Annotated in this window: 61 protein-coding genes (2 of these 61 running past the window's edge); 37 read left to right on the plus strand and 24 right to left on the minus strand. The window is 63.3% G+C overall.

The window, feature by feature from the left end:
- The 3 genes from K3724_RS03240 to K3724_RS03250 form a co-directional block, all read left to right on the plus strand.
- On the plus strand, window positions 1–603 hold the 3' portion of the coding sequence (locus K3724_RS03240) for a S49 family peptidase (RefSeq protein WP_259990020.1). Its footprint begins 195 nt before the window's first position; 603 of the gene's 798 nt are visible here — the last part of the coding sequence; its start codon lies off the left edge, out of view; it ends in the stop codon at window positions 601–603.
- Window positions 604–774: 171 nt separating this feature from the next.
- Window positions 775–1,737, plus strand: coding sequence for a calcium/sodium antiporter (locus tag K3724_RS03245; RefSeq protein WP_259990021.1), 963 nt, complete (start codon window positions 775–777; stop codon window positions 1,735–1,737).
- Window positions 1,738–1,770: 33 nt separating this feature from the next.
- Window positions 1,771–2,547 (plus strand): SDR family oxidoreductase, encoded by a 777-nt coding sequence (locus tag K3724_RS03250; protein ID WP_259990023.1) that lies wholly within the window; start codon window positions 1,771–1,773, stop codon window positions 2,545–2,547.
- Between the two features lie 58 nt (window positions 2,548–2,605).
- Here the strand turns inward: K3724_RS03250 and K3724_RS03255 are convergent, their stop codons facing one another.
- Window positions 2,606–2,779, minus strand: coding sequence for a hypothetical protein (locus K3724_RS03255; RefSeq protein WP_259990025.1), 174 nt, complete (start codon window positions 2,777–2,779; stop codon window positions 2,606–2,608).
- Between the two features lie 79 nt (window positions 2,780–2,858).
- Between K3724_RS03255 and uvrC the strand changes: the two genes are divergently transcribed.
- The 5 genes from uvrC (at window position 2,859) to K3724_RS03280 (ending at window position 6,929) form a co-directional block, all read left to right on the plus strand.
- Complete coding sequence (uvrC, locus tag K3724_RS03260; protein ID WP_259990028.1) at window positions 2,859–4,748, plus strand: excinuclease ABC subunit UvrC; 1,890 nt, start codon at window positions 2,859–2,861, stop codon at window positions 4,746–4,748.
- A gap of 72 nt (window positions 4,749–4,820) precedes the next feature.
- Complete coding sequence (locus tag K3724_RS03265) at window positions 4,821–5,432, plus strand: DUF922 domain-containing Zn-dependent protease (RefSeq protein ID WP_259990030.1); 612 nt, start codon at window positions 4,821–4,823, stop codon at window positions 5,430–5,432.
- Window positions 5,433–5,561: 129 nt separating this feature from the next.
- Entirely contained in the window at window positions 5,562–6,233 is a 672-nt protein-coding gene (gene pgsA, locus K3724_RS03270; protein WP_259990032.1) for a CDP-diacylglycerol--glycerol-3-phosphate 3-phosphatidyltransferase, read from the plus strand.
- Complete coding sequence (gene moaD, locus K3724_RS03275) at window positions 6,233–6,478, plus strand: molybdopterin converting factor subunit 1 (RefSeq protein ID WP_259990034.1); 246 nt, start codon at window positions 6,233–6,235, stop codon at window positions 6,476–6,478. Before pgsA ends, moaD begins: the two co-directional genes overlap by 1 nt.
- A 4-nt stretch (window positions 6,479–6,482) precedes the next feature.
- Window positions 6,483–6,929 carry a molybdenum cofactor biosynthesis protein MoaE gene (locus tag K3724_RS03280; RefSeq protein ID WP_259990037.1) on the plus strand — a complete coding sequence of 149 codons (447 nt, stop codon included), beginning with the start codon at window positions 6,483–6,485 and terminating at the stop codon, window positions 6,927–6,929.
- 341 nt (window positions 6,930–7,270) lie between these two features.
- Here K3724_RS03280 and K3724_RS03285 read toward each other — a convergent pair whose 3' ends face one another.
- The 3 genes from K3724_RS03285 to ubiA are packed head-to-tail and all read right to left on the minus strand — an operon-like array spanning window position 7,271 to window position 10,497.
- Window positions 7,271–7,585 (minus strand): hypothetical protein, encoded by a 315-nt coding sequence (locus tag K3724_RS03285; RefSeq protein WP_129369806.1) that lies wholly within the window; start codon window positions 7,583–7,585, stop codon window positions 7,271–7,273.
- Window positions 7,585–9,474: an OmpA family protein gene (locus tag K3724_RS03290; RefSeq protein ID WP_259990040.1), complete on the minus strand. Its 1,890-nt coding sequence runs from the start codon at window positions 9,472–9,474 to the stop codon at window positions 7,585–7,587. Before K3724_RS03290 ends, K3724_RS03285 begins: the two co-directional genes overlap by 1 nt.
- Window positions 9,475–9,534: 60 nt before the next feature.
- On the minus strand, window positions 9,535–10,497 hold the full coding sequence (ubiA, locus tag K3724_RS03295) for a 4-hydroxybenzoate octaprenyltransferase (RefSeq protein WP_259990042.1): 963 nt from the start codon (window positions 10,495–10,497) through the stop codon (window positions 9,535–9,537).
- 12 nt (window positions 10,498–10,509) lie between these two features.
- Between ubiA and K3724_RS03300 the strand changes: the two genes are divergently transcribed.
- The 5 genes from K3724_RS03300 to K3724_RS03320 all read left to right on the plus strand — a co-directional run bounded on the left by K3724_RS03300 (window position 10,510) and on the right by K3724_RS03320 (window position 14,988).
- Window positions 10,510–11,235, plus strand: a complete 726-nt coding sequence (locus K3724_RS03300; RefSeq protein WP_259990044.1) for a 16S rRNA (uracil(1498)-N(3))-methyltransferase — start codon at window positions 10,510–10,512, stop codon at window positions 11,233–11,235.
- Window positions 11,236–12,216 carry a hypothetical protein gene (locus K3724_RS03305; protein WP_259990046.1) on the plus strand — a complete coding sequence of 327 codons (981 nt, stop codon included), beginning with the start codon at window positions 11,236–11,238 and terminating at the stop codon, window positions 12,214–12,216. It abuts the gene before it with no gap.
- Window positions 12,213–12,740 carry a hypothetical protein gene (locus K3724_RS03310; protein WP_259990048.1) on the plus strand — a complete coding sequence of 176 codons (528 nt, stop codon included), beginning with the start codon at window positions 12,213–12,215 and terminating at the stop codon, window positions 12,738–12,740. The genes K3724_RS03305 and K3724_RS03310 overlap by 4 nt, the downstream gene beginning before the upstream one ends.
- Before the next feature lie 65 nt (window positions 12,741–12,805).
- Window positions 12,806–14,176, plus strand: a complete 1,371-nt coding sequence (locus tag K3724_RS03315) for a glutamate--cysteine ligase (RefSeq protein WP_259990050.1) — start codon at window positions 12,806–12,808, stop codon at window positions 14,174–14,176.
- 71 nt (window positions 14,177–14,247) lie between these two features.
- Window positions 14,248–14,988: a GGDEF domain-containing protein gene (locus K3724_RS03320; RefSeq protein WP_259990051.1), complete on the plus strand. Its 741-nt coding sequence runs from the start codon at window positions 14,248–14,250 to the stop codon at window positions 14,986–14,988.
- Here K3724_RS03320 and K3724_RS03325 read toward each other — a convergent pair.
- The 3 genes from K3724_RS03325 to K3724_RS03335 form a co-directional block, all read right to left on the minus strand.
- On the minus strand, window positions 14,985–15,806 hold the full coding sequence (locus K3724_RS03325) for a fatty acid desaturase (protein ID WP_259990053.1): 822 nt from the start codon (window positions 15,804–15,806) through the stop codon (window positions 14,985–14,987). The two genes, K3724_RS03320 and K3724_RS03325, sit on opposite strands and share 4 nt — an antisense overlap.
- A 185-nt stretch (window positions 15,807–15,991) precedes the next feature.
- Window positions 15,992–16,528: a GbsR/MarR family transcriptional regulator gene (locus K3724_RS03330; protein WP_259990055.1), complete on the minus strand. Its 537-nt coding sequence runs from the start codon at window positions 16,526–16,528 to the stop codon at window positions 15,992–15,994.
- Window positions 16,529–16,651: 123 nt separating this feature from the next.
- A complete protein-coding gene (locus K3724_RS03335) occupies window positions 16,652–17,125 on the minus strand; it encodes a YHS domain-containing (seleno)protein (RefSeq protein ID WP_129369814.1) in 474 nt (157 codons plus the stop codon).
- A 240-nt stretch (window positions 17,126–17,365) separates the two neighbouring features.
- On the opposite strand from K3724_RS03335, the gene K3724_RS03340 reads away from it, so the two are divergent.
- Complete coding sequence (locus K3724_RS03340) at window positions 17,366–17,716, plus strand: hypothetical protein (protein WP_259990058.1); 351 nt, start codon at window positions 17,366–17,368, stop codon at window positions 17,714–17,716.
- Here K3724_RS03340 and K3724_RS03345 read toward each other — a convergent pair.
- From K3724_RS03345 to K3724_RS03370, 6 genes are read right to left on the minus strand one after another with little or no spacing between them, the layout of a single operon-like run.
- Window positions 17,706–17,978 (minus strand): hypothetical protein, encoded by a 273-nt coding sequence (locus K3724_RS03345; protein ID WP_259990060.1) that lies wholly within the window; start codon window positions 17,976–17,978, stop codon window positions 17,706–17,708. The two genes, K3724_RS03340 and K3724_RS03345, sit on opposite strands and share 11 nt — an antisense overlap.
- Window positions 17,975–18,580, minus strand: coding sequence for a glycerol-3-phosphate 1-O-acyltransferase PlsY (plsY, locus tag K3724_RS03350; RefSeq protein ID WP_259990062.1), 606 nt, complete (start codon window positions 18,578–18,580; stop codon window positions 17,975–17,977). The genes K3724_RS03345 and plsY overlap by 4 nt, the downstream gene beginning before the upstream one ends.
- Window positions 18,580–19,890 (minus strand): dihydroorotase, encoded by a 1,311-nt coding sequence (gene pyrC, locus K3724_RS03355; RefSeq protein WP_259990064.1) that lies wholly within the window; start codon window positions 19,888–19,890, stop codon window positions 18,580–18,582. The genes plsY and pyrC overlap by 1 nt, the downstream gene beginning before the upstream one ends.
- A complete protein-coding gene (locus tag K3724_RS03360; protein ID WP_259990066.1) occupies window positions 19,887–20,270 on the minus strand; it encodes a hypothetical protein in 384 nt (127 codons plus the stop codon). Before K3724_RS03360 ends, pyrC begins: the two co-directional genes overlap by 4 nt.
- Entirely contained in the window at window positions 20,270–20,803 is a 534-nt protein-coding gene (locus tag K3724_RS03365) for a hypothetical protein (RefSeq protein WP_259990068.1), read from the minus strand. The genes K3724_RS03360 and K3724_RS03365 overlap by 1 nt, the downstream gene beginning before the upstream one ends.
- 4 nt (window positions 20,804–20,807) lie before the next feature.
- Window positions 20,808–21,758 (minus strand): aspartate carbamoyltransferase catalytic subunit, encoded by a 951-nt coding sequence (locus K3724_RS03370; RefSeq protein ID WP_259990069.1) that lies wholly within the window; start codon window positions 21,756–21,758, stop codon window positions 20,808–20,810.
- A gap of 206 nt (window positions 21,759–21,964) precedes the next feature.
- Between K3724_RS03370 and K3724_RS03375 the strand changes: the two genes are divergently transcribed.
- From K3724_RS03375 to K3724_RS03400, 6 genes are all read left to right on the plus strand, one after another.
- Complete coding sequence (locus K3724_RS03375; RefSeq protein WP_259990071.1) at window positions 21,965–22,729, plus strand: uracil-DNA glycosylase family protein; 765 nt, start codon at window positions 21,965–21,967, stop codon at window positions 22,727–22,729.
- 15 nt (window positions 22,730–22,744) lie between these two features.
- The gene (locus tag K3724_RS03380) at window positions 22,745–23,344 is read left to right on the plus strand and encodes a metallophosphoesterase family protein (RefSeq protein WP_259990073.1); all 600 of its coding nucleotides are present in this window, start codon (window positions 22,745–22,747) and stop codon (window positions 23,342–23,344) included.
- Entirely contained in the window at window positions 23,341–23,961 is a 621-nt protein-coding gene (locus tag K3724_RS03385) for a LysE family translocator (RefSeq protein ID WP_259990075.1), read from the plus strand. Before K3724_RS03380 ends, K3724_RS03385 begins: the two co-directional genes overlap by 4 nt.
- 1 nt (window position 23,962) lies before the next feature.
- Window positions 23,963–24,505 (plus strand): molybdenum cofactor biosynthesis protein B, encoded by a 543-nt coding sequence (moaB, locus tag K3724_RS03390; protein WP_259990077.1) that lies wholly within the window; start codon window positions 23,963–23,965, stop codon window positions 24,503–24,505.
- Between the two features lie 127 nt (window positions 24,506–24,632).
- Window positions 24,633–26,087, plus strand: coding sequence for an efflux RND transporter periplasmic adaptor subunit (locus K3724_RS03395; RefSeq protein WP_259990079.1), 1,455 nt, complete (start codon window positions 24,633–24,635; stop codon window positions 26,085–26,087).
- Between the two features lie 5 nt (window positions 26,088–26,092).
- Window positions 26,093–29,488, plus strand: coding sequence for an efflux RND transporter permease subunit (locus K3724_RS03400; protein WP_259990081.1), 3,396 nt, complete (start codon window positions 26,093–26,095; stop codon window positions 29,486–29,488).
- On the opposite strand, the gene K3724_RS03405 is transcribed toward K3724_RS03400, so the two are convergent.
- The gene (locus K3724_RS03405; RefSeq protein WP_259990083.1) at window positions 29,458–29,919 is read right to left on the minus strand and encodes an NUDIX hydrolase; all 462 of its coding nucleotides are present in this window, start codon (window positions 29,917–29,919) and stop codon (window positions 29,458–29,460) included. The two genes, K3724_RS03400 and K3724_RS03405, sit on opposite strands and share 31 nt — an antisense overlap.
- Window positions 29,916–30,728, minus strand: coding sequence for a protein-disulfide reductase DsbD domain-containing protein (locus tag K3724_RS03410; protein ID WP_259990085.1), 813 nt, complete (start codon window positions 30,726–30,728; stop codon window positions 29,916–29,918). Before K3724_RS03410 ends, K3724_RS03405 begins: the two co-directional genes overlap by 4 nt.
- A gap of 188 nt (window positions 30,729–30,916) precedes the next feature.
- Here K3724_RS03410 and K3724_RS03415 point away from each other — a divergent pair, with 188 nt between their 5' ends.
- Complete coding sequence (locus K3724_RS03415; protein ID WP_237455318.1) at window positions 30,917–31,474, plus strand: YqgE/AlgH family protein; 558 nt, start codon at window positions 30,917–30,919, stop codon at window positions 31,472–31,474.
- A gap of 367 nt (window positions 31,475–31,841) precedes the next feature.
- Here K3724_RS03415 and K3724_RS03420 read toward each other — a convergent pair whose 3' ends face one another.
- Complete coding sequence (locus K3724_RS03420) at window positions 31,842–32,792, minus strand: L-threonylcarbamoyladenylate synthase (protein ID WP_259990088.1); 951 nt, start codon at window positions 32,790–32,792, stop codon at window positions 31,842–31,844.
- Between the two features lie 142 nt (window positions 32,793–32,934).
- Here K3724_RS03420 and K3724_RS03425 point away from each other — a divergent pair, with 142 nt between their 5' ends.
- The 5 genes from K3724_RS03425 to K3724_RS03445 all read left to right on the plus strand — a co-directional run bounded on the left by K3724_RS03425 (window position 32,935) and on the right by K3724_RS03445 (window position 37,131).
- Complete coding sequence (locus K3724_RS03425; protein ID WP_259990090.1) at window positions 32,935–34,638, plus strand: acyl-CoA dehydrogenase; 1,704 nt, start codon at window positions 32,935–32,937, stop codon at window positions 34,636–34,638.
- 3 nt (window positions 34,639–34,641) lie between these two features.
- Window positions 34,642–35,688 (plus strand): MBL fold metallo-hydrolase, encoded by a 1,047-nt coding sequence (locus K3724_RS03430; RefSeq protein WP_259990092.1) that lies wholly within the window; start codon window positions 34,642–34,644, stop codon window positions 35,686–35,688.
- Between the two features lie 28 nt (window positions 35,689–35,716).
- A complete protein-coding gene (locus K3724_RS03435; protein ID WP_259990095.1) occupies window positions 35,717–36,169 on the plus strand; it encodes a DUF6173 family protein in 453 nt (150 codons plus the stop codon).
- A 186-nt stretch (window positions 36,170–36,355) separates the two neighbouring features.
- Window positions 36,356–36,490 (plus strand): aa3-type cytochrome c oxidase subunit IV, encoded by a 135-nt coding sequence (locus K3724_RS03440; RefSeq protein WP_129369833.1) that lies wholly within the window; start codon window positions 36,356–36,358, stop codon window positions 36,488–36,490.
- Window positions 36,491–36,513: 23 nt separating this feature from the next.
- Complete coding sequence (locus K3724_RS03445; protein ID WP_259990099.1) at window positions 36,514–37,131, plus strand: hypothetical protein; 618 nt, start codon at window positions 36,514–36,516, stop codon at window positions 37,129–37,131.
- A gap of 39 nt (window positions 37,132–37,170) precedes the next feature.
- On the opposite strand, the gene K3724_RS03450 is transcribed toward K3724_RS03445, so the two are convergent.
- Both K3724_RS03450 and K3724_RS03455 read right to left on the minus strand, forming a co-directional pair.
- Window positions 37,171–37,500: an AzlD domain-containing protein gene (locus K3724_RS03450; RefSeq protein WP_259990101.1), complete on the minus strand. Its 330-nt coding sequence runs from the start codon at window positions 37,498–37,500 to the stop codon at window positions 37,171–37,173.
- A complete protein-coding gene (locus K3724_RS03455; protein WP_259990103.1) occupies window positions 37,497–38,225 on the minus strand; it encodes an AzlC family ABC transporter permease in 729 nt (242 codons plus the stop codon). Before K3724_RS03455 ends, K3724_RS03450 begins: the two co-directional genes overlap by 4 nt.
- A 64-nt stretch (window positions 38,226–38,289) precedes the next feature.
- On the opposite strand from K3724_RS03455, the gene K3724_RS03460 reads away from it, so the two are divergent.
- The 4 genes from K3724_RS03460 (at window position 38,290) to glp (ending at window position 42,488) form a co-directional block, all read left to right on the plus strand.
- Window positions 38,290–39,165 (plus strand): formate dehydrogenase accessory sulfurtransferase FdhD, encoded by an 876-nt coding sequence (locus K3724_RS03460; protein WP_259990105.1) that lies wholly within the window; start codon window positions 38,290–38,292, stop codon window positions 39,163–39,165.
- Window positions 39,166–39,226: 61 nt separating this feature from the next.
- The gene (mobA, locus tag K3724_RS03465) at window positions 39,227–39,871 is read left to right on the plus strand and encodes a molybdenum cofactor guanylyltransferase MobA (RefSeq protein WP_259990106.1); all 645 of its coding nucleotides are present in this window, start codon (window positions 39,227–39,229) and stop codon (window positions 39,869–39,871) included.
- Window positions 39,868–40,359, plus strand: a complete 492-nt coding sequence (gene mobB, locus K3724_RS03470) for a molybdopterin-guanine dinucleotide biosynthesis protein B (RefSeq protein WP_259990108.1) — start codon at window positions 39,868–39,870, stop codon at window positions 40,357–40,359. The genes mobA and mobB overlap by 4 nt, the downstream gene beginning before the upstream one ends.
- Window positions 40,356–42,488 (plus strand): gephyrin-like molybdotransferase Glp, encoded by a 2,133-nt coding sequence (gene glp, locus K3724_RS03475; protein WP_259990110.1) that lies wholly within the window; start codon window positions 40,356–40,358, stop codon window positions 42,486–42,488. Before mobB ends, glp begins: the two co-directional genes overlap by 4 nt.
- Before the next feature lie 151 nt (window positions 42,489–42,639).
- Here glp and K3724_RS03480 read toward each other — a convergent pair whose 3' ends face one another.
- The 3 genes from K3724_RS03480 to K3724_RS03490 form a co-directional block, all read right to left on the minus strand.
- Window positions 42,640–43,671, minus strand: coding sequence for a hypothetical protein (locus K3724_RS03480; RefSeq protein ID WP_259990112.1), 1,032 nt, complete (start codon window positions 43,669–43,671; stop codon window positions 42,640–42,642).
- Between the two features lie 21 nt (window positions 43,672–43,692).
- Window positions 43,693–44,163: a transcription elongation factor GreA gene (gene greA, locus K3724_RS03485; RefSeq protein WP_134830630.1), complete on the minus strand. Its 471-nt coding sequence runs from the start codon at window positions 44,161–44,163 to the stop codon at window positions 43,693–43,695.
- A gap of 249 nt (window positions 44,164–44,412) precedes the next feature.
- Window positions 44,413–44,793, minus strand: a complete 381-nt coding sequence (locus tag K3724_RS03490) for a VOC family protein (RefSeq protein ID WP_259990114.1) — start codon at window positions 44,791–44,793, stop codon at window positions 44,413–44,415.
- Window positions 44,794–44,889: 96 nt separating this feature from the next.
- Here K3724_RS03490 and soxR point away from each other — a divergent pair, with 96 nt between their 5' ends.
- From soxR to K3724_RS03510, 4 genes are all read left to right on the plus strand, one after another.
- Window positions 44,890–45,345 carry a redox-sensitive transcriptional activator SoxR gene (gene soxR, locus K3724_RS03495; RefSeq protein ID WP_259990117.1) on the plus strand — a complete coding sequence of 152 codons (456 nt, stop codon included), beginning with the start codon at window positions 44,890–44,892 and terminating at the stop codon, window positions 45,343–45,345.
- 193 nt (window positions 45,346–45,538) lie between these two features.
- The gene (locus K3724_RS03500; RefSeq protein ID WP_259990118.1) at window positions 45,539–47,188 is read left to right on the plus strand and encodes an electron transfer flavoprotein-ubiquinone oxidoreductase; all 1,650 of its coding nucleotides are present in this window, start codon (window positions 45,539–45,541) and stop codon (window positions 47,186–47,188) included.
- Window positions 47,189–47,324: 136 nt separating this feature from the next.
- Window positions 47,325–49,037: a tetratricopeptide repeat protein gene (locus K3724_RS03505; RefSeq protein WP_259990120.1), complete on the plus strand. Its 1,713-nt coding sequence runs from the start codon at window positions 47,325–47,327 to the stop codon at window positions 49,035–49,037.
- Window positions 49,027–49,848 (plus strand): 4-(cytidine 5'-diphospho)-2-C-methyl-D-erythritol kinase, encoded by an 822-nt coding sequence (locus K3724_RS03510; RefSeq protein ID WP_259990122.1) that lies wholly within the window; start codon window positions 49,027–49,029, stop codon window positions 49,846–49,848. Before K3724_RS03505 ends, K3724_RS03510 begins: the two co-directional genes overlap by 11 nt.
- A gap of 184 nt (window positions 49,849–50,032) precedes the next feature.
- Here the strand turns inward: K3724_RS03510 and K3724_RS03515 are convergent, their stop codons facing one another.
- On the minus strand, window positions 50,033–51,031 hold the full coding sequence (locus tag K3724_RS03515; RefSeq protein ID WP_259990124.1) for a polyprenyl synthetase family protein: 999 nt from the start codon (window positions 51,029–51,031) through the stop codon (window positions 50,033–50,035).
- A 57-nt stretch (window positions 51,032–51,088) separates the two neighbouring features.
- Between K3724_RS03515 and K3724_RS03520 the strand changes: the two genes are divergently transcribed.
- The 3 genes from K3724_RS03520 (at window position 51,089) to K3724_RS03530 (ending at window position 52,477) form a co-directional block, all read left to right on the plus strand.
- On the plus strand, window positions 51,089–51,304 hold the full coding sequence (locus tag K3724_RS03520; RefSeq protein ID WP_134830625.1) for a DUF2007 domain-containing protein: 216 nt from the start codon (window positions 51,089–51,091) through the stop codon (window positions 51,302–51,304).
- The gene (locus tag K3724_RS03525) at window positions 51,301–52,068 is read left to right on the plus strand and encodes a tRNA1(Val) (adenine(37)-N6)-methyltransferase (protein ID WP_259990126.1); all 768 of its coding nucleotides are present in this window, start codon (window positions 51,301–51,303) and stop codon (window positions 52,066–52,068) included. Before K3724_RS03520 ends, K3724_RS03525 begins: the two co-directional genes overlap by 4 nt.
- 235 nt (window positions 52,069–52,303) lie before the next feature.
- On the plus strand, window positions 52,304–52,477 hold the full coding sequence (locus K3724_RS03530; protein ID WP_259990128.1) for a YdcH family protein: 174 nt from the start codon (window positions 52,304–52,306) through the stop codon (window positions 52,475–52,477).
- Between the two features lie 94 nt (window positions 52,478–52,571).
- Here the strand turns inward: K3724_RS03530 and K3724_RS03535 are convergent, their stop codons facing one another.
- Both K3724_RS03535 and K3724_RS03540 read right to left on the minus strand, forming a co-directional pair.
- Window positions 52,572–53,435 carry a DMT family transporter gene (locus K3724_RS03535; RefSeq protein ID WP_259990130.1) on the minus strand — a complete coding sequence of 288 codons (864 nt, stop codon included), beginning with the start codon at window positions 53,433–53,435 and terminating at the stop codon, window positions 52,572–52,574.
- Window positions 53,432–53,847, minus strand: the 3' end of a protein-coding gene (locus tag K3724_RS03540; RefSeq protein ID WP_259990132.1) for a transcriptional regulator GcvA. 532 nt of this gene lie beyond the right edge of the window; 416 of the gene's 948 nt are visible here — the last part of the coding sequence; the start codon falls outside the window, past its right edge; the stop codon is at window positions 53,432–53,434. Before K3724_RS03540 ends, K3724_RS03535 begins: the two co-directional genes overlap by 4 nt.

Below are 53,847 nucleotides of genomic sequence, written 5' to 3' on the forward strand. Positions count from 1 at the left end.
AGCTCGCTGATCGGCGCCCGCATCCGACGCCTGGCAGAAGAGCTGAACATCCCGGTCTACGCCTTTGTCGAGGACGTTGCGGCCTCGGGCGGCTATTGGCTGGCAGCCTCAGCAGATGAGATCTGGGCTGATGCCAGCTCGGTGCTGGGCTCGGTCGGGGTGATTTCCGCGGGTTTTGGCGCCCATGTGCTGCTGGCCCGCCAAGGCGTGGAGCGACGTGTCTATACTGCGGGCGAGAGCAAATCCATGCTGGATCCGTTCCGCCCGGAAGATCCCGAGGATGTGCAGCGTCTGAAGGTGATCCTGAACGACATCCACGCCAATTTCATCGACCATGTCACAGACCGCCGCGGCGCCAAGCTGCACAGCGAGGAAAACCTGTTCACCGGCGAGATCTGGCTGGCCCGCAGGGCCTTGGACCTGGGGCTGATCGATGGCATCGGCCACCTGAAACCCAAGATGCAGGAGCATTTCGGCGACAAGGTCCGCTTCCGCCGCTATGGGCTTAAGAAGCCGCTGCTCAGCCGCTTTGGCATGCAGGTCGCACAGGATGCGCTGGCCGGGATCGAGGAGCGGGCGGAATACGCGCGTTTCGGCCTCTGACGTGCTGTTCAAGATTGTTGCACTTTTTCTGGTGGTGATGGCGGTGCTTGCCATGTTCGGCAAGCTGCGCTTCCCGGGCCAGAAACAGATCAATTCCAGGCGTTGCCCCTCCTGCGGCCGCTTCCGGATCGGCAAAGGCCCCTGTGCCTGCAAAAAAGGAGATCGTGGCAAATGATGCCATGGCTGTATTCGGCTTTGGGCCTGGTGATCCTGCTGCTGGCAGGCGATGCGCTGGTGCGCGGGGCGGTGAACCTCAGCCTGCGGCTGGGAGTGCCTGCGCTGATTGTCAGCCTGACGATCGTGGCCTTTGGCACCTCGGCGCCGGAACTGCTGATTGCCATCAGTGCGGTGCATGAGGGCGCCGATGGAATTGCGATGGGCAATGTGGTCGGCTCCAACACTGCCAACATTCTGCTGGTGCTTGGCATTCCCGCGCTGATGCGGGCCTTGCACACCAGCGAATGCAACACCCGAAAAAACTATGTCTTCATGCTGGCAGCCTCGGTTCTGTTCATCGGTCTTGCCTTTTGCGGCACCTTCACCGTCTGGTCAGGCCTGATCCTGCTGGCTGCGCTCTCTGTTGTGCTTGGAATAGCCTTTCGCGAAGCGCGCAATCACCGGCGCAATGGCAAAAGCAGCAGCTGTGCAGCTGACGTGGACCTGGAAGAGATCGAGGAAGCCGATCCGGACATGCCATATTGGCGTGTCTGCATCTATCTGCTGCTGGGCCTGATCGGCCTGCCGCTGGGCGCCGATCTGCTGGTTGACAATGCCACCATCATTGCCCGCACCTACGGGATCAGCGAAACCGTGATCGGCCTGACCCTGGTAGCGGTTGGCACCTCGCTGCCGGAGCTGGCGACCACTGTCATGGCAGCAATGCGCCGCCAGGCCGATGTGGCGCTGGGCAATGTGATCGGTTCCAACATGTTCAACCTGCTGGCCATCATCGGTATCGCCACCTTTATCGGCCCGATCACTGTGGACCCGGAATTCCTGCGGTTCGATCTTTGGGTGATGCTGGCAGCCTCGCTGCTGCTGATCCCGTTTGTCTTCCTGAAACAGGACATCACCCGCATCTGGGGTGTCATTCTTACGGCGCTCTATCTGGCCTATATGGCCGTGCTGTTCTAACTCTTTCACTGCAGCGGCAGCAAGGAGGCGGAGATGCGGGCATTGGTGACCGGAGCGGGCAAGCGGCTGGGCCGGGCGATGGCGCTGGAACTGGCCGCGCGCGGGTATGACGTTGCTGTCCATTTTTCGTCCTCGGCTCCGGAGGCTGCGGATACAGCGCAGCAGATCCGCGCCCTGGGGCGGGATGCGGCGGTGCTGCAGGCGGATCTTTTGGACGAAGAACAGACACAGGCCTTGCTGCCCCGCGCGGCTGAGGTCCTGGGCGGGCCGGTCACTTGCCTGGTCAACAATGCCTCGGTTTTTGAGCATGACACGCTGCCCACCGCCACACGGAACAGCTGGGACCGGCATCTGGACAGCAACCTGCGGGCGCCCTTCGTGCTGCTGCAGGCAATGGCCGCGCAGCAGGTGCCGCTGGAGCGGGACGCGGGCGGCGAGCCGCGCGCCTGGGGGCTGGCGGTCAACATGATCGACCAAAGAGTGCGCAAACTGACACCTGAATTCATGAGCTACACGCTGGCGAAGTCTGCGCTGTGGACACTGACACAAACAGCCGCCCAGGCCCTGGCGCCGCAGATCCGGGTCAATGCCATCGGACCGGGGCCAACCTTGCAGGGGCCGCGGCAAAGCCGGGAGCAGTTTGCCTGCCAGCGCGCAGCCACAATCCTGCAGCGGGGCGCGGATACCGGGGACATCACCGCAGCCCTGTCCTATTTGCTGCAGGCCAAGGCGGTCACCGGGCAGATGATCTGCACCGATGGCGGCCAGCATCTGGGCTGGCAAACCCCGGACAGCGACGGGCTGGAGTGACGCAAACAGGGATCAAAACGTCCCTTTCCCCAAAAGTTTTGCACCGGTTCACCTGCCGTCACGGAAGCGTTACAAAAGTGCCTTTGTTTTCAAAACCTTGACAGGGGCGACGGAAAGTTTCAATTGAAAACAGCGCCTTATCAAATTGCCTAATTTTTAAGCATTCGCCCAAAACCACCAAATAATAAGGGAAAAGGCGGGATAGCCCAAAGATATCTCCGTAGTTATCCACAGCTTCGGTGGATTTCCCTGCTCTTGATCCGGGCAGGCAAACATTGCAGCCAAGGACGGGGAATCATATGTCTGGACGCATGACTGACCAGCCTGCCGCCCCCCCCGTGGATTCGCCCGCCGAAAAGCCAAGAACCGGCTATGCCGTGATCCAGGATTACCTCAGAACACTGGATGCATCGCCCGGGGTTTACCGGATGCTGGATGCCGACAGCCGGGTGCTTTACGTGGGCAAGGCGCGCAACCTCAAGGCGCGGGTGTCGAACTACAGCCGCCCCGGCAACAGCCCGCGGATCGAGCGGATGATTGCGCTTACAACCTCGATGATGTTTCTGACCACGCGGACGGAAACCGAGGCGCTGCTGCTGGAGCAGAACCTGATCAAGCAGCTGAAGCCCAAGTACAACGTGCTGCTGCGTGATGATAAAAGCTTCCCCAATATTCTGGTCGCCAAGGATCACGGGTTTCCGCAGATTAAGAAGCATCGCGGGGCGCGCAAGCAGAAGGGCAGCTATTTCGGTCCCTTTGCCAGTGCGGGCGCAGTAAACCGGACCTTGAACCAATTGCAAAAGGCGTTCCTGCTGCGCAACTGCTCGGATTCGATGTTCGAGGCCCGCACGCGCCCCTGCCTGCAGTATCAGATCAAGCGCTGCTCGGCGCCCTGCACCGGGCTGATTTCCGAGGCGGGGTATGCCGAAAGCGTGCGCGACGCTGAACGGTTCCTGTCGGGCCGTTCGACCAAGATTCAGGAGGAGCTGGCGGAACAGATGATGGCGGCCTCTGAGGCAATGGAATTCGAGCGCGCCGCGGCGCTGCGGGACCGGATCAAGGCGCTGACCCAGGTGCAGTCCAGCCAGGGCATCAACCCGCGCGGCGTCGCCGAGGCGGATGTGATCGGCCTGCATATGGACGGCGGCCAGGCCTGCGTGCAGGTGTTTTTCATCCGCGCCAACCAGAACTGGGGCAACCAGGATTTCTACCCGCGCGTCGATGCCGACAACAGCCCGGCTGAGGTTATGGAGGCCTTCCTGGGCCAGTTCTACGGCAACAAGGAGCCGCCGCGGCAGCTGATCCTGTCGGATGCGATTGAAAACGCCGACCTGATGGAGGCGGCGCTGGGCGGGAAGGCAGAGCGTAAGGTCGAACTGCTGGTGCCTCAGCGCGGCGAGAAGACCGAACTGGTGGCCTTTGCCGTGCGCAACGCCCGTGAAAGCCTGGCCCGCCGCATGGCCGAAAGCGCGACCCAGACAAAGCTGCTGCGCGGGCTGGCCGAGGCCTTCGGGCTGGACGGCCCGCCGCAGCGGATCGAGGTCTACGACAACTCCCACATCCAGGGCACCAATGCGGTGGGCGGCATGATCGTGATGGGGCCGGAAGGTTTCCTGAAAAACGCCTATCGAAAGTTCAACATCAAGGGCGACGACCTGGTGCCGGGCGATGACTTCGGCATGATGAAGGAAGTGCTGAACCGCCGTTTCTCGCGTCTGCTGAAGGAGGACCCGGACCGGGACAAAGGCCTGTGGCCGGATCTGCTGCTGATCGATGGCGGCGCCGGGCAGGTTTCCGCCGTGGCAGAAATCATGGCGGAACACGGCGTGCAGGATATCCCGATGGTGGGGGTGGCCAAGGGCGTCGACCGCGACCACGGCAAGGAGGAGTTCCATCGCACCGGTGAACGGGCCTTTGCCCTGCAGCGCAACGACCCGGTGCTGTATTTTGTCCAGCGGATGCGGGACGAGGCGCACAGGTTCGCAATCGGCACCCACCGCGCCAAACGTGCCAAAGCGATGAGCGCGACACCGCTGGATGAGGTGCCGGGAGTCGGCGCCTCCCGCAAGCGCGCGCTGCTGGCGCATTTCGGCAGTGCCAAGGCGGTGAGCCGCGCCAATCTGGCCGACCTCAGGGCGGTGGACGGGATCTCGGAAGCCCTTGCCGAGCGGATTTACGACCACTTCCACGCGCAGGGGTAGGTGCGGATATTTGGGGGCCGGCCGGTTTCGTGCTAAATCTGCAGGGCAGCCTTTTTACTGCCCGGAGGAATTATGCCCGTATCCCTGACCATGAAATCTGTTGTCTACGACACCTATTCCGTGTCCGGCAAAACTCTGCCCGACATAGCCAAAAGCATCAAAAGCAAGGGGCCGAAGGATCCGAATGACAATAAGAAGGTGGCGTTTTTAACCACCACCGAGCTGGAGTGCCTGACTGCCAAAGGCAAGTATGTGGCGGACGGCAAACCCAAGATCGAAAAGAAGACCGGCTGGTTTGAAGTGAAGGCCAAAATCTCAGCGCTGAAGCTGGTCCTGAACCCGTCTATCCGCTGCCCGAAACGGTCAGTCAGCGGGCTGTCGCCGCGGGCGCTGGTTGAATGGTACCGGTTCTATGCATGCTGTCTGGTGCATGAGGCGCAGCATGTGGATAAGGCCAAGAAGGAATGCGAGAAAATCGCCAAGGAGCTGAACAAGCTGAGGGGAACCGGGCTGGCGGATACCGAAGCGGACGCGCTGAAGATGGCCAAGGAAGATCTGATGCGGGAGATCAACAACCACATCTTCATCGATCGCGACCGGTTGAACGAGCTGCACCGCAAATTTGACCATTCCACCCATCACGGCGAAACCAAGGGCGCGCTGCTGGACACGTCCATAGGGTGAGCGGAGCACGGCCCGCGTGCGTCGGAGGGCAGGTGCCGCCGGTTGTTGCGGCCTATCCCGGCCCGGCCATCGCCGAATTTTGATCAAGCCCGCTTTCCTCTTGCGAAACAGCCGGATAATGTGCGCGGCATGAAGTGGACCCTGCCGAATATCCTCACCCTGATGCGGCTCGTCGCAGCGCCTGGCCTGGCCGTGATGTTTCTGTATTTCTCCCGTCCCTATGCGGACTGGTTTGCGCTGCTGCTGTTTGTCACGGCGGCAGTGACCGATTGGTTTGACGGCTACCTGGCACGGGCCTGGAAGCAGGAAACCAAGATGGGCGCGATGCTGGACCCGATCGCCGACAAGGCGATGGTGGTGATCGCGCTGATGATCCTGGTGGGTTATGCTGCTGAACACTGGACCCCCTGGCTGGTGCTGCCGGCCACGGTGATCCTGTTCCGCGAGGTGTTTGTCTCGGGCTTGCGCGAATATCTGGGCGACACGGCCGGCACGCTGAAGGTGACCAAGCTGGCAAAGTGGAAGACCACCGCGCAGATGATCGCCATCGCTACGCTGTTTTCGCAAGGCATCTTCGAACATTACTTGGTGATGTCCTCATTCGGCATGGATGATCAGATCTACTCCCAGATCATCGCCGGCGAGTTGGAAGATCTGTTCGGGCTGCGCTGGAAAGAGGCCGGCGTGATCTGGACCGGGCGGCTTGGCCTCTGGCTGCTGTGGATTGCGGCAGCGCTCACCCTGATCACTGGCGCTGATTACTTGCGCAAGGCGCTGCCGCATCTGAAGGAGGCTAATTGATGGATATTCTCTATTTCGCCTGGGTGCGCGAACGCATCGGCCTGCCGCGCGAGCGGGTGGAGACGTCGGCAGCCACCGTTGCGGATCTGGTTGAGGAGCTGTGCGCCCGCGAAGACCGCTATGCCGCTGCCTTTGCCGATCTCTCTGCCTTGCGTGTTGCCTTGGATCAGGAGCTGTCTGATTTCGATGCGCCGCTGACTGGCGTGCGCGAAGTTGCTTTTTTCCCGCCGATGACGGGGGGCTGAAGCTGTGCGGATCTCGGTTCAGGAAGCACCGTTTGAACTGGGGGCCGAAAGCGACGCCTTTGCGGCCGGCGCCGAGGGTGCCGGCGCTGTGGTGACCTTTACCGGCGTGGTGCGCGATGCCGATCAGGGCCGGTTGCAGGCAATGGAGATCGAACATTACCCGGGCATGACCGAAAAGGCGCTGACGGCTATTGCGGACGAGGCCGTGAAACGCTGGTCGCTTGCGGATGCGCTGGTCATCCATCGCCATGGCCGTCTTGAACCTGGCGAGCGCATCATGATGGTCGCAACCGCCGCCCGCCACCGCAAAGATGCGTTTGAGGCGGCGGAATACCTGATGGACTATCTGAAGTCCCGCGCGCCGTTTTGGAAAAGGGAAATCCTGACCAGCGGCGGCTCGGACTGGGTGGCGGCCAAAAACGCCGACGAGGATGCGCTGAAACGCTGGTGATCCGCGAACCTGGGCGGGGGCGGCTCCCGCCAGGTGTTCAATCATCAGGAGATGATTTCCGCCTGTTGGGCCCGGCACCGCGCCTTGCGCGGCGCAGCCCGGTTGCAAATGGCGGCGGGTCACAGGGGCCGCAGGCCCCGCGAGCCCCGAACGGCTTCGCCTGGATACGCCGGCTTCAAATAACATCAGACAAGGCTTGGAGGGCAGACTTGCCCGTTCTGGCCTATCTAGCAGCAAGGCAACCGCCGTGCGTCAGCACGGCGCTACGCCCAAGGCTGTTCAGACGGTGCTGGCGCAGCCAGCGCGGGCTGCAGGCGCGGGAGTGCCCCGGTGCCCCGACCTCAATGCGGGATCTGGTTGCGCAGCTCTTCGGCTTCGCGGCGGGCCTCGCGCAGGCCATCCATTGTTGCCCGCAGCTCGGCCTCGGTCTGGGTCAGCTGGTTGGTCAGCTCGGCCTCGCGCTGCTGCAAATAGGTGATCGCCTGGTCGCGGGTTTCTTCGGCCTCATGCAGCTCTTGGCTCATCCGGTCGAGGTCGGCCACATCGCTTTGCCGCACCCGGGTGAAACGGTGCACCAGCCAATTGGCGAACCAGCCCAGGGCAAAGGCCGCGAACAGGATGATCGCGGTGGTGATGATGAACTCTGTCCTGTTCATTACTCTGTGGTCTCCTGTGCGTCTTCTGCGCTTTCGGCGGCCTCTTCGCCGTTGCCCGTATCAGCGGCGTCTTCCACGGCCGCGGGGCGGATCAACTTGAATTCAATGCGACGGTTGGATTCGCGGCCGTCTTCCGTTGCGTTGTCGGCAATCGGCTCGCTTTCGCCATAGCCCTTGGCGGCAAAGGTGGAAGTGACCACCCGGCGCGCCCGCAGCTCGTTCAGCACCGATTGCGCGCGCGCCTGGCTTAGGTTCTGGTTCATCGCCTCGCGGCCCTGGCTGTCGGTATGGCCCTGGATTTCGAGCCGGACCGGTCCGCAGCGGCCAAGGACACCGGCGATCCGGTCCATGGTTCCTGTGCTTTGTGCCGCGATGGTGGCCGAACCGGGTTCAAAGGCAATCTTGGCCTCGCTTTGGGCGCTGGCAAGCTGCGCCTCGCACAGTTCCGGCGGCAGCGGCTTGTCCTTGGGTTCGGGCGGCTTTTCATAGCTGATGTCGAGACCGTAAGTGTCGGCCTCGCCCAGTTTGGCAGAAAGGAAGCGGGCAATCTCTGCCGGGGCGTCCTTGCGGTAGCTCATGCCGCGCAGCTCCAGATTGCCGGGGGTTACCGTAACCGCGCCGCGCTGCAGATAGGAGAGCGCTTCCAGCGCTGCCAGCACCCGTACCGGCCAATCGGCAGGCAGGTCGGCGACAACACGGGCTGCTGTGTGCACGTTGTCCGACCCGAACCGTGCCTTGGCGTAACTGTCGGCCACCGTGCGCTGCGCTGCATCTGTAAGGCGCCCGCGCAGCTGCACTTGACCCTCGGGGCTGAGGGTCGCGGTAAATTCAGGGATGCCGCCGGCGTCCCGGGTTTCGGGCACCGGCAGGACCGCGTGCAGGGCAAAGACCCGGGGCAGGGCGTTTTCCAGCTCGCCCGCCACATGGTCAAACCGCGCGCTTTCGGTACCTTCTGCGGCGGCCAGCGTGATATCCGCATTGGCAATGGTCACCGTTCCGCCGCCAAGTTCGGCCAGGCTTGCAATGCTCAGTTCCGCCGCGCGGGCCCAGTTGGGGGAGGGCACCCCCATACCAATCACGCAATCCGCCTCATCCTGCAACCCGGCCTTGCGGGCGGCGGCCAGAATACGGTTGCGGCTTTCCTCGCTTTCGGCGGAGCAGGCATCGAATTCTGCGCCGTCCGGTCCCAAGAGGAAGCGCAGGGTGAAGGGGGTGATCACCGGGCGCGGTGCCGCGATATCAAGCGCCAGCCGCATGCCAGGCGGGGCCTTGCGGCCAAGCTGCTCTTCCAGCTGCGCCTTGGCCTCTTCGCTGTCGGAAATGGCGGTGATCGAGACATCCCCCGTCGCCACAGAGATTTTCGCGCGTGGCAGCAGCTTCAGCGCTTCGACTGCGAAGTGCATTGACTCCTGCCAGCCGTCAGGGATTGTGTATTTCGCGGTTTCCAGCAGATCGGCCACATTCTCGTCGCCTGCCAGCGCCTCAAGCTGTTTAACCAGAGCTGTGCGACCTGTGCCCGCGGGGATCAGACCGATAATCGAGATGCCGCTGTCATTACGCAGAATTTCCGCCGAGAACCGCGGCGGTGCCAGGCCATCGGCGGGCGGCACATCCATGCCATCAAGGATTCGCGCCGCATCGACAACCGTGCCGGCCAGCGATTTGACCGAGAACCGCGTCGCCTCGTCCGGAGCAGTGCCTTCGAGCAGCACCTGCAAACCGTCGGAGGTTACTTCAGCCCAGGTGAAACCGCCGTCATCCAGCGCCCGGCGCACAGCCGTTTCTGTGCTCCGTTCCACAGCGGTGACGGCAAATCCGGCGGCAACAAGGCTCAGCCCGGCAGCAGCGGCAAAGGCCAGGCCCGGGATCAACAGCTTAGACAGGCGCATATGGCAGCATTTTCCCAGTTTGCGTTACAGGCTCTTACCCTGCGCGCGGCTGCGGTTCAATCACGCGAACATGGCCAGCACAAAGAAGATCAGCGGAATCAGGCCGGTATCACGGTTGAGACGGAACAACTGCAAGAGTCTTTGCGTGTTCTCCGCGTCAAAGGCGCGCAGTTGCCAGGTCAGGTGCCAGCCCATCGCCCAAGGGGCCGCCAGCGCCAGCACCAGCGCCAGCACCGAGGCGCTGTCCTGCACTGCCAGGATCACCGCCAGCGCCATCAGGCTGACAAAGGCCACGATGAAGCGGCGCAGCCACATTGGTGTTTGCGTGCCGAACAGCCGGGCGGTGGATTTCACCCCGATCAGCGCGTCGTCCTCGGTGTCCTGATGGGCATAGATGGTGTCGTAAAACAGCGTCCAGGCGATGCCCGCCAGATACAGCAGAACCGGCGGCCAGCCGAGGGTGCCGGTATGCGCCACCCAGGCCAGCATCGCGCCCCAGTTGAAGGCGAGCCCCAAAAACACCTGCGGCCACCAGGTGAACCGTTTGGCAAAAGGGTAGACCGCCACCGGCAGCAGCGACAGGATGCCCATGGCAATGGCCGCCTGGTTGAAGGTCAAAAGGATCAACAGGCCCGCCAGGCATTGCAGCCCCATCCAGGCCAGCGCGCCCTTGACCGTAACCTGCCCCGAGGGGATGGGGCGCGAGCGGGTGCGCTCTACCTGGCCGTCGAAATTGCGGTCGGTGATGTCATTCCAGGTGCAGCCTGCGCCGCGCATCAGCCAGGCGCCGCCGGCACATCCCGCAGCGATCCACAGATCCTGCCAGCGCGGGCTCTGGTCCGACAGGATTGCCAGCGCCAGCCCCCACCAGCAGGGGATCAGCAGCAGCCAGGTGCCGATCGGCCGGTCGGCGCGGGACAGCCGCAAATAGGGCCGCGTCCACTCCGGCGCATAGGTGTCGACCCAGTTTCCACGGACCGCATCCGCAACCTGACCCTCTGGCGCTGGCTTCTGGCCTTGCATATGTAGGACCCCATGAGTGCAAAAATCAGACTGTATGTAGAGCACCCTTTGGGCGCAGGGCAATCACTTCCCTTGGATCGTGATCAGGCGCATTACCTGTTCGGGGTGATGCGGCAGGGCGCCGGCGCCCATGTGGCGCTGTTTAACGGCCAGGATGGCGAGTGGCTGGCCGAAGTAGCCGAGGCCGGAAAGCGCGGCGGCACGCTTGTGTGCCGGGAGCAGACCAAGCCGCTGCAAATGCCGCCGGATCTGTGGCTGATGTTTGCACCGATCAAGAAGGCACGCACCGATTTCATCGTCGAGAAGGCGGCGGAGATGGGCGCCGCCCGCATCCTGCCGGTGCAGACGGATTTCACCAATTCCGAGCGCATCCGCCAGGACCGGCTGCAGGCCCATGCAGTCGAGGCGGCGGAACAATGCGGCGGCACCTATGTGCCGGAGGTGGCGGAGCTGCAAAAGCTCTCGCGCCTGCTGGATCAATGGCCCGCCGGGCGCCAGCTGATGTTCTGCGACGAGGCGGAGGCAGGCAACGCGCTGCAACTGGCGGCAGAGACGCAAAAGGGCGCGCCCTGGGCCATTCTGATCGGCCCCGAGGGCGGGTTTTCGGACACGGAGCGTAAACGTCTGCACGCGCTGCCGCAGTCCCATGTGGTCAGCCTTGGGCCCCGCATCCTGCGGGCCGACACGGCGGCGGTGGCGGCGCTGACCCTCTGGCAACAGGTTCTGGGAGATTGGTAAATGACTGATTTCACGCGGTTCTTTGCGCCAAAGCGGCCGGAAGACGCAGAGCGGCAGTTGACGCGGGTGCAGCGTCAGGCAAATTTGAGGTGGCCTCGCCAGCAGACGCTTTTGGGTTCGGCCCTCAGGATTTCTCCCGAGGCATCTGTTTTTCGGGGCGAGCGGGAATCCCGTGCGGTGGTCGTCAAAAAGTTCTGGGAGCTGGAAAGCCGGCGCGCTTTTGTCGGTCAGACCACAGAGGCACTGGACAGACTTGCCTCGCTTGGACCGCATCCGGAGTTTTCCTTCAATGAACTTTTGGCCACTTCTGGGCATCTCGGGCTGGTAATCGCGAGCTTTGAAGGCGGGACGCCGGTTGACAAGCTGCTAGAAGAACCGGACGTCAACCGCAGGCAGTTGATCAAGCGCTGTTGCGATTGGCAGCATTGGGCAGAACAAGAGGACTTCGCTCAAACCGGGCTGAACACAGACGGTCTCGCTGCCGAGATCAACCGGATTTTGCAAAACCGCATTCAACACCGCGATGCCGGGTTGCTGGTAGAACTCGGCAGCGCTTTGCTTGACATGCTGGGTGGGCTGGCAGGAAAGCCAGTGCTGAAAGCGCCGGGTCATCCCGACTTTGCTCCGCGCAACTTTATCATGCGCGAAGACGGCATTCTATCCGCGGTAGACATTCACCGCGTTGGAAAGTTTGTAAAAACCCGCCAGTCCGCAATGTTTCTGGTGTCAAAGGACTTTCGGGAGATGGAGATTTCCCGGCCGCTTTTGTTCGGGCTGGACCGGCAGGAGCTGCGCCAGTTCCTGACCCACGGCACTGTTCCTGCCCAAGAGGTCAATTCCCTGCTGATTTTCTTCATCGGGCTTACATACTTTACCATATACGCTAGAAATCCGGGCAAGCCACGAAAGATGCGGGTCAGGCGTCGAAGAATCCGGGTGTTTCTGGCACACCTCCGGCAAGGCAAAAGGATATCGAGATGAGTTTCATCCGCCCCGAAGCCCGCGCCGCTCTTTGGCAATGGCGCGAGGTCCTTGCTGCGGTACTGATGTTCCTGCTGGGGCTGAAATGGGCCTTCTCCGAAGCTGGTTTCACCGCAATCACCGGCTGGGCCTTTGTGGCCACCGGTCTGGCGACGGCTGTCATCGGCGCGCAGCGGATGCGCTTCCGGCGCGGACCCGGCGGCCCCGGCGTGGTGCAGGTGGACGAAGGGCAGATCGCCTATTTCGGGCCGCTCACCGGCGGTGCCGTGGCGGCGTCTGAATTGGAGCGGCTGGCGCTGGATCAATCCTCCAAACCGCCGCATTGGCTGCTGGAACAGCCGGGCCAGCCGCCGCTGGCAATCCCGGTAAATGCCGAAGGTTACGAGGCGCTGTTTGACGTCTTTGCCGCGTTGCCGGGGCTTAAAACCGAACGGATGCTGACCGAACTGCGCCGCCGCGGCCCTCACCAGGTCGTGATCTGGGAACGCTCTTCCAGCCGGCCGGAACATCAGCGCCTGCATTGACACCGGCGGTGATTCCGCCCACGACTGACCCTTCATGACAGACCTAACAGGACGGAGTGCCAGGCATGTCCATTCCCCAGTCCGGCGGCGGACCGATCGAACGCCATGAACAGCTTGCCGAATATCTTGCCGACGGCTGCAAGCCCAAGGAAGACTGGCGCATCGGCACCGAGCATGAGAAGTTCGGCTTCTGCAAGGATACGCTGAAGCCGCTGCCCTATGAGGGCGAACGCTCGATCCTTGCGGTGCTGACTGGCCTGCGCGACGGCCACGGCTGGGCACCCTTGACCGAAGGCGATAACCTGATCGGCCTGACCAAGGACGGCGCCAATATCTCGCTCGAGCCGGGCGGGCAGCTGGAACTGTCCGGTGCCCCGCTGGAAACCATTCACGAGACCTGCGACGAGGTGAACGCCCACCTGCGCGACGTGAAGGACATTGCCGACAAGATCGGTGTCGGCTTTATCGGCCTGGGCGCCGCCCCTGTGTGGCGCCATGAAGACATGCCGCTGATGCCCAAGGGCCGTTACAAGCTGATGGACGGCTACATGCAAAAGGTCGGTACCATGGGTACCACCATGATGCGCCGCACCTGCACCGTGCAGGTGAACCTCGATTTCGAATCCGAGGCTGACATGGTGCAGAAGATGCGTGTGGCACTAGCGTTGCAGCCGGTGGCAACCGCGCTGTTTGCCAACTCGCCGTTCCTCGATGGCAAACCCAACGGCCATAAGTCCTGGCGCGCCCGCGTCTGGCGCGACCTGGACGCCGACCGCACCGGGATGCTGCCGTTTGTGTTCGACAAGGGCTTCGGCTTCGAGGCCTGGGTGCAATATGCGCTCGATGTGCCGATGTACTTTGTGTACCGCAACGGCGAATATGTAAATGCGCTGGGCATGTCGTTCCGCGACTTCCTGAAGGGGGAGCTGCCGGCGCTGCCTGGCGAGACCCCGACGCTCAGCGACTGGGCTGACCACCTCACCACCGTTTTCCCGGAGGCGCGGGTGAAGAAATTCATCGAAATGCGCGGCGCCGATGGCGGTCCCTGGCGGCGTCTGTGTGCGCTGCCCGCTTTCTGGGTCGGCCTCACCTATGACCAATCGGCGCTGGACGCCGCTTGGGATCTGGTCAAGGGCTGGGACGCGGAAACCCGTGATGCCCTGCGTGTGGCGGCTTCGGAACAGGGGCTGCAGGCCAAGGTGGGCGGCATCGACATGCATGAATTGGCCCGCGAAGTAGTCGCCATCTCGGAAAGCGGCCTGAAAGCCCGGCAGAAGCCCGGCGCGGGCGGGCTGGTGCCGGATGAGACGCATTTCCTGAACGCGCTGAAAGACAGCCTCGACAGCGGCAAAGTCCCGGCGGATGAGCTGCTGGCACGCTACAACGGTGCCTGGGAGGGTGATCTCAGCCGTATCTACGGCGAGTTTGCCTATTGATCTGCACAGGCGGCCCCGGCGGGCCGCCTATACTTTAGATACATTGTCTTTCGGCAAAAATTTGCACCAGAATGATCCTTGGGGATAGTTTCGGGGACTTCATGCTGGCAATAAGAAATAGCAGCCAGAAATGGTTCTTTGTTGCCTGTGTGACTGTTGTTTCCCTGGCTGTGTCCTGGATAGTGACCGGTCTGACTGCGCCTGATGGGCTAAGCCGGGCTGCCTTGGTGCCTTCGACGCTGGCGCCGCTGATTATCGCACCTGTTGCCTCATACTGGGCGGCGTGCCGGCTGCTTGAAATCCACATTCTGAATGAGAAGCTGCTGAATCTGGCGGCGCATGACCAGATGACGTCGCTGTACAGCCGCGATCACTTCTTCCGGCTGATCGCCGGGCTGGGCAATGATTTCCAGGGCAGCTTTCTGCTGGCGGATATCGACCGGTTCAAACTGATCAATGACACACATGGGCATCAGGCCGGCGACGAGGTTATCCGGTTTGTGGCGGGCGTGTTGAAAGAGGGAGTTCAGCCCGCAGGAATCGCGGCCCGCTTTGGCGGCGAGGAATTTGTTGCGTGCTTGCCGGATGTTTCTCTGAAGACCGCAATGCAAAAGGCCGAGGAGATCCGCCAAGCCATCGGTGCGCAGGCCCTGCCTGTTGGAGCGGAGCGCCTTCTGTGCTCAGTATCTATCGGGCTTGGCTATCACGACGGCAGCCGGACGGTCGAGGCGGTGCTGCGCGAGGCTGATGAAGCGCTTTATGCAGCCAAGCACGGCGGCCGGAATCAGGTGAAGTCGGCAGGCCGGTTTTAACGGCTCCACGGGTCCAGCCAGGGCACCACTGGCAGGCGGCTTGCGGCGTAGCCAGGCACTTGGGTGTCCAGCCGTGCAGCCAGTTCAGGCAGGCGGCTGACGGGCACTTTCGGAAACAGGTGGTGTTCACGGTGAAAAAGCATCAGATAGGCGGCCTTGGCCAGCATTCCGCGCTGGCTGCGGGCTGCCAGGTCCGAGTTTCCTGTGCCTTGATGGGTGATCCACACTGCAAAAAACGCGGTCATGCATTGAGCCGCGCCCATTGCGGCCAGATGCAGCAGCAGAAACTGCTGTCCGCTCCACAGAATCAGCCCGGCCAGCGTCGCAACGCAGATCCCGTCCCGCAGTATCCGCCGCCGCCATTTTTTGCCGCCCTGTGCCCAGCAGGCGCGGATCAGGTCAAACGGAAAGCGCGGCCCGTAGCGCAGCACTTCGCCGACGCTCATATGCCCGCAATGCCCCTCGATATCACCTGGGCCCATCGCGTGGCGGTGATGCTGCATATGGCTCCACGCGACCGAGCAGTTGCAGCCGCACATCAGCGCGCTGAGGATATGCAGAACCGCAATGTCTCCGCGCCGCTGCAGGCCAAGATTGCCGTGGATCGCCTCATGATTTAGCCGCAGCGCACAGAGGAAGAACATAAAACTGGCCCCGGCACCCAATGGCCAAAGAGCGGAGGCATACAGCCCCCAGGACAGCCCCAGCCAGGGCAGCGGCAGGGTCAGCTCTCCCCAGCGCTGGCGGCGGGTGACCGGCAGCAGATCCTGCCAGATGACAGTGCGCGGGGCGGCTTCACGGGAAACAGGCGGGCGCATGGCAGCCTCCTTTGCCGGTGTGAAATTGGAAGGACGCGGCAACAAAAGGTGCTGCGCACAAGGTGTCCAGTGCGTCAGGCGGGTTCACAGCGGGCAGAGCTTTGACGCCGTTGGTTGCAGATATTCCTGTCATTAGAGAAATCACCTCGCAGTTTTTTTTGACCGGGAGCGTTTTCAGCCCGCATTTACTCCTGTTTCTTCACACCGGGCAGGAAACGCGCCACCTTGGCGCCCAGTTTCAGCACAGCCAGATGCACCGACCGGGGCAGGCGGGAGAAATCCGCGTACCAGTCGTCAAACATCCGCATCACCCGCAGGGTCTCGCCCATCCGGTCCTTGACCGCCTTGGGGGTGTTGTCGGCCTCGGCCTCTTTCATCACGTCGGCCAGCGCCCGAAGGGTGGGGGCAAACTCGCGCTCGCGCCGCGCGGCAATCACTGCGTCGACCAGGTCGAACATGTCGCGGATCGAGGTGAAATGATCACGCCGGTCGCCCAGCTGGCGGCTGACCTTGACCAGCCCCTGCGCCTGCAGCTCTTTCAGCCCGTTGGAGACATTGGACCGGGCCAGCCCCAGAACCTCGCAAATCTCATCCGCCGTCATTGGATTTGTTGCGATATGCAGCAGCGCGTGGATCTGCGCCACCGACCGGTTCACCCCCCAGCGGGAACCCATCTCGCCCCAGTGAAGGATAAAGTTCTGCATTGCGGGGGTCAGCTTCATCACAGTGTCCTGAAATTTCTGCAATGACAGAAAATTAAAAAATCTGAGTCGTGTCAAGTTAAAGAAAACCGGCGGCAGGTTGCCCCGCCGCCGGCTGTTCGCTTGTGAGTGGTGGATTACCGGTTACTGCTGCAATGCCGCCGGATCTTTGTCTTCGATATCTTCCCAGTTCACATCGGCCTTCTCGATGAAACCGGGGATGTCGCCTTCCCAGCGGGTCTGAATGTCTTTGGCGAGGTTCAAATACAGCTTGTCGTCGACGATTTTCCAAAGCGTTGGATCGCCGTCGAACTTAAAGCCCATGGCGGCGCCAAAGGCGCAGTAGCCGCCGTAGGCCGGCAGGTAGGCTTCCGGGTTCTTTTCAAATTCAGCTTTGTTTTCTTCCGAGGCGAACCGGTACATCGCGTCATTGTGGAGCGCGGTGATTTTCCAGTTGCCCGGGGTCGGTTCCCCAACGGTGAAATACGCAACCGGGTCGTACCCCTGCAGCGCAAGGCCGGTTGAGGAGGCGTTGAGTTCTACACCGGCAGCCATAGCAGAAGTCGCCAGAGCAACCGAAAGCGCCACACCGCTCACCAGAGCTTTTACTTTGTTCATGGATCCCGTCCTTTCAATACCGGCCGGGACTGCAGCGAATTTGCGCCCGGCTGGTGTTACATAATACGTGCCGCGGTATGCTGCGGGTCACGGCACTGATGTGGAACGCCGGGCGATCACGTTCAAAACAACTCAATTTGAATGTGCATCAGACGGTGGCGCTCTGTGCATTCATGCGCAGAACGGGTGACAGCACCGCCGCTGCCAGGCAAAGTGGCCGCAGACAAAATGGAGACAACAATGACACGTGGATTACCCAGCCGCCGCGCGGTTCTGAGCGGGCTGACGGCTTTTGCTCTCTTCGCGGCCCCGGCCAGCGCGCAAAACGTCAGTGGTGTTTACCGGGCCGAAGGGCGCAATCCCGACGGCAGCGCTTATTCCGGAACCGTGCAGATTCAGGACAATGGCGGGACCGTGGACATGCAGTGGAAGATTGCCGGGCAATCCTATTCCGGCAGCGGTTCGCGCAATGGCGATGTGATATGGGTGAATTGGGGCCAGACTCATCCGGTGGTCTATGTGCGGATGCCCAGCGGCGAGCTGCACGGCACCTGGGGCAATGGCCGTGCGCTGGAGCGGCTTATTCCGTGACCTGAAGCGTTAGCACAAAGCGGATCACTTTTTCCTTGGGCATTTCGCAGGGCCTCAGCTGCGCGCCAATAGCCAGCCGGTACAGGTTGAGGCTGATGTAATCCCTGCCTCCGCGTTCATGGGCTACCAGCTTCTGAGCTTTGCCGCCGGCCAGATCCTGACGGGTTACTGCGTAGCGCCGCCCAGCCGCAGAGCCGTAAAAGGCACCCAGCGGCAGCGCATCAAAAGCGGTCAGAAACGCGTCCGGCCAGCCATGGCTCACTTCTGGCCGATCCGCGGCTCGGTGCCTGCACGCAAGCGCGCGATATTGGCCGAATGGCGGATGAATACTACCGCCGCCAGCAACACCGCCAGAACTGCAGCCTGCTGATAGCCCAGCACCAATGCCCAAACAGCGCCTGAGGCTGCCGAGACCAGCGCCCCCATCGAGGATATCCGGCTGGCTGCCGCTGCTGCCAGCCAGGTCAGGCAGCAGGCAATGCCCACCGGCCAGGCCAGCGCCAGCATCAGGCCCAGGAAGGTGGCAACCCCTTTGCCGCCCTTGAACCCCAGCCAGACCGGGAAGCAATGGCCCAGAAAGGCCATCAGCCCTGCCGCTTGCGCCGCATCCTCGCCGGCCAGGGAGCGGGCCAGCAGCACCGCCGCCGCGCCCTTGCCGCCATCCAGGATCAGCGTCAGTGCCGCGGCGGCTTTGCTGCCGGTGCGCAGGACGTTGGTGGTGCCGATATTGCCGGAGCCGATTTCACGCAGGTTGCCCAGCCCGAACAGACGGGTGACGACCATGCCAAAGGGAACCGACCCCAGGCCGTAGCCAATCGCCGCCCACAGGATCAGAACGGCAGCAGAGCTTTCCAGAACAGGCATCAGTCCCTCCGGTAGACGGGCTCACCCGCGACATATGTGGCCTCAACCCGCCCCTGCATCCGCTGGGTGTCAAATGGCGTGTTCTGCGATTTCGAGCGCAGTTTGAAGCGGTCCAGCACAAACGGCACGTCCGGATCGAACAAGACCAGGTCCGCAGGCGCGCCTTTGGCCAGGCGGCCGCTGTCCAGCCCCAGCCGTTTAGCCGGGTTCAGCGACATTGCGCGGAACAGGGTGGGCAGGTCCAGCAGTTCGGCATGATACAACCGCAGCGCTGCGGGCAGCAGGGTTTCCAGCGCCACGGCACCGGCGGCGGCTTCTTCAAACGGCAGCCGTTTGCTTTCTTCGTCCTGCGGCGTGTGCATCGAGGAGATGATATCGATCAGACCTGTGCGCACAGCCTCAACAACCGCCAGCCGGTCGTCTTCGGAGCGCAGCGGCGGCTTTACCTTGAAAAAGCTGCGGTAGCCTGCCACGTCCAGCTCATTCAGGGTCAGGTGGTGGATCGAGGTGCCCGCAGTGATATCCAGACCGTTGGCCTTGGCGCGTTCCAGCGCGGGCAGGGCGCGGGCTGTGGTGATCTGGTCGGCGTGATACGTGGCACCGGTCATTTCCAGCAGCGCAATATCGCGGTCCAGCCCCATCCGCTCGGCCATTGGCGACACGGCTGGCAGGCCATAAAGCGCGGCGAACTTGCCGGAGGTCGCAGCCGCTCCGGCGCTTAGCACCGGTTCCTGCGGGTGGGCAATGACCAAGGCGCCGCAGGAGCGGGCATAGGTCAGCGCGCGCTGAAAGACCTTGGTATTGCCGGTCACATGGTCGCAATCGGAAAACGCCACCGCGCCGGCATCCATGAGGAAGCCGATCTCGGTCATTTCACGCCCTGCGCGCCCTTTGGTCAGCGCCGCCATCGGCAGCACATTCACCGGCGTATCCGCCTGGGCGCGGCGGGTGACGAATTCCAGTGTTTCCGGGCTGTCGATGGCAGGTGTTGTATCGGGGCGGGTGACGATGGTGGTGACCCCGCCTGCCGCCGCCGCAAGGCCCGCAGACTTGTAGCTTTCCTTGTGCCGCTCGCCCGGCTCGCAGACCTTGACGCCGATGTCGACGATGCCCGGCGCCAGGCATTTGCCGCCGCAGTCCTGACGGACCGCATCCTCCGGCCTGATGTTGTGCGCGCGCAGCAACCGGTCAGGATCTCCGGCGTTCTTTTCAATTGCCGCGATCCGCCCGTTCTGCACCAGTACCGCGCCAGGCGCATCGGTGCCTGCCTCAGGATCAATCAGGCGGGCGTTGGTGAAGAGAGTGGTCATGCCTTGGCTCTTTCAATTGCGTGAAGCGTTGCAGCCGGGTTGGCCTGGTATTTGATCAGGTGTTTGTCGCCGGTCCTGGTGATCACCTGCACATAGCTGCCCATGGTTTTGACAGCTTCGATTTGGGTCAGCGGGATGTTGCGTTCTGCTGGGCCGGTGAGGGCCGTATCCGTCAGGGTCCAGACCACCGCCAGCTCCTCGCTGGCCAAATACCAGCCGCGCAGGGCGATGGCGGCCAGCCCGCCAACAGCGCCGGTCCAGATATGCGGGCTGTCCAGGAACCACAGAACCGCCATTGCGCCGCCCATGCCAATTGCTGCCATCCAGGCGTGAGCGCGGACATAGGCGCTGCGGTCCGGTTTGAAATCGGTCTCTGCCATCAACCCATCAATGCCCAGACAAGCAGTGCAGTCAGCAGCATCACCACGGCAAACAGAGCAGCGCCGATACGGCGGGCCTGGGTGCGCGCCTGCCGCGGGGAAAGTTTGGGGGCGGAATAGGGCTTGGCGCTTTCGGCGGTTGCGGGCGGGGCGCTCCAATTGGTCTGCCGCTCACCGTATGTACCCACCAGGGTGATCTGCTCTGCCGGGGTCAGCCGGGTTTCGGCGCCGTCAAAGGCGCGCGAGCGGATCAGCAGCACATGGCCATCCAGCGCGTCCAGCATCCCGCGGTCTTCCTCGACCTGCGCCCGCGGCACACCGCAGCCTTCGGTCAGGTAACCGGTCAGGCCGATGTCTTCCAGGTCGGTGACCGGGAAGATCTCCACCTGATCCATGTCCAGCGCCTCAATCCCCAGCACCTGCGCCAGCGCGCCGGGTTCCTTCAGGAATGCCGCCTGCTCAGGCCGCATATCGAGTGTAAACAGCCGGATCACGCCGCGCTCTCCGGCGGGGATATGGATCACGCCCTCCACCTGTTCAGCCCGCCTTCGCCTGGCGTTCGGCGCGCAGGTTGCGGGCCAGCAGGTCCATCGCCGCCATCCGCACCGCGACACCCATCTCGACCTGCTCCTGAATGACCGAGCGGTTGATGTCATCTGCCAGAGTGCCGTCGATCTCAACTCCGCGGTTCATCGGGCCGGGATGCATGATGATGGCGTCGGGTTTGGCCTGCGCCAGCTTGTCGGCGTCAAGCCCGTAGCGGTGATAATATTCGCGCTCCGACGGGATAAAGCCGCCGTCCATGCGCTCTTTCTGCAGCCGCAGCATCATCACCACGTCTACGTCCTTCAGGCCTTCGCGCATGTCGTCATAGATCTCGGCGCCGAATTCGGCGAACTGGCCGGGCACCAGCGTCGGCGGGCCGATCAGGCGGATGCGGTTTTCCATTTTGCCCAAGAGGATCAGGTTCGAGCGGGCGACGCGGGAATGGGCAATGTCGCCGCAGATCGCGATGTTCAGCCGGTGCAGCCGGCCTTTGGAACGGCGGATGGTCAGCGCGTCCAGCAGCGCCTGGGTTGGATGCTCGTGCTTGCCGTCGCCGGCATTCAGCACCGCGCAATTCACCTTTTGCGCCAAAAGATCCACCGCGCCGGAATGCGGATGCCGCACCACCAGAAGGTCCGGATGCATGGCGTTCAGTGTCATCGCGGTGTCGATCAGGGTCTCGCCCTTTTTGATCGAGGAGGCCTGCATCGCCATATTCATAACATCAGCGCCCAGGCGCTTGCCTGCCAGCTCGAAACTCGCTTGGGTACGGGTGGAATTCTCGAAGAACATGTTGATCTGAGTAAGCCCCGCCAGCACGTCGGAATGCTTCTCCGGCCGGCGGTTCAGGGCAACATATTCATCGGCAAGATCAAGAATCGCGGTGATCTCATGCGGTGTCAGCGGTTCGATGCCAAGCAGGTGGCGGTGTTCGAAGGACATAGGGGGCAGCTCCGCTTGATTTGCGGGTTCTTATAGGCGGGGTGCACGCGTGCGGCAAGGCGTTGCGGCGGCGGCAGGCGGTGCGCAAGCGAGAGGCCGGCCCCTCGCGCTCCCCGGAGTATTTCTGAAAAGATGAAACACTTGAATTTGCAAGATGGCCGCGGAGAGGTGTTCCGCTTGGGCTGCGGGCAGAGTAGCTTGAGCGGATGGAATCGGCATTGGATTACTGGAGCGCCCGGGCGCTGTTGGAGTGGCAGGCGGAGCTTGGCGCAACCGAGGCGCTTTGCGACGCGCCAGTGGACCGCTATGCGCTGGAGCAGGCTGCGCCGAAGCCGAAACCGGGCGCAGCCCCTGCGCCGCCGCCCAAGCCTAAGGACGCGGACCCTGTTGATGTGGCACAGAAGGCCGCCAAGGGGGCGGCATCCCTGCCGGCCTTGCGCGATGCCTTGGAGGGTTTCAGCCATTGCGACCTGAAACGCGGCGCCCGCAATCTGGTGTTCTCGGACGGGCAGGCCGGCGCGCGGGTGATGATCATCGGGGAGGCACCGGACCGGGATGAGGATCTGCAGGGCAAACCGTTTGCGGGCCGCGCCGGTCAGCTTCTGGACAAGATGCTGGAGGCCATCGGCCTGTCACGTGCCGAGAGCGTCTATATCACCAATGTGCTGCCCTGGCGGCCGCCGCAGAACCGCGATCCGCTGCCAGTGGAAATCGCCATGCTGACTCCGTTCCTGGAACGGCATGTGGCGCTGGCAGAGCCGGATATTCTGGTCTTGATGGGCAATATCAGCTGCCAGGCAGTGCTGGGCAAACGCGGCATTACCCGGCTGCGCGGGCAATGGGATCAGGCCTGGGGCAAGCCGGTGCTGCCGATGTTCCACCCAGCCTATCTGCTGCGCCAGCCGCAGCAGAAGCGGCAGGCCTGGTGTGATCTTCTTGAGCTGAAGGCATGGCTGGGCGCGCTGTCCTGACGGAGGAGGAGTCTCATGAAGATTCTCGCGTTTTCAGATCTGCATCTTTCAAGCAGCCACGCGGTGGAAATCGTGGCGGCCAGCGCAGGTGCTGATCTGGTGATTGGTGCAGGTGATTTTTGCAATATGCGCCGGGGACTGGACCGCGCCGTGGCGATGCTGGCAGGGTTGAAAGCGCCGATGGTGGCGGTGCCCGGCAATGGTGAAAGCGCTGGTGAGTTGCGTGCTGCGGGGTTTCCCGGCACAACAGTGCTGCATGGCGAGGGAATTGATTTTGAGGGGCTGCGTCTGTTCGGCCTCGGCTATGGCGTGCCTGAAACACCCTTTGGCAGCTGGTCCTGCGACCTGAGCGAAGTTCAGGCGGCAGCGATGCTGGCTGCCTGTGATCACGCGGATATTCTGATCTCCCATTCACCGCCCAAGGGGCTGGGGGACGTAACATCGGGCGGGCTGTCCGTCGGCTCCAAGGCGGTCCGGGCAGCGGCGGAGCGGACCCAGCCGCAATTGCTGTTCTGCGGCCATGTGCATGATTGCTGGGGCTTCCGCGGCAGCATAGGCAGGACGCAGGTGGCCAATCTGGGCCCTTTGGTGAGCTGGTTTGAGGTGCAGCCTTGATTGATGCGGTAACTTTGCTCGCGTTCATCCCGGCAGCGCTGGCGCTGAATCTGACACCGGGCGCGGACATGATGTTCTGCCTTGGCCAGGGGCTGCGCTCGGGGCGCGGGGCGGCGGTGGCGGCAAGTGCCGGGATTTCCACAGGCAGCATGGTGCATGTGTCCTTGGCGGGACTGGGGCTGGGGGCGGTGGTTTCCGCGATACCTGCGCTGTTTGATCTGATCCGCTGGGCGGGTGTGGTCTATCTGCTGTATCTGGCCTGGGATGCTTTGCGCCGCGGACCGGCGCCGGATGCGCTGCCGCAGCGGCGCGGGGCCGGCGCTTTTCGCAGCGGGCTGTTGGTCAATCTGACCAATCCCAAGGTGATCCTGTTCGTGCTGGCCTTTGTGCCGCAATTTGTGAAACCCGAGGCCGGCCCGGTGCTGGTGCAGTTCCTGGTCTTCGGGTTGATCCTGGCCGCGGGTGGTTTCTTTATCAACGGGCTGATCGGCGTTTTTGCCGGCCAGGCCGGGCAGCGGCTGACCGGCTCGCCGGTGTTCGCGCGCTGGCTGGGCCGGGTTTCGGCCGGAATTTTTGCAGGGCTGGCCGTGCGGCTGGCGATTATGGAGAGGGCGTGAAATGTCCCGGATTGACGAAAGCATGGATTTCATCCCGGTCCGCATTGCGGTGCTGACGGTGTCGGATAGCCGTAAAATGGAGGATGACCGCTCTGGCCAGGTTCTGGTGGACCGGTTGCGGGACGCGGGCCATACCCTTGCCGGGCGCAAGATCATTCCTGACGAGCGCGCCGAAATTGCCGCGCAGCTGCGCGCCTGGATCGCCGACCGGGAAGTGGATGTGGTGATCTCCACCGGCGGTACCGGCCTGACGGGCCGCGACGTGACGGTGGAAGCGCACCGGGATGTCTATGAAAAGGAGATCGAGGCCTTTGGCACCGTCTTCACCCATGTCTCGATGCAGAAGATCGGTACCAGCGCAGTGCAGTCGCGCGCCACCGGCGGCGTTGCGGGCGGCACCTATCTGTTTGCACTGCCCGGCAGCCCTGGCGCCTGCAAGGACGGCTGGGATGAAATCCTGTCAAAACAGCTTGATTACCGCCACCGGCCCTGCAATTTCGTGGAAATCATGCCCAGATTGGAAGAACATCTGCGCCGGAAGTAATCCCGCACGGCGTGTAACCTCGTAAACCTGTGCGGAAAATCGTATATTTCCAAGCGGACACAAAGCATTTGCGCTTTGGCTGGCCGCATCGGCGGTCCCGGCAGCATCCGCACCGGAAGGGAGAGACATGCGCTTTTTGCGTCAGAGTGTGACTGGGGTTTTCCTGGCGGCCTTAACGGCAGCGTTGCTGCTTTATGCCGGGCAGCTGGTTTTCAGTGCGATTGACGCACAGCTGAATGCGGAGAAAAAAACACCGCCTGTGCGTGAGCGGGTGTTTGCGGTCAATGTGGTGACAGCGGATCTGCAGACCGTAGCCCCTGAGCTGACGGCCTTTGGCCGGGTGGAAAGCCGCCGCGCACTGGAGCTGCGCACAGCGGTGGCGGGCCGGGTTGTGCACCTCTCTGAGGATTTTGAGGACGGCGGCGCGGTCCGCGCCGGTGAGGTGCTGGTGCAGATCGATCCGGCGGATGCGCAGGCCGCACTGGACCGGGCCGAGGCCGACATGATGGATGCCCGAGCCGAGGAACGCGATGCCACCCGGGCGCTGATCCTGGCACAGGACGAATTGCAGGCCACCCAGGACCAGGCGCAGCTGCGCGAACGGGCCTTTCAGCGGCAGCTGGATCTGCAGCAGCGCGGTGTTGGCACCGCCGCAACGGTGGAAACAGCCGAGCTTGCGGCGGTGCAGGCGCGCCAGGCGGTGATCTCGCGCCGCCAGGCCGTCAGCCAGGCAGAGGCGCGTGTGGATCAGGCTGCCACCCGCGTGGCCCGGGCGCAGATCGCGCTGGACGAAGCGCAGCGCGAGCTGGACGATACCACCATCATGGCGGGTTTTGACGGGACTTTGCAGGCGGTTAACCTGGTGCAGGGGCGGCTGGTCTCGGCCAATGAAAAACTGGCGGATTTGGTTGATCCGGATCTGCTGGAGGCAGCGTTCCGGGTTTCCACTGCGCAATACGCCCGGCTGCTTGACGCTGGCGGCCATCTGCTGCGCGCGCCGGTGCGGGTGTCGCTGGATGCCGCCGGCGCAGGGTTAAGTGCCGCCGGGCAGATTTCCCGCGCCAGCGGGGCTGCCGGTGACGGGCAGACCGGGCGGTTGGTATATGCCCGGCTGCAGGCTGCGCCGGGGTTTGAACCTGGCGATTTTGTCACCGTAAAAGTGACCGAGCCTGAGGTCGCGGCGGTGGCCCGTGTTCCGGCCTCGGCGCTGGGCGCGGATGGCTCGGTCCTTGTGCTGGGGGCTGAGGACCGGCTGGAGTCATTGGCCGTCGAACTGGTCCGCCGTCAGGGCGATGACGTGCTGATTCGCGGTTCGGGACTGGAAGGCCGCGAGATCGTGACCGGGCGCACGCCGCTTTTGGGCGCTGGCATTAAAGTGCGCCCGTTGCGCCAGGGTGCCGGGGTGCAGGCGCTTCCGCAATTAATCGAGCTGACCGACGAACGCCGGGCCAGGCTTGTGGCGTTTGTCGAGGGCAGCAGCGTGATGCCTTCCGCAATGAAAGAACAGATGCTGCAGCAACTGGCCGAGGCCAGGGTGCCCGTCAGGCTGGTGACCCGGATTGAATCCCGGATGGGGGGCTGAGGGTCATGGTCCGCAAGCTCCCCCGGCCGGCCCGCGGGCTGTTCAGTTACTTCACCCGCCACCGCACCGCCGCAAACCTGCTGCTGGTGATCATGCTGGTGCTGGGCGCCGCAGCGATGCCCAACATGCGGACACAGTTCTTCCCGGATGTGATTGTCGAACGCGTCACCGTCACCGTCGAATGGGAGGGCGCAGGCCCCGAGGATGTGGACAGCGCCATCGTGCAGGTTCTGGAGCCGGCACTCCTGGCCGTGGACGGGGTGGAGGAGACATCTTCCAGCTCGCGCGAAGGGCGGGCAACGCTGACGCTGGAGTTTGAGCCTGGCACGGACATGGGCCAGGCCACCGACGATGTGCAGGCGGCGGTCGACGGCATCACCACCCTGCCGGAAGAGGCGGAGGAGCCGGAAGTGCGCCGCGGCGCCTGGCGCGACCGGGTGACCGATGTAGTGATATCCGGACCTGTGGCCGCAGGCCAGCTGGGTCTGTTTGCGGATGAGCTGGTCACCCGTCTGTTTGAGGCCGGCGTCACCCGCACCACCATCCGCGGCGTGGCAGCGCCCGAGACCATCGTCGAGGTGCCCACCGCCAAGCTGATGACCCATGACATCACCATGCGCGAAGTCGCCGAGGCCATTGCGGCAGAGGTTGATGCAGATCCGGCAGGTGATGTCAGCGGCGCCAACGCGCGGGTGCGCACCGGCAGCGAAAAACGCAAACCCGACGAGCTGGAAGCCATTGTCCTGCGCACCAATGCCGACGGCTCGGTGCTGACCATTGCCGATGTGGCACAGGTGCGGGTCGAGGGTGTGGACCGCAACCGCTCGTATTTTGTGGACGGCAACCCGGCAATGTCGATCCGGGTGGACCGCTCGGACCAGGGTAATGCCATCCGCTTGCAGGGCCAGGTGCAGGAGGTGGTGGATCAGATGCAGGCGAGCCTGCCGCAGGGGGTGACGGCCGAGTTGATCCGGACCCGGGCACAGTCGATCACCGACCGTTTGGACATTCTAATCGACAATGGCCTGATGGGGCTTGCCCTGGTGCTGGGCCTGTTGTTCCTGTTCCTCAACACCCGTATCGCCTTCTGGGTGGCCATGGGCATCCCCGCCTCGATGTTTGCCGCCGTGGCGCTGATGTATGCCGCCGGGATCACCATCAATATGGTCAGCCTGTTTGGCCTGATCATCACCTTGGGGATCGTGGTGGATGATGCCATCGTGGTGGGCGAGCACGCCGATTTCAGGGTGCGGCGGCTGGGTGAAAACCCGGTGCAGGCCGCCGAAAATGCGGCCCGGCGGATGGCGATGCCGGTTTTTGCGGCAACGCTGACCACTATCATCGCCTTCTTTGGCCTGACCTTGGTGGGCGGGCGCTTTGGCGAGCTGATCCGCGATATTCCTTTCACCGTGATTGCGGTGCTGGCGGCCTCGCTTGTGGAATGTTTTCTGATCCTGCCCAACCATCTGGCCCATGCCCTGACCCATGCCCAGGCGCGGCATTGGTATGACTGGCCGAACCGGATGGTGAACCGCGGCTTCCGCTGGCTGCGCGACCATGCGTTCCGCCCGTTTATGGGGCTTGTGGTTCAGGCCCGCTATGCGGTGCTGGCCGGGGCGTTGGTGGTCCTGGCCAGTCAGGCGGCGCTGTTCATCAACGGCGACGTGAAGTGGCGTTTCTTCAATGCGCCGGAGCGCGGCTCCGTGACCGGCAATTTCGCCATGGTAGAGGGCGCCAGCCGCAGTGATACCCTGGCGATGATGCAGGAAGTGCAGCGAACCACCGAGGCGCTGGGCGCAGAATATGCCGCCCGCTATGGCCGCAACCCGCTGGATTTTGTCATAGCCGAGGTGGGCGGCAATGCGGGCCGCGGCCTGGGCGGGGTTGAGGCCAAGGATACAGATCTGCTGGGCGGTATCGCGATTGAATTGATCGACGCCGACCTGCGCCCCTATTCCAGCTTTGCCTTTGTCGCTGAGCTGCAGGAACGGGTGGCACGGCATCCGCTGGTTGAGACGGTCTCTTTCCGCGGCTGGCGGTCGGGTCCGGGCGGCGACGCGCTGGACGTGCAATTCTCCGGCCCCGGCGTGCAAGTGCTGAAGGATGCCGCGGAAGACCTGAAAACCGCGCTGCTGCGTTTCCCCGAGGTCTCAGCCGTCGAGGACAATCTGGCCTACGACAAGGAGGAGGTGATCCTTGACCTCACCCCGCAAGGCCAGGCATTGAACTTCACCATTGGCAGCCTGGGACAGGCGCTGCGGGCGCGGCTGAATGGAATTGAGGCCGCGACATACCCGGACGGGCCGCGCAGCGCCAAGATCCGGGTGGAGCTGCCCGAAAATGAGCTGACTGCCGATTTTCTGGAGCGCACGCTGATGCGGGCGCCCAGCGGGACCTACGTGCCGCTGGCCGATATCGTCTCGGTCACCCGGCGCACAGGTTTTTCGACCGTGCGGCGGGAAAACGGCATCCGGGTGATCAGTGTCTCGGGCGACATCTCCGAGGACGACCCCGCCCGGGCTGAAGCTGTGATGCAAGCGTTGCAGCAGGAAATCCTGCCGAAGATCGCCAGCGAGCGGCAAGTTGAATGGACCCTGTCGGGCCTCGCCGAGCAGGAGCAAACCTTCCTGCAGGAGGCAGGCACCGGGCTGATCCTGTGCCTCACCGGTATTTACCTGGTGCTGTCCTGGATCTTTGCTAGCTGGACCCGGCCATTGGTGGTGATGGCGATCATTCCCTTTGGCCTGGTCGGCACGATCTGGGGGCATTACATGTGGGAGGTGCCGCTGAGCATGTTCACCGTGGTTGGGCTGCTGGGAATGACCGGGATCATCATCAATGATTCCATCGTGCTGGTGACGACCATCGACCAATATGCACAAGACCGCGGCTTGGTGCCGTCGATCATCGATGCGGCGGCTGACCGGCTGCGGCCGGTGATGCTGACCACGATGACAACTGTTCTGGGGCTGGCGCCCCTGCTGTTTGAGCGCTCGCAGCAGGCTCAGTTCCTGAAGCCGACGGTGATCACATTGGTCTATGGCCTTGGATTTGGCATGTTCCTGGTCCTGCTGGTGGTGCCTGCACTGGTCGCCATGCAGCGGGACCTGTCACGCCCGATGACCTCGCTGCGCCGGGCGTTGCGGCGCGGCGCCGGGGGGCTGCGCTGGCTGGTGCTGGGCACCGCGCTGGCACAGCTTGGCTGGCTGGTGCTGACGCTGGGCTGGGCGATGGCCACCGGTGCGCTGCATCCGGCGCTGCGGGCGTTTCCTGCGCTGGCGGCAATGGATCCGGTGCGCGCCGGATTGCTGGCCTGCATTGCGGGGGCGCTGGTTCTGGCGCTGCTGGCCTATCTGGCCGGAGGCATTGCCTACCGGTTCAGCGCCCGCCAGCGGGCCTGAGCCAGCCGGGCCACATCCGCCACCTGTTCCAGCAATTGCAGGCCGCGGGTTTCGATCTCAGCAATCGGGATCCATTCGGCCTGTTCGGCATCATCATCCGGCACCGGCTCGCCGCTGATGTATTCGCACAAGACCACGGTCAGCAGATACTGGCGCTGTGCCGTGCCTGCCGCATCACGGGAAATCACATCCACATTGGTGAGATATTCCAACGGCTTGGCAATAACCCCGGTTTCCTCCTGCAACTCGCGCGCGGCGGCCTGCAGGGCGGTCTCTCCCATCTCCACATGGCCGCCGGGAAAGCCCCACCAGCCCGCATTCGGTTCTTTGCCGCGCTGCACCAGGATGACCTGGTCCCGTCCGCCAAAATGGCGGCAGACCACGGCAATGGTGCCGAGGACCGGACGCTGCGGGCTGCCGGGCGTGCTCATCCGGCGCTGCAGCCCTGGATGTCCACCGCGTGGTTTTGCCCCAGCACCGTGATCCGCAATTGCGAGCGGTCAATGGCATAAGCGTTGCCGTCAGCGGGCAGGAATTCAGTCTCAGCCACCAGTAAGCCGCCCTCGCGGCGGGTGGTTGTCTCGCCGGCGTAGAGTTTGGGATTGCCGGGCTCGATCACCGCAACCTCCTCGCCGCCGGCGGACGGCATTAAGATGCGGGCGGTGACTTTCATCCCGTATTCAGACGGGCGCAGGCTGCAGGCGGCATGGCGCACACCGGCTTCCTTGGCCGACCAGGGGCGGCTGGCCATCGCAGCGGCAATTGCCGGGTTACGGCCTGCGGTACTGTCCAGCTGCTGGTCAAAGCTCAGCTCGGCCGGCACGCAGACATCCTTGCAGACACCCAGTTGCATCCGGCCTTTCAGGCGCACCGGCTTGCCGGGCTTCGCCGGGGTGATCTCCACCGGCAGCACCAGCTGATCGTGATAGCCGATGGTGCGGTAGCCGGAGGTTTCAAAAACCTCGGGCGCGGGCCAGGTGATCGACAGCCCGCCCACATTGCGCACACCGCGCCAGGAAAAACTGGGCGGAATGCCGGCGTCGCCGGGCGCGCGCCAATAGGTTTTCCAGCCCGGCTGCAGTTTGATCCGCAGCGCCCCCATATAGGTGCCGCGCGGGGTCATGCCGCCGTCCAGCACCTCAATCTGCACAATCCCGCTGTCAGCGGCGCCAGCAAAGGCCGGGGCGCCCGCTGTCACGGCAAGCAAGGCCGCCAGGGCGGCAGCGTGTCTGTTTTGCATCGGTTTCATGCTCTGATACATGCGCTTGGCGGCAGGGTTTGCCAAGTCACGTTCGGGTCATTGTCTTGGAGTAATGGCAGGTTTGCGGCAATTTTGCCGGAGGCTTCACCGGACATGGCCTTTGCACCTCTTGCGTGACAGGCAGGGGGGCGTCATGGTGGAGGCAGCAGCAGGAAAGATGGAATTTCATGGATCTGACTGGCAAGCTCTTGATTGCAATGCCCGGAATCGGTGACCCAAGGTTTGAGCATTCGGTGGTTTTCCTGTGCTCCTACGGCGAGGAGGGGGCGATGGGTCTCATCGTCAACAAACGTGCGGAAGGGGTGGCGCTGGGCGATCTTCTGGAGCAGCTGGACCTGGGCGAAGACGGCAGCGCGGCCGCGGCATTGCCGGTGCGGTTCGGCGGCCCGGTGGAAACCCAGCGCGGCTTTGTGCTGCACACACCGGATTACGAATCGGACGTAAGCTCGCTGAAGGTGCCGGGCGGGTTCTCGATGACAGCGACGCTGGATATTCTGGAAGACATCGCATTGGGGCAGGGGCCGGAGCAACTGCTGGTGCTGCTGGGCTATGCGGGCTGGGGGCCGGGGCAGCTGGAATCAGAGATTGCCATGAACGGCTGGCTGACGGCCGACGCCAGCCCGGATCTTGTTTTCAGCCTGGCGGATGACAGCAAATGGGAAGCATCGCTGAAAACCCTTGGCGTCGATCCGCTGACACTGTCAGCCAGCGCCGGCCACGCCTGAACGGCAGATAAGATGCGCTGCGCCGTCTCAACCGGGTGCTCCCGCCCTTTGTTCCATTCATCATAGATGACCGGAAAAAGGTTGGGCGTGGCGCCGCGCAAGCACGGCGCGCCTCCCGTTGAGGCGAGGCCCGTCCCGGATCTCATGCCGGGGCTGGTTTCCAGGCCGGAGGGGCGGGCTTTCATCAATTGAAATTGTTGCAGTGGCGGTGGTTGTGCTTCCTTGGCGGAAGTAAATCAGCGGCTTGGGTGCATGGCTGCGCCGCGCCGCGCTTGCGCGGCGCCATGCCCAACGGTTTGGCACCCATCTTGGATGGGTTTCAAACGGACGGGAGTGTTCTGCCCCGGTGGTCGGGTGCTGGGACGGCTCAATCCCTTGGCGCGGCGGCGCGGCGGAGACGGTCGTTGATGGCTTCACCCAACCCGTGATCCGGAACCGGCGCCACCGCGATGGGTCTGCCAAGGGCGTCCAGTCGGTGCAGATGGCCAAAGAGATTGGCGGCGGCCTCAGCCAGATCCCGGCTTTCGGAAAGGTTCAGGTCGCAGGCCCCCGGTCCGAAGCCGAGAAAAAGCCCGCCTTCGTCTGGCGCGCTGGCGTTCAGCCGGACAGGCGCGGCGGGGGCGTAATGCGACAGCAACTGGCCGGGGGCGGTCAGCGGATCGTGCACATCGCGCACTGCCAGTTTGCGGCCTAGCACTGCTTCGATCTCTTCTGCTGCCAGCCCGCCGGGACGCAGCAGCATCGGCGCGGGGCCTGCAAGCCCGACAATGGTCGATTCCAGTCCGACCCCGCAGGCACCATCATCAAGGATCGCGGCAATGCGCCCGTCCAGGCCTGCCTGCACATGGGCCGCCGTGGTCGGGCTGATCTTGCCGGACGGGTTGGCGGAAGGGGCGGCAACCGGGCCGTCCAATGCCTGCAGCAAGGCCTGGCCAGCAGGGTGGGCCGGAACACGCACCCCCAAAGTTTCCAGCCCGGCAGTGACCAGCGGCGAAATCCCGTGGCCAGCGCGCAGCGGCAGCACGAGGGTCAGCGGGCCGGGCCAGAAAGCCAGGGCCAGCTGCTCTGCCGTATCACTCCACTGAACATAGCGCTGTGCCGCCTCGGCCGAATGCACATGCGCGATCAATGGGTTGAAGGAGGGCCGCCCCTTGGCCTCATAGATTGCGGCCACCGCCGCGCCCTGCCGGGCATCGGCGCCGAGACCATAGACGGTTTCGGTGGGAAAGGAGACAAGTTTACCCTCCCGAAGCAGTTGGGCGGCCCGGGCGATGCCGGTTGCCGTGGCGGCAAGGATTTCTGTGCTGTGCAGGGGCATTCCGGGTGACGCGGCGTTTTGGTTGATTGAAATGAGCGTCCGATTAGGTAATCGGTCAAGCCAACAACCATAATAGGCCCGTGCCGGGAAGCCAAGGCTGCCCGCGCCAGGACGCCCCTTAAATGACCGTCAGAGGACGCCCATGACCTTCCGTGCCCCCGTTTCCGAGTATGAGTTTCTGTTGAACCATGTTGTCGGCTATGATGCCATCCCGGCCACAGACCGCTTTGCCGAGGCAACGCCAGACATAGTGAGCGCCATCCTCAACGAGGCTGGCAAGATGTGCGGCGAGGTGATGGCCCCTTTGCAGCGCAACGGCGATCTGACCCCGGCTTTTTTGGAAAACGGCGTGCTGCGGACCTCGCCCGGTTTCGGTGACGGGTTCAAAGCTATCGCAGAGGGCGGCTGGATCGGTATGAGCGCGCCGGAGGAACACGGCGGCATGGGGCTGCCGCTGACCGTGGCCACTGCGGTGAACGAGATGATGGCAGGCGCCTGCCTGTCGCTGCAGTTGGCACCCCTGATGAGCCAGGGCCAGATCGAGGCGCTGGAGCATCATGCCTCGGATACGATCAAGGACCTGTATTTGCCCAAGCTGATCTCCGGCGAATGGTCCGGCACCATGAACCTGACCGAGCCGCAGGCTGGGTCTGACGTGGGGGCGCTCAGCTCCAAGGCGGTGCCGAATGGCGATGGCACTTATGCGGTCAGCGGTCAGAAGATCTTTATCTCTTGGGGTGATAACGATTTCTGCGGCAACATTTGCCATCTGGTGCTGGCGCGGCTGCCGGACGGCGCGCCGGGGACCAAAGGCATTTCGCTGTTCCTGGTGCCGAAGTATTTGCCGGATGCCGACGGCAACCCGGGCAAGGCAAATGACCTTAAGGTCGTCAGCCTTGAGCACAAGATGGGCCTGCACGGCTCTCCCACTTGCGTGATGCAATATGACGGCTCCACCGGCTGGCTGGTCGGCGCGGAACATGGCGGCATGGCGGCGATGTTCACCATGATGAACAACGCGCGTTTGGGCGTGGGCGGGCAGGGCGTAGGTGCTGGCGAAGGCGCCTATCAGCACGCGCTGGCCTATGCGCTGGAGCGCAAGCAGGGCCGCACCGCCAGCGGTTTCATTGCCGATCACGCCGATGTGCGCCGGATGCTGATGGAGATGAAGGCGGATCTTTTTGCGTCCCGTGCAATCCTTTTGGCCTGTGCGCAGGCGCTCGACATGCAGACTGCGACCGGCGAGGCCGGATGGGCTGCCCGCGCGGCCTTTTTGACGCCGATTGCCAAGGCCTTTGGAACCGACACCGGCATCCGTGTGTCTGAGACCGGGGTGCAGGTGCATGGCGGCATGGGCTTTATCGAGGAGAGCGGTGCCGCGCAGTACTGCCGCGACGTCCGGGTGACCGCGATCTACGAGGGCACTAATGGCATCCAGTCGATGGATCTGGTCGCGCGCAAGATGATGGATGGCGGCGAGATGGCTTTTGCCCTGATCGACGAGGTGGAGGAACAGGCCGAACGGGCCCGCGCCACCCATCCGAATATGGCGGAATCTGTCTGGCAGGCTTGCGAGTCCTTGCGCGAGGCCACCGAATGGCTTGTCGCCCAGCAGGATATGCAAGACCGCTTTGCCGGTTCGGTGCCGTACTTGCGCGCCTTTGCCCGGGTGCTGGGCGGCCATTACCATCTGGCGGCAGCGATGGCGGACCAGGGCGGCCCGCGCGAAAAACTGGCGCGGTTCTACATCACCCGGATGCTGCCCGAACATGCCAGCCTGCTGGCCCATGCGCAGGCTGGCGCAGCAGGCACCTTTGCCCTCAGCCTCGAAGAACTGGCAGGTTGAGCTGTGACTGATATTCCCGACGTCTCGCCGCGCACCCCGTGGGAAGAACCGCCCGCACAGGGCGAAGCGATCGAGGTGGCCGAGGGCGTCCTTTGGATGCGTCAGCCGCTGCCGATGAAGCTGGATCACGTCAACATCTACGCGCTGGATGACGGCGATAGCTGGACGGTGATCGACACCGGGTTCAACACCCGCAAAAGCCGCGCGATCTGGGAAAGCCTGATGGCGGGGCCTTTGAAGGGCAAACCGGTCACCCGCGTTGTCGGCACGCATCACCACCCGGATCACATCGGTCTGGCCGGCTGGTTCCAGTCCGAACACGGCGCCGAGCTGGTCACCACCCGCACCGCCTGGCTGTTTGCCCGGATGCTGACCCTCGACGTGCAGGAGACCTGGCCCGAGGAAACGCTGGCCTATTACCGCAGTGCGGGCATGGATCAGGCGTTTTATGACAAACGCGCCAACGACCGGCCATTCAATTTTGCCGACACCGTGTACCCGATGCCGCTGGGCTTCACCCGCATCAAACAGGGGGATGCGATCCGCATGGGCGGACGCGATTGGGACGTGCACACCGGCAACGGCCACGCGCCTGAACACGCGACTTTCTGGAGCCGCGACGACAATCTGGTGATCACCGGCGATCAGATCCTGTCAACCATCAGCCCCAACATCGGCGTCTACGCGACCGAACCGATGGCGGATCCTTTGGGCGAATGGCTGGAAGCCTGTGAGCGCCTGTCCAAACTGGCGCGGCCCGATCATCTGGCCCTGGGCGGGCACAAGCTGCCGTTCACCCGGCTGCCGTTGCGGATGCAGCAGCTGATCGGCAATCACCACGGCGCGCTGGAGCGGCTGATGGATCACTTGTCCGCGCCGCAGACTGCTGCCGATTGCTTTGCGCCGCTGTTCAAGCGCACAATCGGCGAAGGCGAGTACGGGCTTGCGCTGGTCGAGGCGGTGGCCCATGTAAATCATCTGTACCACACCGGCCAGGTGAACCGCTGGAAACGTGAAGACGGCGCCTGGCTCTATCAGCGCAAGGGGTGACGCACCCCGCATTTTGGGGGGAGACACCATGAGCGACGAGATTTCGACCAGCGCCGAGGCGGCAGAGGCGGCGGTGCTGCCCTGCGTGCACGAGGTCCATGCCGACCCCGAGGCCTGCGCGGGCCTGCGCAAGATTCCGGAAAAACTGCAAAAGCAGGATGCCGCCAAAAGCCCTGCACGCTGGGCCTATGAACGTCTGATCCTTTATATCCAGAATTTCGAACAGCAGCTGGACAGCGAGCACGAGGTTGCGATGGGTTTTGCCGGCGGCAATGCCGGGGTGCTGCGGATCGAAGGCATGGGCTATTACGATCCCGATATCATCACCTTTTATGGCAGCGAAGGCCCCGGTGCGCGCACCCAGCTGGTGCAGCATGTCAGCCAGCTGAATGTGATGCTGCGGGCGGTGCCCAAGGCGCAGGAAGAAGCCCCGGCCAACCGGATCGGCTTCCGGCTCGCGTCGGATCTGGAGCAGGAATAAACCCCGGACCGGGCGCCGCGCGATTCGATTCCGCTGCGGTGCCGGCCCGGACGGGACCTGGTTTGCTGGCGAAGCTAAGGAACACACCGCGTATTTCTGACAGATGCGCGCGATTGACGTGGTGACAGAGGGCGGCAAATCCAGTAATCACGGGAAAAATGCACGTGAATTCGAGGGATAACTCACATGGCTGAACATCAGCACGGCACCATGGACACCGCGGTTCAGGAAAAAGTCTATAACGGCTTTCTGACCTTTATCACACGCTCCTGCATTGCGCTGGTTTTCTTTGCTCTGTTCCTGGCGGTTTTCGCCACCTGATCCCAGTCCAAGGAGCGCGCGCCTTGCGTAATCTGCTGTGTCTTGGCGCGGTTCTGCTGGCGCTTGCGGGCTGCGCGGCGCCTCAGCAACCCAATGCGGATGCTGAAACGCTGGCCCGGGTGGCCTACCGCCAGCCCGGCCCGGCGACGCTGACGCTTTACACGATGATCAACAACCGCACCGGGCGGGGCGGCCATGCGTCGCTGATGATCAACGCGTCAGAACGAGTGATCTTCGATCCGGCAGGTTCGTTCTATGCCTCGGTGGTGCCAGAGCGGAATGACGTTCTGTATGGCATTACTCCCGCCGTGGAGCAGGCCTATCGCGGCGCTCATGCCCGCAGCACCTTCCATGTAGTGGTGCAGCAGGTCGAGGTAACGCCCGAGCAGGCCCAGAAAGCCTATCAGCTAGCGGTGGCCAATGGCCGTGTGCCGGGCGCCTATTGCGCTCAGGCCACCATCGGCATCCTGCAGCAGATCCCCGGGTTCGAGAGCCTGAACCGCACCTTCTACCCGGAAAAACTGTCGGCCCAGTTCGGCCAGCTGCCGGGTGTGGTGACGGACCGCTACTATGAGACCGACAGCGCCGATCTGCAGACGGGCCTCGCCAAAAGCGACGCCGCGCTGAGCGCTGCTGAGTAATCTTCCCGTTCGGATAAAGCCGAAAGCGCCGGGCGAGCGCTAGGCGGCGAGGTACAACAGCAGCAGGCATAGCCCGCCGGTGCCAAGGCCGATCAGCACGTTGCGGGTCAGGTATCCGGCTGCAAAGGTGGCGGCCGCGGCGGCAAGATGCATCAGGCTGGGATCTCCGCCAGTTGGGGAAGGCCAGACCACCAGCGGCGCCACCAGTGCCGGGATGATCGCCACCGCCGTGTAGCGCAGATGCCGCATCAGCCATTCCGGAATGGGTTTGCCGCCCATGAACCCGATAAAGGCAAACCGCAGGGCATAGCTGCCAACCGCCAGCCCGATGATCACTGCCCACAGGATTGGTGCAGGAATACTGCTCATTTCGCGCCCTCCGCCTTGGCCTTTTGCCGTTCCAGCCACAGCTCTGCCTGGGCGCCTGCGATCATGCCCGCAATCCCGGCCACGATCAGGCCGAGGTTATAGGGCAGGGCCGCAGCCGGCAGCGAGGTGGCCACCGCCACGAAACAGGCGGCCACATGGGCAGGCGTGCGCAGCATGGGCCCGATCATCGCCAGAAACGCCAGCGGCAGCACAAAATCCACACCCCAGCTTTCCGGGATCCGGGTGCCGACCAGCGCCCCGACCGCGGTGGCAACCACCCAAACCGGGGCAATGATACCATTGGTGCCAAAGAAGTACGCCATGCGCTGCGGCAGCGGCATCTCCGGCTCGCTCTCAAACTTGACGATGGACAGCGCATAAGACTGATCGACCATGAAATAGGCCGCCAGTGCGCGCTGCCACATCGGCGCACCGCCAAGGTAGGGCGTCAGCGAGGCCGAATACATCGCCATCCGCAGGTTCACCGCGAGCGCCGAGATCAGAATGATAATCAGCGGCGCGTTCTCCTGCATCAGCTGCAGCGCGGTGAACTGGGCCGCCCCGGCAAAGACCGCCAATGAAAATGCAAAGGCCTCGGGCACGATCAGCCCGGCCTCCGCCGCCAGCACTCCGAACAGGAAGCCAAAGGGAGACGCCATGAACAGGAAGGGCGCGCTGTCGCGAAACCCCTTCCAGAAGGCCGATTTGGTGGTGGTGATTGCCATCAGCGCGTCCTAGATTGCGTGCAACCGGCCTACGGCGGTGGCAGAAGGAATGCAATTGGTGAGTATGGATATCACGTCAGAATATCTGATCGCGCCCGGCGTCGCCGACCCGCGGCTGACCCGCGCTGTCACCGGTGTGGACCAGAACGGCGAGGCCAGCGATATCTCGGTGGTCGAGGAGCGCCCGCTGACCATCTTCCTGAATTCCCAGGAAATCGTCACCGCGATGACCATCGGCGACTACCCGGAATACCTGGCGCTTGGCTTCCTGCGCAATCAGCGCATGCTGCTGGACGGGGACGAGGTCACCCGCGTCGATTATGACGAGGATCTGGAAACCGTGGTGGTCCGCACCGCGGTGGAAACCAGCCACGAGGAAAAGCTGAAGAAGAAGACCCGCACCTCCGGCTGCGCAGTCGGCACCGTCTTTGGCGACATGATGGAGGGGCTGGAGGATGTGCGCCTGCCCAAGGTGCAGGTGAAGACTTCCTGGCTTTACACGCTGGCCCACAAGATCAACCGCACGCCCTCGCTGTACCTTGAAGCCGGTGCTATCCACGGCACCGTGCTGTGCCAGCAGGACCGCCCGCTGGTCTATATGGAGGACGTCGGCCGCCACAACGCAGTGGACAAGATCGCAGGCTGGATGCTGTCCGAGCAGGCCGCGGCGGCGGACAAGATCCTTTATACCACCGGACGGCTGACCTCGGAGATGGTGATCAAGACAGCAATGATGGGCATCCCGGTGCTGGCCTCACGCTCAGGCTTCACTGCCTGGGGTGTCGAGATCGCCCGCGAGGTTGGCCTGACTTTGATTGGCCGCATGCGCGGCCAGCGGTTCATCTGTCTTGCGGGCGAGGAGCGGCTGCTGCGCGACATGGATCCGAAAGACGCGCCGGTGGAAGAGAAAAAGCACCGCAGGAAGAGTGCGAAGGACTAATCGGATTTCGCGTGAAATCCGGCCCGGAAAACACGCGTTTTTCGCCTCTGGAGGAAAAGGCATGACAGAACATAGGCCATTGGGCGTAATTCTCGCAGGCGGCCTTGCCACCCGGATGGGCGGTGGTGACAAGGGGCGGCTGCTAGTCGGCGGCCAAAGCCTCCTGTCCCGTGTGGTGGACCGGCTGGCGCCGCAGATTTCTGGCCTGGTGCTAAACGCCAATGGCGACCCGGAGCGGTTCGCAGACCTGGGCCTGCCGGTCATTGCCGACTCAATCGAGGGCTTCGCCGGTCCGCTGGCTGGCGTTCTGGCCGGTCTCGACTGGGCGGCAGAGCAGGGGGCGGAGACCATCGTTACTGCCGCTGCCGACACGCCCTTTTTTCCGCAGGATCTGGTCGCCCGCCTGACCGCCGCGGCAGAAGGGATGGACCACCCGCTGGTTATGGCCACCACCCCGCGCACCGGGGACGAGGCACTCAAATCCGGCGGCGGCAAGCGCGTGAACCGGCACCCGGCCTTTGGCCTCTGGCCGGTTGCCCTGCGCGATGATCTGCGCGCGGCGCTGCAGGACGGTTTGCGCAAGGTGGTGCTGTGGACAGATCAGCACGGCGGCCGCGAAGCGCTGTTCGAGGCCGATCCCTTCGATCCGTTCTTCAACATCAACACGCCGGAAGATCTGGCCAAGGCAGAGGCGTTGCTGAAATGAAGATCTACGGCGTCACCGGCTGGAAGAACAACGGCAAGACCGGGCTGATGGAGCGGTTGGTAGCCGAATTCTGTGAGCGCGGCCTTACCGTTTCCACCATCAAGCACGCCCATCACGCCACCGATGTGGACCAGCCCGGCACCGACAGCCACCGCCACCGCCAGGCCGGCGCGTCGGAGGTGGTGCTGGCCTCGGCTGGCCGCATCGCAATCATGCAGGAGCTGCGCGATGCGGCAGAACCGCCGCTGGCAGAGCTGCTGGCCCGCCTGCGTCCCGTCGATCTGGTGCTGGTCGAGGGCTACAAGCGCGAACCCCACCCTAAGATTGAGGCTTTCCGGCAGGAAGCAGGCACCGAACTGATCGCCCCGGAAGACCCGAATATCCGGGCCGTTGCCAGCAACACCGCGATGGCGCTGGACCGCCCGGTTTTTGATCTGAACGATACGGCAGCTATTGCGGATTTCATCCAGATAGAACTGGGGCTGTGACCCGTTTTGATACTGTTCTCACCGTCGATTGGTCTGCTGCCAAGCGCAAGCCCCGGCGCCAATGCAAAGATGCGATCTGGCTTGGTGTGGCGCGCGGCGGAACCGCGGAAAGGCAAATCTACTGCCGCAGCCGGCAGGAGGCAGAGGTTTGGATCAGCAGCTTCCTCGACGCGGAACAGGCCGCGGGACGGCGGGTTCTAGCCGCATTTGATTTTCCTTTCGGCTATCCGCGCGGGTTTGCGCGCCGGATCACCGGGTCCGATGACCCATTTGCTTTATGGGCCTGGCTGGAAGAGCGGATCGAAGACACTGAGGACGGAACCAACAACCGGTTTGAAATAGCCTCTGAAATGAACCGGATGTTTACCGAATCCGGTCCGTTCTGGGGCAAACCTGATGAGAAGACCTGGCCGGACATTCCCTATCGCAAAGCCGGTATAATCTATAAAAACGTGGCAGAACGGCGCAGCGCGGATCTGGCGGCCAAGGCGGCCTCTTCCTGTTTTCAGCTGTTCTTCAACCCGACTGTTGGCAGTCAGGTCCTCATGGGGGTGCCGGTTCTGCAGCGGTTGCGGCTCCGGCACAGGGCCGCTGTCTGGCCTTTCGAAAAGGTTGAGACAGCACAAACTGTTTTTGCTGAGATATGGCCAGGTTTGATCGAGCCTGCCGTTAAGGCCGCAATGGCTGTTGCGGGCCGGGACGAAATACGCGACCGGGTGCAAATGCGGCTGTTGTCGCAGGCGCTCAGCCGTCTGCCGGCCGGGGAGCTTGCCGGAATGCTGGCGGCAGTACCTGAGGAAGCACAAGAGGAAGCTTTGATATTGGGCACGGGATACGAAGACCGCTTGAACGCGCTGGCAGCGGATGAACCGGGCCGGCTGACACCGCCGCCGCTCAGCAATGATTGCTTTGCCCTGCCTGCAGGCGTGGATTGGACCCCGGTGGATGACGCGTTAACTCTGCTGCGGGACAGGCTGGGGCCGGTCACCGGAGTGGAAACACTGCCGCTGGCAGACGCCCTTGGCCGGGTGCTGGCAGAGAGCGCAGTGGCCAAACGCTCCAACCCGCCGCTGCCCAATACAGCAGTGGATGGTTACGGCTTTGCCGGCGGCAAGGCGGAAGGCCCGCATGTGCTGCCGCTCATGCCGGGACGTGCCGCAGCCGGCGTTCCCTACGACGGCACTGTGCCCGCAGGCAGCGCCATCCGCGTTCTGACCGGCGCCGCGTTGCCGGATGGCGTGGATACGGTGATCCTCGAGGAAGACGTGAACACCGACGGTACCCGGATCGCCTTCAACGGCCCGCTGAAACAGGGCGCAAACACCCGCAAGGCTGGTGAGGACGTCTGCGCGGGTGACGTCATCCTGCCCGCAGGCCGGGTCATATCACCCGCTGATCTGGCTCTGGTCTCGGCCACAGGTCTGGCGGAACTCGCGGTCCGTCTGCCGTTGCGGGTCGGTGTGCTCTCCACCGGCGATGAGCTGGTCGAGGCAGGAGAACCCGCAGGCAAAGGGCAGATCTTTGATGCTAACCGTCCGATGCTGCTGGCGCTGATCCGCCAGCTCGGATTTGTACCGGTTGACCTGGGCAAGGCCGCGGATGACCGCGAAGCCTTGCGGGCGGATCTGGACAGCGCTGCCAAACAGGCTGACGTTATCCTGACCTCGGGCGGTGCCTCCGCCGGGGACGAGGACCATATGTCGGCACTGCTGCGCGAAGCGGGCGCGATGCAGGAATGGCGCATCGCGCTGAAACCCGGCCGCCCTCTGGCGCTGGGCATGTGGCAGGGCACGCCGGTCTTCGGACTGCCGGGCAACCCGGTGGCGGCTCTGGTCTGCACCCTGATTTTTGCCCGCCCGGCGATGGGGCTGATGGCGGGTGCGGGTTGGCAAAAACCGCAGGGTTTTGAGGTGCCAGCGGCCTTTGAGAAACGCAAGAAACCCGGCCGCCGCGAATACTTGCGGGCACGGGTGCGGGATGGGCAGGCCGAGGTGTTCAAATCCGAAGGCTCCGGCCGCATCAGCGGCCTTAGCTGGGCCGAGGGGCTGGTGGAACTTGGAGACGGCGCTGCAGAGATCAACCCCGGCGATCCTGTGCGGTTCATTCCTTACAGCAGTTTCGGCATGTAGACCGGGCGCTCCCGCCCGCGGCCCGGCGCATCGCAGATGCTTGCCCGCCGTTGGGCATGGCGCCGTGCTGCGGCCCGGCGCGCCACCGCCCCGCCGCTTCTTTCTGGTCAAAAATACCCGCGCCGCAGGCAGTGGCCCGAAGGGCCGCCTCTCAGTCGAAGGTCCCGGCCACCCGGCCCAGCAGCATGAAAGCGCGGGCAGTGCGGGTGTTGCCGAGGGCGGAAATCTCGCCGTCGGTCGCCTCAGCCTCAAACTCCGCGAACATCTGATCAAAGCGGCGCAGGAAATGATGCGCGGCATCGCGGAAAATCGGGTCCTGTTTCATCCGCGCCGCCGTCAGCGCCAGCGAGGTGCGGTCGCGCACGCCGCCAAGGGGGGCCACGGCACGGCCGCGCGCGCCTTGGGCAAACTGGCGCCAGATCTCAGGGCGGGCCATGTCAGGGCGCAGGTCATCCATATAGATGCCGTCTTGGCTGAGCAGGGTCAGCACATCCTGCGCAGCCTGAATCACCTGGGCGGCTTTGCGGTCCTGCAAGGCTGCGCGCAGGGCGGCGAAACCGTCCTGATCCTCCGCCGTCTCCGGGAAGTTCAGTGCCCGGATGAAATGTTCGGCTGGCAGCGGCGGCGCGGCATCTTCGGCCTGGGTGCCCAAAGCCAATGATCCTTGTTCGGCCGCCGCCAGCTCGGCCGCTTCGGCGGGGATTGCCGGGCGCACCGGATCGCGGCGGCTGGTGTGGAAGGTGGCCAGCGCGGTCTCGGTCTTGCGGGTCGCCTCGGCGATCTCCTCCAACCGCTTGGCCATCGACGGCTCAGCCACCGCGGCATGCTGCTGGGACTGTGCCAGATAGGTCTGGCGCAAGCCGTCAATGGCGGCCTGCAGCTGTTCGCTTTCCTCCCGCATCACCCGGGCCGAGCGCGCGGCGGAGGCGGCAACCCACAGCATCGCCAGCGGCAGCACCAGTGCCAGAACGCCGGTGATCAGGTCGGCCCATTGCGAAAGCCCGGAATCCGGCGGCGCAAAGACAAAGAACCCGACTGCCGCCAGAAGCCACAAAGCGCCCAGGGCAATGGCCGCCAGCTCGGCACCGCCCAGCCCATTGCCCGCAGGCCCGTCAAGGCGCCGCAACGGGCGATTGCCGGCGGGGTTTGGGTTGGAGCCGGGACTGCTGCTGGAGCCTGTCATGAACACTCGCTGCTTTGCGGATCAGGAATAGACGATCTTGAGAATTTCATAAGCGCGGATGCCGCCGGGGGTGCGCACTTCCACACTGTCGCTTTCGTCCTTGCCGATCAAGGCACGCGCAATCGGCGATTTGATGTTCAACAGGCCTGCCTCAATGTTGGCCTCGTGTTCGCCAACGATCTGCCAGGTCTTTTCTTCGTCGGTGTCCTCGTCCACCACGGTCACCTTGGCGCCGAATTTGATGGCGCCTGTCAGCTTGGCCGGGTTGATCACATCGGCCAGCGACAGGATGCCTTCCAGCTCCTTGATGCGGCCCTCGATAAAGGACTGCTTCTCGCGCGCCGAATGATACTCGGCGTTCTCCGACAAATCGCCCAGCTCGCGGGCTTCGGCAATTGCCTGAATGATCGCCGGGCGTTCGACGGATTTCAGGTTCTTCAGTTCGCTTTCCAGCGCGGCGTGACCCGTGGGGGTCATCGGGATCTTTTCCATGAGATTGGTCCAGGTCGCTATTATGGTTTTTCTTGTCAGTATGAAAACCGCAGCCCCGCAGCATAAGCCGCGGGGCCTCCGGTCCGGTTGACAATTACCTGACCCAATCCTGCACCTGATTTCAAGTGCGCGCGGGGCTTGCCGGCACGCAATTCCGCCTAAGCGGGCGGATTGCGGGACTTTTCCACAGAATTGCGCGAAAAAATGCCGCGCAGGGGCAGCTTCGCGAGCCCCGCCTGCCATAGAATATCAATCATATTGCACCGCCTCGTATTCGATGCCGTTGTCGTCATGAAAGTAAAACCGGCGGCCCGGTTCATAGTCGCCGTGGTTGATCGGCGTGAAACCCGCGGCCTTCACTGCAGCTTCGGTTGCGTCCAAATCCTCGACGATCACCGCCAGATGGTTCAGCCCGCCGACAATGCCATAGCTCTCCGGCGCTTTGCCTGCGGGGGTGCGCGGCGTGTAAAGCGCAAGATAGCTGGTCTCGCCGCCGGTATGCACGGTGTAGCCGCCATTCTTGGCCTCGCCTTCCCAGCGCACATGCCAGCCGAAAACCTCTTTCATCCATTTCGCAGTGGCATTGGGGTCGGCCACGGTGACGTTTGCATGTTCAAGAACTGCGCTCATTGGAAATCTCCTTCTCGCCTGAGCAAATCTGTTGATACGACTCACTCTAATTCCTAAACCTAACTTTAGCTCAAGCAGTTTTTCAGGGAGTGCACCATGCCGTCATCCGCCGGGATTTCCATTGGTTATCTGGCCGGCCGCACAGGTCTTGCCGTGTCCGCGATCCGCTATTACGAGGCGCAGGGGCTGGTGGAGCCCTGGCGCAATGCGGGCGGGCAGCGGCGGTTTCACCGGGCCGACATCCGGCGGATGAGTTTCATCATGATTGCCCAGCAGTTCGGCTTTTCGCTGCCGGAGATCCGCGGTTTCCTGCAAAGCCTGCCGGGCAGCCGCACCCCCACCAAAGAAGACTGGGCCTGCATCTCGGACAGCTTCCGCAGCCATCTGGACCAGCGAATCGAAACCTTGGTGCGGTTGCGCGACAATTTGGACGGCTGCATAGGCTGCGGCTGCCTTTCGCTTCCGAATTGCAAACTGTACAACCCCGAAGACAAGGCTGCACAGAAGGGGCAGGGACCCCGATACCTGATGGGAGACCGGCCCGAGACATGAGCTGCGGCGGAAAATGATCCTTGAATGACGAAATTGGACGCACTTTTTGTCTCAGTTGCCTGTTTTACAGGTGTTTGACGCGGAGTTTGGATTGACCGGCAGGTCTGCCAAACGCTAAGCAACCGCGAAATAATATTGCGCCCACGCACCATTGTGGGGCCGGTAGCGAATAAAAGCCAAGGAGCGCCGCAAAATGGCCGAGATTGAACGCGAAGCGATGGAATACGACGTGGTGATCGTCGGGGCCGGCCCTGCCGGTCTGTCTGCGGCCATCCGCCTGAAACAGCTGGACGCCGACCTGCAGGTCGTGGTCCTGGAAAAAGGCTCGGAAGTGGGCGCGCATATCCTGTCGGGCGCGGTGCTGGACCCCTGCGGCCTGAACGCGTTGATCCCCGACTGGAAGGAAAAGGGCGCGCCGCTGAACGTCAAGGTCAAGGAAGACAACTTCCTGATGCTGGGCGAAGCCGGCCATGTCCGTATCCCGAACTTCCCGATGCCGCCGCTGATGAACAATCATGGCAACTATATCGTCTCGATGGGCAACGTCTGCCGCTGGATGGCCGAGCAAGCCGAGGAAATGGGCGTTGAGATCTTCCCAGGCATGGCGTGCTCGGAACTGGTTTACGGCGCGGGCGGCGAAGTGAAGGGCGTGGTTGCCGGCGAATTCGGCAAGAACCCCGATGGCACCCCGGGCCCGTCGTATGAGCCCGGCATGGAACTGCACGGCAAATATGTCTTCATTTGCGAAGGCGTGCGCGGCTCGCTTGCCAAGGAAGTGATCAATAAATACGACCTCGCCGCCGGCAAAGAAGTGCAGAAATACGGCGTCGGCATGAAAGAGATCTGGGAGATCGACCCCGCCAAGCATAGCGAAGGCACCGTCACCCACACCATGGGCTGGCCGCTGGGTAAGAACGCAGGCGGCGGCTCGTTCATCTATCACCTGGACAACAATCAGGTATACGTCGGTTTTGTGGTTCACCTGAACTACAAGAACCCGCATCTGTTCCCCTACATGGAATTCCAGCGCTTCAAGCACCATCCGGTGGTGGCCGAGCTGCTGAAGGGCGGCAAGCGCGTGGCATATGGCGCCCGCGCTATCACCGAAGGCGGCTGGCAGTCGATGCCGAAACTGGTCGCGCCGGGCGTGGCGCTGCTGGGCTGTTCGGCCGGCATGGTCAACGTGCCGCGCATCAAGGGCAACCACAATGCGATGCTGTCGGGCAAGGCCGCTGCCGAAGCTGCCTTTGACGCGATCAAGGCCGAGCGTTCGGGCGACGAGCTGACCGCCTATGAGGCCGACGTGCGCGACGGCGCTATCGGCAAGGACCTGAAGATGGTCCGCAACGTCAAGCCAATGTGGTCCAAATGGGGTCTCACCGCCTCGCTCGCTTTTGGCGGGCTGGACATGTGGACCAACAACCTGCTGGGCTTCTCCTTCTTTGGCACCCTGGGCCACGGCAAGAATGACGCCGAAGCGACCGAGGAAGCCTCCAAGCACAAGCCCATCGATTACCCCAAGCCCGATGGCGTGCTGTCCTTCGACCGGCTGACCAACGTGTCTTTTGCGATGACCAATCACGAGGAAAGCCAGCCCTGCCACCTGCAGCTGGGCAATGCCGACACTCCGATCCAGGTCAACCTGCCGAAATTCGCCGAACCGGCGCAGCGCTATTGCCCCGCCGGCGTCTACGAGGTGGTGGAAAAAGACGGCCAGCCGGAGTTCGTGGTCAACTTCCAGAACTGTGTTCACTGCAAGACCTGCGACATCAAGGACCCGTCCCAGAACATCACCTGGACCACGCCGCAGGGCGGTGACGGGCCGAACTACCCGAACATGTGATCGGAATTTCAGCTTTTCGGCGCGGTTTTGCCGGAATTTATGGGGCGGCCCTCGGGCCGCCCCATTGCGTGTTGACGGGCGGCGCACTACGCTTTCTTAGAAGAGCAAAGAGCAGTAAATCGTAAAGGGGTCCCGCGTGCCCGTATCCATTCTTCGCACCCTGTCCTGTGCGGCCCTGGTGGCCGCTTCCGTGCCTGCCGCGCAGGCGGAAGGGCTGGCCGGGTCCTATCTGGCCGGACGGGCCGCAACCTATGACAGCGATTTTGCTGCCGCGGCTCTGTATTATACACAGGCCCTGGCCCGCGATCCGCAGAACCCGCTGCTGATGGAAAACGTGGTGTTTGCGCAGCTCGCCATGGGCAAGGCTGAACTGGCGGTGCCGGTCGCCGCAAGGCTGCTTCAATCCGGCGCCCGCAGCCAGGTGGCCAACATCATAATTGCAGGCGGCCATGCCGCAGATGGTGATTTCCAGGCGATCCTGGATCGCGACGCCGAACAGGAAGCAATCCATCCGCTGGTGGACGGCTTGCTGGAAGGCTGGGCGCATATCGGCAACGGCTCCATCTCCAACGCGCTCAAGACCTTTGAACGGCTGGCCGAAGATGGCAGCCTGCGGCCCTTTGTGCTTTACCACCGGGCACTGGCGCTGGCCTCGGCCGGCGACTACGGCGGGGCCGAGGCGCTGTTTGCCGCCGAGGATGGCCGCCTGGCCACTCTCAGCCGCCGGGCGGCAGTTGCAAGGGTGCAGATCCTGTCGCAGCTGGGCCGCAGCGATGACGCTCGTGAAGCGCTGAATACAGCCTTCGGCAGCCGCCTGGACCCCGGGCTGGAAGCCATGGATGCGCAGCTCGCCGCCGGGGAAACGCTTGCCTACACCATCGCCCCCAGCCCGCGGGAGGGGGTGGCTGAGGTGTTCTATACCCTTGGTGCAGCGCTGAATGGCGATACAGCCAACGATTACGTGCTGATGTATGCCCGCATGGCGGCCTCACTGCGCCCCGGTCATGTGGACGCAATCCTGCTGAGCGCCGGGCTGCTGGACCAGCTGGGCCGCTATGAGCTGTCGGTTGCGACCTACAAACAGGTGCCCAGCAGCCATCCCGACTATCACGCCGCTGAAATGGGCCGCGCCGAGGCGCTGCGCCGCGCCGCCAAACCGGACGCGGCAATCGAAGTCCTGGAACAGCTGGCGCGGGACTTCCCGGAACAGCCCAGCGTCTATGTCAGTCTCGGCGATCTGCTGCGCCAGCAGGAAGATTACGCGGGCGCTGCCGGCGCTTATGACAAGGCGCTGGCCAACACATCTGAAGAGTCCGGCACCCGCTGGTTCCTCTATTATGCCCGCGGTATCTGTCATGAGCGGCTGGACCAATGGGACCAGGCCGAGGCCGATTTCCGCGCCTCGCTGGAACTGGACCCGAACCGGCCGCAGGTGCTGAACTACCTGGGCTATTCGCTTGTCGAAAAAAGCAGCAAGCTGGACGAGGCGCTGGATATGATCGAACGCGCTGTCGCGGCACGCCCTGATTCAGGCTTCATCGTCGACTCCCTGGGCTGGGTGCTTTACCGCATGGGCCAGTTTGACGATGCGGTTGCCCATATGGAACGCGCGGTCGAGCTGATGCCGGTGGATCCGGTGGTCAATGACCACCTGGGCGACGTCTATTGGGCCGTGGGCCGGGAACGTGAAGCAGAATTCCAGTGGAAGCGGGCGCTGTCTTTTATTGATCCGGAAGATACCGACGGCGAAGCCGACCCCGAACGCATCCGCCGCAAGCTGGAGGTCGGCCTGAACGCGGTGCTGGCCGAAGAAGGCGCTGAGCCCCTGAAGGTCGCCAATGGCGGCTGAGGTCTTTGCGCCTGCCAAGATCAACCTGACCCTGCATGTGACCGGCCGCCGCGCCGACGGCTATCACCTGCTGGACTCGCTGGTGGTCTTTGCGGACACCGGGGACCTGCTGCAGCTTGATCCAGGACCTGAGCTGGCGCTGGAGGTCTCCGGCCTGTTTGCGGAAGGCGTGCCGGCGGATGAGCGCAACCTGGTTTGGAAAGCCGCCGCGGGAGCAGGCTGGACCGGCCGGATCAGCCTCAATAAGCATTTGCCCCATGGCGCAGGCATCGGAGGCGGTTCGTCAGACGCCGCTGCCGTTCTGCGGGCGCTTTACGGGCAGGGCTGCGGTATTCCCGATGAATTGCCGCTGTCGCTTGGTGCTGATGTGCCGGTCTGCATGGCCGCCCGCGCGGCCCGGATGCAAGGGATCGGCGAACAAGTCGCGCCGGTGGAGCTGCCAGAGCTGCACGCGCTGCTGGTCAATTCCGGCGCACATGTCCCGACCGGGCCGGTGTTTTCCGAACTTGCCTCCCGCAACAATCCGCCGATGCCGCAGGACATTCCGGCTTTTGCCTCAGCTGAGGACTGCGCCGCGTGGCTTGGCGAACAGCGCAACGACCTGGAGGCTCCAGCCATAAGTGTTGCGCCGGAAATTGAACGGGTGCTCGCGGACCTGCGCTGCTCCCGCAACGCGCTGCTGGCCCGCATGTCCGGTTCCGGCGCCACCTGTTTTGCGCTCTACCCATCAAGGAAAGCCGCTCATTTTGCGGCCTATGAAATCGGGGCGGAGCATCCCGCGTGGTGGTGCAGTGCAGTCACTTTGACCTGAAGCACTGCGCGCGGCGGAACACGGGCACTCCCGCCCGCGGCCCGGCGCATCAAAGATGCTTGTCCGCCGTTGGGCCGGGCGCCGCGCTCACGCACGGCGCTGCAGCGCTGAACAGCTTCTTTCTGGTCAAAATACCCCGGGGGTGAGGCCGTAAGGCCGAGGGGGCAGCGCCCCCTTTGCCCCGTCAGTTCAACCGCGAAACCACGTAACCGGCCAGATCGCGCAGCATGCTGCGGATCTCGTGATCGGGCAGGGCGTCAAGTGCCGCCTTCGCCTTTGCCGCCCAGGCATTGGCGTCTTCGCGGGTGGCCTCCAGCGTGCCGTACTTTGCCATCAGCGCCAGTGCTTGCTCCAGGTCGCCGTCTTCCTGCTTGCCCTTCTCGATGGTGCGGGTCCAGAACGCGCGTTCCTCGACCGTGGCCTGCGCCACCGCCTTGATCACAGGCAGTGTCAGCTTGCGTTCGCGGAAGTCGTCGCCGACATTCTTGCCAGTGGCCTTGCTGTCGCCCTGATAGTCCAAAAGGTCATCCGCGATCTGGAAGGCAATCCCCAGGGCGTCGCCATAGTCAAACAGCGCCTTCACCTGCGCCTCGGATGCCCCGGCGATCACGCCGCCCACTTCCGTCGCCGCCGAGAACAGCGCAGCGGTCTTGCCGCGCACCACCTGCAGATAGATGTCTTCACCGGTTTTCAGGTTCGAGGCTGCTGTCATCTGCAGCACTTCGCCCTCGGCAATGGTGGCCGAGGCATTGGCCAGGATATCCAGAACCCGCAAGGAACCGGTCTCAACCATCAGCTGGAAGCTGCGGGCAAACAGGTAGTCGCCGACCAGAACCGAGCTTTTGTTGTCCCAGAGCAGGTTCGCTGTAGGCCGCCCGCGCCGTTGGGCGCTTTCATCAACCACGTCGTCGTGCAGCAGAGTGGCGGTGTGGATGAATTCCACCGTGGCGGCCAGTTTCAGATGGTGATCGCCCTGATAGCCGCACATCTTTGCCGCCGCCAGTGTCAGCATCGGCCGCAGGCGCTTGCCGCCGGCCTCAACCAGATGCGCGGTCACCTCGGGGATGCGTGGCGCATGTTGCGATGCCATCCGCTTGCGGATCAGCACATTCACTGCGTCCAGTTCCTGGCTTAGCGTGGCGGCCAGCATTTCATGCGGCTTCCTGGTCATCACTTGGTCCATCACTTTCCCGCTCGCAAGGCTCGACAAGGGTGGCGCCTTGCCCTTAGATCCAATCCTATGAAAGAGCTTCTGCGCAGCACCGATCCGACGATCATGGCCTTTGCCTCCGCCCTTCTTGAGGGTGAGGATATAGACTGCTTTCAAATGGACGTAAATATGAGCATCCTGGAAGGCGGGATCGGAATTTTCCCGCGCCGCCTGATGGTGCGCGCGGATGATTACGACGATGCGTTGGTGGTGATGCGCGATAATGAAATCCCGCTGGGCCGATGACCGCATTTGCGGAAGACGCGCTGAGCTGCAACGGCTTTCTTGGCGGCAGAGTGCGGCTGTGGCAACCCGTAAAGGGATACCGTGCGGGGGTGGATCCTGTGCTGCTGGCCGCAGCGGTCCCGGCAAGGCCAGGCGAGGCGGTTCTGGAACTGGGCTGCGGTGCCGGTCAGGCTTTGCTGTGCCTTGCGGCGCGGGTGCCGGATTTGCAGCTGGCGGGGATTGAGCTGCAGCCGCCTTATGCGGAGCTGGCCCGGTGCAATGCTGCGGAAAACGGTCAGGAGATCGAGGTGTTCGAGGCTGATTTATCAGCGTTGCCGGAGGTTCTGAAACAGCGCCAGTTCCGTCACGTCTTTGCTAATCCGCCTTATTACAAACCGGGTGCCCATAGTCTGGCGCGCGATGCCGGCAGGCAGGTCGCGCTGGGAGAGGGCACGCCGCTGGCAGACTGGATCTCAACCGCCGCCCGCCGTTTGGCGCCGAAGGGATACCTGCACATGATCCAGCGCGCCGACCGGCTGCCGGATATGCTGGCGGCCTGCAGCGGCGGCCTTGGCTCGGTCGAGGTGCTGCCGCTGGCCCCGCGCCAGGGACGTGGAGCCGAGCTGGTGATCCTGCGCGCGCGCAAGGGCGGCCGGGCGGAGTTCCGGCTGCATGCGCCGCTGATTCTGCATGAAGGCACCCGGCATGAGCGGGACGGAGACAGTTATCAGCCGCAAATCCGGGCTGTTCTGCGCGAAGCGGCGGCCTTGCCCTGGCCGGTTTAGCGGGGGTTTTCCGTCGCCGCGAATATAGGGTCCGGGCGGCCCGTATTCAACTTATGCGACTTTTTGACAGGCGGGTTTCTGCCATAGTGCGCCTTTGCCTGCGGCAAAATGCGCGGCGCATGGCCGATATGAAAATTTCATGACAAAAATACTGCGGCTGCGGCGTGACAGACGTAAAAACTTGTGGTCCACTCCTTGGTGTCAAACACATCTAGCTCAATGAAGGAGGGTTGCCATGAGCCTTAGCTCGCATCTGACCGAACTTAAGAAGAAGCACGAGCATCTGAGCATGGAAGTGGAACAGGCCCAGCGATCGCCTAGTACCGATGGTCTGGAAATCGCATCAATGAAAAAGCAAAAGCTCAAGCTGAAGGAAGAGATTGAGCGGTTGGCTGCTGAAGTAGCCTGAAGAGTTCCCGCCGGGACAGATCCCGGCAACACGGTTCGGAGGGCCTGCCCGGAGTGGCGGCCCTCTTTTCATTTTGGGCGTCAGTCCCCTGCGGTCAGCTTGCCGAACCGGCCCTGGCCGCAATCAGCGCCCCGCCTGTGATCAGCGCAGCCGCCAGCGCCAGCCCCCAGGAGGCGGCGGCAATGCCCGCCAGCACCAGGATCAGCGTCGACAAGAGCGGCGCAGCATAGCTGCTGGTGCCAAGCATCTGAATGTCGCCCTGTTTGACGCCGATGTCCCAGACATAAAACGCCAGCCCAACAGGACCAAGGCCCAGCAGCAGGGTTGAGACCCAGCCCAGCGTGCCCGCAGGCCAAACCGTCTCCTCCAGCGCGAAATGCAGCCCCCAGGAGGCGGCCGCGGTGGCCAGACAGAATACCGCAACTGAACTGGTCGGCGCCTTGCCCAACAGCCGCGACAGCACCGAATACCCGGACCAGGTCAGCGCACAGAGCAGCGCCAGCCCATAGCCGGGCAGATACTGCGCCTGAAACCCCTCGCCACCGCCTGAGATGATGGTGGCAGCCCCGGCAAAGCCCAAGCCGGCCCCGGCCAGATGCCCTGCCTTCAGATGTTCGCCGGGCAGCAGGCCGGAAAACAGCACAATCAGAAGCGGCCATAAATAGGCGATCAGTCCGGCCTCCGCCGCAGGGGCCAGCCGCAGCGCCGAAAAGTAAAGCAAGTGATAGCCGAAGAGACCGAGGGTGCCAAAGGCATAGACCTTCAGCGGCACCTGCCACAGCTGGCCCAGCTTGCCGGTAGCAGCGGTCCAGATCATCCCCAGCGTCCCGCCGATGGTGAAGCACAGCGCATTTAGCAGCAAGGGCGGGACGGGCTCGGTTCCGACGGTCAGCAACGCCAGAAGCGACCACAGTAAAACAGCGATAAAGCCGATGGCAGTCGCGCGGGTTCTGGTCATGGCGGCGGGATGTCCTCGACAGGAATGATCTCAAAAGCCTCCGAGACGTAGGCGGTTTTTTCAATCTCGGCAACAAACCAGTTCCGGAACGCCGCGATCTGCGGCCGCGTCTCGGTGCCGGGTGCACAAAGAAAGCGGAAATGCGCTTTGGTTTCAATTGCGGTCTTGAAAGGCGCTACCAGCCGGCCGGCATGCAGATCGGTGACCGCCATGCCGCGCCGGCCCAGGGCCACGCCGGCACCCGTGACAGCGGCGTCGATTGCATGGTCGGCTTGCGAGAAATGCGATCCATGGGTCGGCTTAAAGTCGATGCCTTGGGTGCGGAACCAGGCCGGCCAATCGCAGGGCGGGTCCAGAAAATCGATGGATTCGTCAAAGATCAGCGGCGCCTCCATCAGGCTTTCCGGCGTGG

This window comes from Leisingera sp. M658 (genome assembly GCF_025144145.1).
Taxonomy (GTDB): domain Bacteria; phylum Pseudomonadota; class Alphaproteobacteria; order Rhodobacterales; family Rhodobacteraceae; genus Leisingera.

Excerpts from the sequence above, each read along its gene's own strand:
- K3724_RS03245 (WP_259990021.1), top strand. The coding sequence starts at position 775 with ATGATGCCATGGCTGTATTCGGCTTTGGGCCTGGTGATCCTGCTGCTG.
- K3724_RS03250 (WP_259990023.1), top strand. The coding sequence starts at position 1,771 with ATGCGGGCATTGGTGACCGGAGCGGGCAAGCGGCTGGGCCGGGCGATG.
- uvrC (WP_259990028.1), top strand. The coding sequence starts at position 2,859 with ATGACTGACCAGCCTGCCGCCCCCCCCGTGGATTCGCCCGCCGAAAAG.
- K3724_RS03265 (WP_259990030.1), top strand. The coding sequence starts at position 4,821 with ATGCCCGTATCCCTGACCATGAAATCTGTTGTCTACGACACCTATTCC.
- pgsA (WP_259990032.1), top strand. The coding sequence starts at position 5,562 with ATGAAGTGGACCCTGCCGAATATCCTCACCCTGATGCGGCTCGTCGCA.
- moaD (WP_259990034.1), top strand. The coding sequence starts at position 6,233 with ATGGATATTCTCTATTTCGCCTGGGTGCGCGAACGCATCGGCCTGCCG.
- K3724_RS03285 (WP_129369806.1), bottom strand. The coding sequence starts at position 7,585 with ATGAACAGGACAGAGTTCATCATCACCACCGCGATCATCCTGTTCGCG.
- K3724_RS03290 (WP_259990040.1), bottom strand. The coding sequence starts at position 9,474 with ATGCGCCTGTCTAAGCTGTTGATCCCGGGCCTGGCCTTTGCCGCTGCT.
- ubiA (WP_259990042.1), bottom strand. The coding sequence starts at position 10,497 with ATGCAAGGCCAGAAGCCAGCGCCAGAGGGTCAGGTTGCGGATGCGGTC.
- K3724_RS03300 (WP_259990044.1), top strand. The coding sequence starts at position 10,510 with ATGAGTGCAAAAATCAGACTGTATGTAGAGCACCCTTTGGGCGCAGGG.
- K3724_RS03305 (WP_259990046.1), top strand. The coding sequence starts at position 11,236 with ATGACTGATTTCACGCGGTTCTTTGCGCCAAAGCGGCCGGAAGACGCA.
- K3724_RS03310 (WP_259990048.1), top strand. The coding sequence starts at position 12,213 with ATGAGTTTCATCCGCCCCGAAGCCCGCGCCGCTCTTTGGCAATGGCGC.
- K3724_RS03315 (WP_259990050.1), top strand. The coding sequence starts at position 12,806 with ATGTCCATTCCCCAGTCCGGCGGCGGACCGATCGAACGCCATGAACAG.
- K3724_RS03320 (WP_259990051.1), top strand. The coding sequence starts at position 14,248 with ATGATCCTTGGGGATAGTTTCGGGGACTTCATGCTGGCAATAAGAAAT.
- K3724_RS03325 (WP_259990053.1), bottom strand. The coding sequence starts at position 15,806 with ATGCGCCCGCCTGTTTCCCGTGAAGCCGCCCCGCGCACTGTCATCTGG.
- K3724_RS03330 (WP_259990055.1), bottom strand. The coding sequence starts at position 16,528 with ATGAAGCTGACCCCCGCAATGCAGAACTTTATCCTTCACTGGGGCGAG.
- K3724_RS03335 (WP_129369814.1), bottom strand. The coding sequence starts at position 17,125 with ATGAACAAAGTAAAAGCTCTGGTGAGCGGTGTGGCGCTTTCGGTTGCT.
- K3724_RS03340 (WP_259990058.1), top strand. The coding sequence starts at position 17,366 with ATGACACGTGGATTACCCAGCCGCCGCGCGGTTCTGAGCGGGCTGACG.
- plsY (WP_259990062.1), bottom strand. The coding sequence starts at position 18,580 with ATGCCTGTTCTGGAAAGCTCTGCTGCCGTTCTGATCCTGTGGGCGGCG.
- pyrC (WP_259990064.1), bottom strand. The coding sequence starts at position 19,890 with ATGACCACTCTCTTCACCAACGCCCGCCTGATTGATCCTGAGGCAGGC.
- K3724_RS03360 (WP_259990066.1), bottom strand. The coding sequence starts at position 20,270 with ATGGCAGAGACCGATTTCAAACCGGACCGCAGCGCCTATGTCCGCGCT.
- K3724_RS03370 (WP_259990069.1), bottom strand. The coding sequence starts at position 21,758 with ATGTCCTTCGAACACCGCCACCTGCTTGGCATCGAACCGCTGACACCG.
- K3724_RS03375 (WP_259990071.1), top strand. The coding sequence starts at position 21,965 with ATGGAATCGGCATTGGATTACTGGAGCGCCCGGGCGCTGTTGGAGTGG.
- K3724_RS03380 (WP_259990073.1), top strand. The coding sequence starts at position 22,745 with ATGAAGATTCTCGCGTTTTCAGATCTGCATCTTTCAAGCAGCCACGCG.
- moaB (WP_259990077.1), top strand. The coding sequence starts at position 23,963 with ATGTCCCGGATTGACGAAAGCATGGATTTCATCCCGGTCCGCATTGCG.
- K3724_RS03395 (WP_259990079.1), top strand. The coding sequence starts at position 24,633 with ATGCGCTTTTTGCGTCAGAGTGTGACTGGGGTTTTCCTGGCGGCCTTA.
- K3724_RS03400 (WP_259990081.1), top strand. The coding sequence starts at position 26,093 with ATGGTCCGCAAGCTCCCCCGGCCGGCCCGCGGGCTGTTCAGTTACTTC.
- K3724_RS03405 (WP_259990083.1), bottom strand. The coding sequence starts at position 29,919 with ATGAGCACGCCCGGCAGCCCGCAGCGTCCGGTCCTCGGCACCATTGCC.
- K3724_RS03410 (WP_259990085.1), bottom strand. The coding sequence starts at position 30,728 with ATGCAAAACAGACACGCTGCCGCCCTGGCGGCCTTGCTTGCCGTGACA.
- K3724_RS03415 (WP_237455318.1), top strand. The coding sequence starts at position 30,917 with ATGGATCTGACTGGCAAGCTCTTGATTGCAATGCCCGGAATCGGTGAC.
- K3724_RS03420 (WP_259990088.1), bottom strand. The coding sequence starts at position 32,792 with ATGCCCCTGCACAGCACAGAAATCCTTGCCGCCACGGCAACCGGCATC.
- K3724_RS03425 (WP_259990090.1), top strand. The coding sequence starts at position 32,935 with ATGACCTTCCGTGCCCCCGTTTCCGAGTATGAGTTTCTGTTGAACCAT.
- K3724_RS03435 (WP_259990095.1), top strand. The coding sequence starts at position 35,717 with ATGAGCGACGAGATTTCGACCAGCGCCGAGGCGGCAGAGGCGGCGGTG.
- K3724_RS03440 (WP_129369833.1), top strand. The coding sequence starts at position 36,356 with ATGGCTGAACATCAGCACGGCACCATGGACACCGCGGTTCAGGAAAAA.
- K3724_RS03450 (WP_259990101.1), bottom strand. The coding sequence starts at position 37,500 with ATGAGCAGTATTCCTGCACCAATCCTGTGGGCAGTGATCATCGGGCTG.
- K3724_RS03455 (WP_259990103.1), bottom strand. The coding sequence starts at position 38,225 with ATGGCAATCACCACCACCAAATCGGCCTTCTGGAAGGGGTTTCGCGAC.
- K3724_RS03460 (WP_259990105.1), top strand. The coding sequence starts at position 38,290 with ATGGATATCACGTCAGAATATCTGATCGCGCCCGGCGTCGCCGACCCG.
- mobA (WP_259990106.1), top strand. The coding sequence starts at position 39,227 with ATGACAGAACATAGGCCATTGGGCGTAATTCTCGCAGGCGGCCTTGCC.
- mobB (WP_259990108.1), top strand. The coding sequence starts at position 39,868 with ATGAAGATCTACGGCGTCACCGGCTGGAAGAACAACGGCAAGACCGGG.
- K3724_RS03480 (WP_259990112.1), bottom strand. The coding sequence starts at position 43,671 with ATGACAGGCTCCAGCAGCAGTCCCGGCTCCAACCCAAACCCCGCCGGC.
- greA (WP_134830630.1), bottom strand. The coding sequence starts at position 44,163 with ATGGAAAAGATCCCGATGACCCCCACGGGTCACGCCGCGCTGGAAAGC.
- K3724_RS03490 (WP_259990114.1), bottom strand. The coding sequence starts at position 44,793 with ATGAGCGCAGTTCTTGAACATGCAAACGTCACCGTGGCCGACCCCAAT.
- soxR (WP_259990117.1), top strand. The coding sequence starts at position 44,890 with ATGCCGTCATCCGCCGGGATTTCCATTGGTTATCTGGCCGGCCGCACA.
- K3724_RS03500 (WP_259990118.1), top strand. The coding sequence starts at position 45,539 with ATGGCCGAGATTGAACGCGAAGCGATGGAATACGACGTGGTGATCGTC.
- K3724_RS03510 (WP_259990122.1), top strand. The coding sequence starts at position 49,027 with ATGGCGGCTGAGGTCTTTGCGCCTGCCAAGATCAACCTGACCCTGCAT.
- K3724_RS03515 (WP_259990124.1), bottom strand. The coding sequence starts at position 51,031 with ATGGACCAAGTGATGACCAGGAAGCCGCATGAAATGCTGGCCGCCACG.
- K3724_RS03520 (WP_134830625.1), top strand. The coding sequence starts at position 51,089 with ATGAAAGAGCTTCTGCGCAGCACCGATCCGACGATCATGGCCTTTGCC.
- K3724_RS03525 (WP_259990126.1), top strand. The coding sequence starts at position 51,301 with ATGACCGCATTTGCGGAAGACGCGCTGAGCTGCAACGGCTTTCTTGGC.
- K3724_RS03530 (WP_259990128.1), top strand. The coding sequence starts at position 52,304 with ATGAGCCTTAGCTCGCATCTGACCGAACTTAAGAAGAAGCACGAGCAT.
- K3724_RS03535 (WP_259990130.1), bottom strand. The coding sequence starts at position 53,435 with ATGACCAGAACCCGCGCGACTGCCATCGGCTTTATCGCTGTTTTACTG.